The organism is Solwaraspora sp. WMMB762, assembly GCF_049179115.1.
Lineage (GTDB): Bacteria > Actinomycetota > Actinomycetes > Mycobacteriales > Micromonosporaceae > Micromonospora_E.
Genome location: NZ_JBMHMD010000001.1, coordinates 2299866 through 2356696, shown reverse-complemented (window position 1 = coordinate 2356696; position 56831 = coordinate 2299866). Strand labels below are relative to the sequence as shown.

Here is a 56831-nt window from a genome sequence, read left to right as displayed (position 1 = left end):
CCAGAGCCAGACGTCGGTGATCCGCTGCGGCGGGCCGAGTAGTTCGGTGGTCGCGGTCAGCAGGGCCTCGGCGTCGACCGGGAACTTCGCGCCGTGCACCTGATCGGCGAGCACCACTGCCTCGGCGTCCCAGTAACGCAGGTCGGCGCGGGCGGCGGCCCGGTCGGCGTCGGTGATCGGCGGCACCACGCCGGTGCGGGCGACCTCGTGCAGCAGCCCGTCGGTGGCCCGGGGGACCGGTCCGATCCGGCCCCGGCCGTCCGGTCCGCCGGGGCCGAGGAAGAAGCCGGACGGGATGGCGAACTCGCCCTGCCGGTTCGCGAACGCGTACGCCTGCCAGCGTTGACCGTCGGGGAGCACGTCGAGGGTGAACGGTACCGGGGCGAGCACCCCGCCTTGGCTGACGTGGTCGCGCCAGGCACCCGAGGTGATGAAGTCCGGGATCGGCTCCCGTTCGATGGTGAGCAGACTGGCCGGGGTCAGCGGCAGCAGCGCCGCGACGAACGCCGCGGCCCACCACCGGCCGTACCGCGCCTGCCCGGCGGCCCGACGGGTGAGTAGCAGGCTCAGCGTCAGCGCCAGCAGGACGCCGATGACCGGGGTGACCACCATGGCCAGCCGGGCCGGCAGCGCGGCGTTGAACACCGGTGCGCCGGCCAACGGGGCGTACGGCAGCGGGATGTCGGTGATCGTCCCGCCGATCTTCAGTCGGGGGCCGAGGGAGAGCAGCGCGAACACGGCGGCGGTGACGGCGAGGGCCCGCAGCGTCGCTCGCCGGCCGGGATCGGCGGCCCGCCAGAGCAGCACCAGGCAGCCGACGGTCAACATCAGCAGCGGTACGCCGAAGAAGCTGTTCTCCTCGGTCTCGTTCGGCGCCAGCCCGGTGCCCAGCCCGGCGACACCGGCCAGCGAGCGTTCCGGGAACGCCCCGTAGGCGAGGAGGTCCTCGCTGTGCACCCGGGCGTCGAACCCGGTGCCGTGGAACACCTGCGGGCCGAAGAAGTGCAACCACAACGGGTACGCCAACAGCGTGATGGCGACTACCGCGGTCACCGCCAGGGCGCGCAGCAGGCGGGGGAGCGCGTCGCGGACCTCGGCGGCGCGGCTGCGGTCCAGTGCCCAGACGCCGAGGAACACGCCGCAGGCCAGGGCGGTGAAGAACAGGCCCTCGGCGGCGATCGAGAAGGCCGCCGCGACAGCTACGCCGAGGATCAGGCCGTTGCGTGCCCAGCCGCCCCGGTCCAACGGCCGGGCCCCGGGCCGCCCACGCAGCGCGAGGACCCGCCAGACGATGATCGGCACCAGCCAGCCGGCGGTCCAGTTGAGGTGGGCATTGGCGTGCGACACCATGGCCGGCGCGAAGCCGCAGAACAGTCCGCCGACGGCGGCCGCCAGCCGGGACGGCACGAACGGAGCGCCGTTGTCGCCGGTGGGTAGCCGGGACAGCAGCCAGTACCAGGCGAAACCGGTGCCGGCCAGGTTGAGGGTGAGGATCACCAGGAAGGTGGCCGGCGGCCCGATCAGGAAAGTCAGCGGTGCGAACAGCACCGCGTACACGGTGATCGAGGTGTTGACCGCGAGGTTCACCCCGTCGGGGGCGTTGAGCAGGTAGGTGAACAGCGGGTTCTCGCCGTGGGTCAGCGCGTACGCGCCGTAGCTCAGCAGCCACTCGAACAGTGCCTGGTCGCTGGAGTTGACGGTGATCGCCCGGCTGTCCGGCCCGGCCCACAGGCCGCTGGTGACCCAGCCGGCGAGCGTCACCGCGACCACCGCGACGACCAGGTCGGCGCGCCACCCGGCCGGTCCGCCGGCCCGGCCGCCCGGGCGGCCGCTGGTCACCGGCCGGTCGGTCGCGGCGCTGTCGGGCAGTGGGGACGGAGCGGTCGGCACCGGCGGAGAGTACCAATTTCGCCCGACACGCCCGTGCCGTACCTAGGCTTGACGAGGTTATTGGAAATGACTTCCAATGTACGCGTACCTGTTGAGCTGTTTGGGAGAGATCCACGGTGAAGATCTGTTTTGTCGGTAAGGGTGGCAGTGGCAAGACCACCCTGGCGGCCCTGTTCGCCCGCCACCTGGCGGCCACCCCGACCGGTGCCGACGGCGGGCCGCCGCCGCTGCTGGCGGTCGACGCCGACATCAACCAGCATCTCGCCGCCGCCCTCGGTGCCAGCGACGACGAGGCGGTGCTGCTGCCGGCGCTGGGTGACCACCTGGCCGACATCAAGGAATACCTGCGCGGCGACAATCCCCTGATCAGCTCGGCCGCGGCGATGGTCAAGACCACCCCGCCTGGTCGCGGCTCGCGGCTGCTCACCGTCGCCGGGGCCAACCCGATCTACGACGCGCTGGTCCGCGAGGTGGCCGGCATCCGGCTCGCCGTGACCGGGCCGTTCGCCACCGACGATCTCGGCGTCGCCTGCTACCACTCCAAGGTCGGCGCGGTGGAACTGCTGCTCAACCACCTGGTCGACGGCCCGGGCGAGTACGTGGTCGTCGACATGACCGCCGGGGCGGACTCGTTCGCCTCCGGGCTGTTCACCCGGTTCGACACGACGTTTCTGGTCTGCGAGCCGACGGTGCGCAGCGTCGGGGTCTACCGGCAGTACGTCGGGTACGCCCGCGATTACGGCGTACGGGTGCACGTGATCGGCAACAAGATCGACGACGAGTCGGACGTGGACTTCCTGCGCGAGCACGTCGGCGCCGACCTGCTTACCTGGGTCGGCCGGTCGGCCTTCGTCAAGGCCGCCGAACGAGGCCGGCACCAACCGATCACCGCGATGGAGCCGGCGAACCGTGACGCGCTGGACACGATGCGTACAGCCGTCGATGGTTGTGTCAAGGACTGGGCCAGCTACACCCGGCAGGCGGTGGAGTTTCACCTGCGCAACGCCGCCGCCTGGGCCAACGACCGGGTCGGCGAGAACCTCGCCGACCAGGTCGACCCGGAGTTCGTACCCGGACCAGACCTGCTGGTCCGCTGACCGTCAGCGTGAGGAGAAAGCATGTCCCTCGACGTACCCGCCGCTCTGCTGGAGCGGGCCGAGACCGGCCGGGTCGACGACGCCGAGTTCGTCGACTGCGTACGCCAGTCCCTGCCGTACGCCTGGTCGGTGGTGTCCCAGGTGGCCGCCGAGGCCCAGGGCGGCCCGGCCGAGTTCGCCGACCACGCGGTGCCACCGCCCAGCGAGGCCGAGCGTGGCCAGCTGCTGCGGGCGCTGGCCAGCGACGCGATCCGGGGCGGCCTGGAGCGGCACTTCGGCGTCAAGTTCGCCTTCCAGAACTGCCACCGGGTGGCCGCCTTCAAACTCTCCGCCGTCGGCGGAGCGACCTACCAGGAGTTCATCTCCCCGGTGGCCCAGCTGCGCAACCAGTCACCCGAGCTGCGTGACTGCTGAGCCGATCACCGCGCCGGTGGCCGGCGACCTGAACCAGCCAGCAGTGGACCTGTTCCTGCTGGCGGCACATGGTCTACCGGCCACCGTCGACTACGCGCGCGCCGCCGAGGCAGCCGGCCTCGGCGGCGTGTGGCTGGCCGAACACCACTTCGTCTCGTACGGGCAGTGCCCGTCCGCCACCACCCTGGCCGGCTACCTGCTCGGCGCCACCCGTCGGATCGCCGTCGGCACCGCGGCGGCCGTGCTGTCCAACCGGCATCCGGTCGCGCTCGCCGAGGAGACAGTCCTGCTCGACACGGTCTCCGCCGGCGGGTTCCGGCTCGGTGTCGCCCGTGGCGGTCCCTGGGTGGACCTGGAGGTCTACGGCACCGGCCTGGACCGGTACCGGGACGGCTTCGCCGAGTCGCTGGACCTGCTGGGCCGCTGGCTCTCCGGCGCGGCGACGGTCGGCGCCGACGGCGGGTTCTTCACGTTCCGCGACGTGCCGGTGGTGCCCCGACCGGCCCGCCCGATCCCGGTCTGGGTGGCGGCGACCTCGCCGGCCACGGTCGACCTCGCCGCCAGCCGTGGGCTTCCCCTGCTGCTCGGGGTGCACGACGACGACGCGGCGAAGGCCGCCACGCTGGCCCGGTACGCCGACGTCGCCGCCGCCAACGGGCACGACCCGGCCATCGTGCCGCACGCCTCGGTGCATCTGATCGGGCTCGCCGACTCCCGGGCCGCCGCCGAGCGTCAGCTCCGCCGGACCCTGCCACCGTGGCTGGCTACCACCCGGGAGTACGTCCGGATCGACGGCTCGTCGCCAGCCCACCGGGACCTCGACGCCTACGCCGAGCACCTGCTGCGAATCCACCCACTGGGCAGCGCGGCCGAGTGCGCCGCGCGGCTCGCCGCCAGCGCGGCGACCGTCGGCGCCCACCGGCTGGTGCTGATGGTCGAGGGCGTCGGTCCGGCCGCCACTGGCGAGCTGATCAGCGCCATCGGCACCGATCTGCTCCCGGCCCTGCCCTGACCGGTCTGGACGCCACCCGGTGCCGGGTCACCCCTGCGTCAGGGCGGCGTGCAGCGCGTCCGGCAGGTCCGGATACCGGTACGTGAAGCCGGCCTCGGTCAGCGCCCCGGGCAGCACCCGGGAGGAGCGCAGCGCCTCGGTGGCGAACTCACCCAGCGCCACGTGCAATGCGAACGCCGGGATCGGCAGCACCGCCGGCCGGTGCACCGCCGCGCCGAGCGCCTTGCCGAACGCCGCGTTCGTCACCGGTGCCGGCCCGACCACGTTGACCGGGCCGGAGATGTCGTCGTGATCGAGCAGGAAGGCCACCGCCCGCAGCCAGTCCTGCATGGCGATCCACGGCACCCACTGCCGTCCGCTGCCGAGCTTGCCGCCCAGGCCGAGCCGGAACGGCAGCAGTTGCGGCTTGAGCAGGCCGCCGTCGCGGTGCAACGGCAGGCCGGTGCGCAGCCGGACCACCCGTACGCCGGCGTTCTCCGCCGGCCCGGTGGCCGCCTCCCAGACCCGGGCCACGTCGGCCAGGAAACCCTCACCTGCCGGGGCGTTCTCCTCGACCGGCTGGTCGCCGGTGTCGCCGTACCAGCCGACCGCTGACGAGTTCAGCAGCACCGCCGGCCGGTCCGCTGCCACGAGCCCGGCCATCGCGGTGGCCAGCGTGGTGGTGCTGTCCACCCGGCTGGACCGGATCAACGCCTTGTAGCCGTCGGTCCAGCGCTTGTCGCCGACCCCGGCACCGGCCAGGTTGACCACCGCGTCGACGCCGGTGAACACCGCCGGGTCGAGCTGCCCGGCCGACGGCGACCAGCTGAACTCAGCCGGCCCGCGCGCCGGTCGGCGGACCAGCTGTACGGTCTCGTGTCCGCAGCTGTGCAGGTGGTCGGTCAGTCTGGTGCCGAGGAAGCCGGACGCGCCGGCCAGCAGGATGCGCATGCCGACATCTTCGCTGATCGTGGTGGTGCCGGATGCGGACCACCACCATCCGGTGCAGAACGGCGGTGGGTGCCGGCCGGGATCGGCCGGCACCCACCGCTACGGCAACCGGGTCGCTCTGTCGTCGAACGCCGTCAGGACAGGCCGAGCTCGCCTTCGAACGCGCCGGCCTCCAGCCGCTCCTTGACCGCGCTGAGGAACCGGGCGGCGTCCGCGCCGTCGACCAGCCGGTGGTCGTAGGACAGCGCCAGGAAGACCATCGACCGTGGTGCGATGATCTCGCCGAGCTCCGGATCGTCGACCACGGCGGCGCGTTTCACCACCGCTCCGGTGCCGAGGATGGCGGCCTGCGGCAACGGCACGATCGGGGTGTCGAACAGCGCCCCACGGCTGCCGGTGTTGGTCAGCGTGAAGGTGGCACCGGACAGCTCGTCGGGGCCGATCTTGTTGGTCCGGGTCCGCTCGGCCACGTCGGCGATCCGCCGTGCCAGCCCACCGAGGTTGAGATCGCCGGCGTCGCGGATCACCGGCACCAGCAGACCCCGCTCGGTGTCCACCGCCACGCCGAGGTGCTCCCCGTCCGGGTAGGTGATCGTGCCGGCCTGCATGTCGATGGAGGCGTTGACCACCGGGTAGGTGCGCAGTGCCTCCACCGCCGCCAGCGCGAAGAACGGCAGGAACGACAGCTTGACGCCGTGCTTGGCCTGGAAGTCGCCCTTCACCCGGGCCCGCAACCGGGCGATCTTGGTCACGTCGACCTCGACGACCGTGGTCAGCTGGGCAGAGCTCTGCAGCGACTCGTGCATCCGCTTGGCGATGACGGTCCGGGTCCGGCTCATCTTCTCGGTCCGGCCGCGCAGCGGGCTGGGTTGTGCCTTGGCCGCCGTCGGCGCCGTGGCCGGTGCCGCAGGCTTGGCCTGTTCGGCCTTGGCCCGCTCGGCGGCGGCCCGCGCCTGCTCGGCTGCGGTCAGCACGTCCTGCTTGCGGATCCGCCCGCCGACCCCGGTGCCGCGCACCGAGGCCAGGTCGACCCCCTGCTCGGCGGCGAGCTTGCGGACCAGCGGGGTGACGTAACCGCCGTCACCGTTGGCGCTGGCCGGCGGGGCCGCCGGAGCGGTCTGCTGTGCCGGCGGTGCGGCCTGCGCTGGTGCGGCGGACTCGGTGGCCGGGGCCGGGCTGGCGTACGAGGCGCCCGGCTGGGCCGGCGCGGGAGCGGCCGGCTCCGGTGGTGCCGCCGGCTGCGGCTGGGTGGGCTCGGCCTGCGGCGCGGCGGCCGGCTCCGGTGCGGCGGCCGGCTCCGGTGCCGCCGGAGCCGAGGCACCACCGGGGCTGCCGACCAGGGCCAGTTCGGCACCGACGTCGGCGGTGTCGTCCTCCGGCACCTTGATCTCCAGCAGCGTCCCCGCGACCGGTGACGGGATCTCGGTGTCGACCTTGTCGGTGGAGACCTCCAGCAGCGGTTCGTCGACCTCGACGGAATCACCGACCTGCTTGAGCCAGCGGGTGACGGTGCCCTCGGTGACGCTCTCGCCGAGGGCCGGCATCCGGACCGCGGTGGCGTCGCCACCGGTCGCCGGTGGGGCGCTGTCGGCCGCTGGCTGGGCCGGCGCTGCGGCCGGCTCCGGCTCGGCGGGCTGTTCCTGCGGCGTGGTCGCGGCGGGTTCGGCGGGGGCGGTCTGCCCACCGTCGTCCTGTCCGCCGTCGTCCTGCTGTCCGCCGTCGTCCTGCCCGCCGGAGATGACCGCGAGTTCGCTGCCCACCTCGGCGGTCTCGTCCTCGCTCACCACGATCCGGGTGAGCACCCCGGCCGCAGGCGACGGGATCTCGGTGTCGACCTTGTCGGTGGAGACCTCCAGCAGCGGTTCGTCGACCTCGACCCGGTCGCCTTCCTGCTTCAACCAGCGGGTGACGGTGCCCTCGGTGACGCTCTCGCCGAGCCGGGGCATGGTGACCGATACCGGCATATCTACAAGACTCCTCTAGTCAGGCGTGTGCGTGCAGCGGCTTGCCGGCCAGGGCCAGGTGGGCCTCGCCCAGCGCCTCGCCCTGGGTCGGGTGGGCGTGCACGAGTGGTGCGACGTCGGCCGGGTCGGCCTCCCAGTTGTAGATCAACTGCGCCTCGCCGATCAGCTCGCCGACCCGGGCACCGACCAGGTGCAGTCCCACGACCGGGCCGTCGACGACCCGGACGAGCTTGACGAAGCCGGTGGTCTTGAGGATCTGGCTCTTGCCGTTGCCGCCGAGGTTGTAGTTGTAGGTCTTGACCTTGTCGGCCCCGTACTGCTCCTTGGCCTTCGCCTCGGTCAGCCCGACCGACGCGAGCTCCGGGTCCGAGTAGGTGACCCGGGGAATGCCGCTCTCGTCGATCACCGCGGGGTTGCGGCCGGCGATCTCCTCGGCGACGAAGATGCCCTGCTGGAAACCGCGGTGGGCCAGCTGCAGGCCAGGCACGATGTCGCCCACGGCGTAGACGTTCGGCAGGTTGGTCCGCAGCCGCTCGTCGGTCAGCACGAAGCCACGGTCCATCTTCAGACCCTGCTCTTCGTACCCGAGGTTGGCGGTCACCGGCCCGCGCCCGACGGCGACCAGCAGCAGCTCGGCCTCCAGGGTCTCGCCGCCGGCGATCGTCATCCGGACGCCGGACTCGGTACGTTCGACCTTCTCGAACGGCTTGCCGGTCTTGAACCCGATGCCGCGCTTGCGGAACGCCCGCTCCAGCGCCTTGGACGACTCCTCGTCCTCGGCGGCGACCAGCCGGGGCAGCGCCTCGACGATGGTCACGTCGACGCCGAAGGAGCGCCAGACGCTGGCGAACTCGACACCGATCACCCCGCCGCCGAGCACGATCGCCGATGACGGCACCCGGTCCAGCTCCAGCGCGTGCTCGCTGGTCAGAATCCGCTCGCCGTCGACCTCGATGCCGGGCAGGCTGCGCGAGTAGGACCCGGTGGCCAGGATCACGTTGCGGCCGGTGTACCGGGCCCCGTCGACCTCGACGGTGTCCGGGCCGACCAGCCGGCCGGTGCCCGCCACGTAGGTGATCTTCGAAGACTTGATCATGCCCTGCAGGCCCTTGTACAGCCGGCCGACCACGCCGTCCTTGTAACTGTTCACTCCGGCCATGTCGATGCCGACCAGGTCCGCCTTGACACCGAACTGCTCGGACTCGCGCGCGTTGTCGGCCACTTCGGCGGCGTGCAGCAGCGCCTTGGTGGGGATGCAGCCACGGTGCAGGCAGGTGCCACCGACCTTGTCCTTCTCGATCAGGGCTACCGACAGATCGAGTTGTACGGCGCGCAGGGCAGCCGCGTAGCCTCCACTACCGCCGCCGAGGATGACCAGGTCGAAGGTCCCGCCGTTCGGCTCACTCACAGTTCACTCCCAGGTCACGTCGCTGCACAGGAGGGCCGTCCCCTGCGTCGTCCCATGGAACGGGCAGACTTTCCCCGGTCATCTTGTCACTTGTAGTGTCTGAACGCTCAACGAGGTGCCCAAGGACACGTGGTCGCAACGTAGGCTTGCCCTGTCCGTCTATGCGCGCGGGCGTCGGACAGCCGGGCCCGGCCCGACCGCACCAGGCCGCCCGGCCGGCACCTGCGCGGTCTTGTCAGCTGGGGGAGGGGAACGCCGGTGGCGTGGTTTCGTCGGCGCAAGCAGTCGAGCGGGGCACCGGGAGGACGGCCGGCGAACCGGGCTGATCTCGACCATCTCGAGGAGTTCGTCCGCAGCCGCCGCGGGGTCGAGGCGTTCATCGAGCCCCGGACCACGGTTACCGAGACGACGGTGATGCTCATCGCGTACGACGGTGAGTGGACCCGTCGTCGGGTCGACGGCCCGGACACCGCCCGTCGCTTCGCGCACAAGATGGCCATCCCGATCTACGACGTGGCGCTGGTCGGCTACCCGCAGCGGATGCGGGACTTCAACGAACGGCGCAAGCGGGCCGACCGGGCCGACCGGGGCTGACGTCCCCGACGTGGGCTGACGTCCCCGACGTGGGCTGACGTCCCCGACCGGGGCTGACCTCACCGACGTGGGCCCGGGTGCCGACCGGCACCCGGACCCCCTCGGGCCGCGCCGGGTCAGCCGTTGGCCGCGATGTCCTGCACCAGGTGCACCAGCGTGCGCACCGGTACGCCAGTGCCGCCCTTGCTCCAGTAGCCGAACGGCTCGCCGGAGTGGTAGGCCGGGCCGGCGACGTCGAGGTGCGCCCAGGCGACCCCCTCGCTGACGAACTCGCGGAGGAACACCCCGCCCTGCAACATGTGGCCGGCCCGGTCCATCGCCGAGTTCACCTGGCAGATGTCCGCCACCTCCGACTCCATGCCCTTGCGGACGTCGTCGGGCAGCGGCATCGGCCAGGCCGGCTCGCCCACCGCGTCCCCGCCGGCCCGTACCCGGGCGCACAGCTCGTCGCTGCCCATCACCCCGGCCATCCGCTTGCCCAGCGCGACCACCTGACCGCCGGTCAGCGTCGAGGTCTCCAGCAGGTAGTCGCAGCCGTCCGCGCAGGCCCGGGCCATCGCGTCGGCGAGCACCATCCGGCCCTCGGCGTCGGTGTTGAGCACCTCCACCCGCTTGCCGTCGAACATGGTCACCACATCGCCGGGCCGGTAGGCGGTACCCGACGGCATGTTCTCCGCCATCGGCAGGTACGCGGTGACCGGCACCGACGGCCGCAGCGCCGCGATCGCCAGCATGGCCGCCCCGACGGCGGCCGCGCCGGCCATGTCCGACTTCATCTCCCACATGCCCTGCGCCGGCTTGATCGACACGCCGCCGGTGTCGAAGGTGATGCCCTTGCCGACCAACGCGACCCGTGGGGCGTCCGGGGCCGCCTCCGGCGGCGTGTAGGAGACGATCACCAGCCGGGGCGGGGCGGCCGAGCCGCCGCCCACGGCGAGGATCCCGCCGTAGCCCCCGTCGACCAGCGCCTGCTCGTCCAGCACCTGCACGGTCAGCCCGGCGGCGACCGCCGCGTCCCGTACCGAATCGGCGAACGCCGGCGGCCGCAGCTCGTTCGGCGGGGTGTTCACCCAGTCCCGGCAGGCGATCACCGCCGCGGCGACCGCCTCCGCCCGGGCCACCTCGGCCTGCACCGCGGGGTCGGCGGCGTCGGTCACGTGCAGGGCGATCGAGGCGACCGGTGCCCGTCGGCCCGGCTGCGGCCGGGTCTTGTAGCCGGCGAACCGGTAGCTACCGAGCAACGCGCCCTCGGCGACCGCGCGCAGTGCCGCCGGTCCGTCCGCGTCATCCGGGACCGGCAACGCCACGGCGACCCGTGCCGTGCCGGCGAGTGCCCGTACCGCCGCGCCGGTCGCTCGGCGCAGCGTTTCCGGGGCGGGCGCCGCGCCGGTCGGCTCCGGACCCAGCCCGACTGCGACCAGCAGCGGCGGCCCGACCGTACCGAGCGTGGCCAGCTTGATCACTTCGCCAGCGGCGCCGGTGGCGCCGAGCAGACTGAGGGCCTCGGTCAGTCGACCCTCGAACGCGACCGCGATGCTCTCCGCCCCGGTCGCCAGCAACAGGGCGGGCGTCGTGCCCGGCGCGCCGTTCGCCGCCTGGTCTGCGTCCGGCTGGTCCTGACTATGTACGCCGATCACCAGCGCGTCCACGGCCAGCTCAGCGGGGTCGGTGTCGACCAGGTCCAGGGTTGTGGTGGTTGATGTCACTCGGCGTCTCCGGCAGCTGGGCCGGTTGCCTTGTGGGCGACCGGCGGGTTGGTCTCCGGCGCAACTTGCTCCGCCGGACGGGGTGGTGCCCCGCCGATGCTAGCCACCTGCGGGTCCGCCGGTAAGTTGCCTCCCATGACCGAGGTGACCATGACCGGGGACGGCGCGCCGCGCAGATCCCCGCTGCACGACCGGCACGTCGCGCTCGGCGCGAAGTTCGCGGCCTTCGGTGGCTGGCAGATGCCGCTGGAGTACGCCGGCGGCGGCGTGCTGCGTGAACACGAGTCGGTGCGTAACGCCGTCGGCGTGTTCGACGTGTCGCACCTCGGCAAGGCCCGGGTCACCGGACCCCGCGCGGCGGCGTTCGTCAACTCCTGCCTCAGCAACGACCTGGACCGGATCACCGCCGGCTCGGCCCAGTACACGCTCTGCTGCGACGACGCCACCGGCGGCGTCGTTGACGACATCATCGCCTACCGGTACGCCGACGACCACGTGTTCCTGGTGCCCAACGCGGCCAACACCGGCGAGGTGGTCGGCCGGCTGCGGGCGGCGGCGCCGGGCGGGGTCACAGTGACCGACGAGCACACCGGGTACGCCGTACTGGCGGTGCAGGGACCGGCCTCGGCCGGACTGCTCGCCGGGCTGGGACTGCCCACCGGGCATCCGTACATGAGCTTCGCCGCCGGTCGGCTGGCCGGCACCGACCTGGTCGTCTGCCGGACCGGGTACACCGGCGAGCACGGCTACGAACTGGTGGTGCCGGCCGAGGCGGCGGGCCGGGTGTGGGACCTGCTGCTGGCCGCCGAGACGCCGGTCGCCGCACGGGCCTGTGGGCTGGGCGCGCGGGACACGCTGCGTACCGAGATGGGGTACGCGCTGCACGGTCAGGACCTGACGGTGGCGGTCACCCCGGTGCAGGCCCGGCTCGGTTGGGCGGTCGGCTGGCGCAAACCGGACTTCTGGGGTCGGACCGTACTGCTGGCGGAGAAGGCGGCCGGGCCGGCCCGGCTGCTGCGCGGTCTGCAGGCCGTACAGCGGGCCATCCCGCGACCGGGTATGGCGGTGCTGCTCGACGGAGCGCAGGTCGGTGCGGTGACCAGCGGTACGTTCTCGCCGACCCGCAAGACAGGCGTCGGCCTGGCGCTGCTGGACACCGCCGCGGTACCCGCCGACGGCGTCGAGGTGCAGGTCGACGTACGCGGCCGGCACGCGCCGATGCGGGTGGTGACCCCGCCGTTCGTGCCGTCGTCGGTGCGCTGACGGCCAGCTGCGCTGACGGCGCCCCGGCTCAGCGCCCGGTCGCACCTCGGTCGCCCTGATCGAGCACCGACTCGGTCCATCCGCCCTCCACCATCCGGTCCCCGCTGATCAGCGCCCAGTCGACGACGTCCGCGGCGTCCACCTCGACCGGGCTGCCGACCCGTACGGTCGGGTCGCAGACCGCGTCGACCGTGCTGGCCGCGTGGATCCGGCCGGGATACGGCCAGCCGGTGACGCTGGCCCACACGTACTCGTGGCCGTCCGGCGCGGTGAGACCGTACTTGACCAGCAGCTGACCGCCGAGCGTGTGGGCGAGGAACCGGGCCCGGACCTCGCCCAGCGACCGGCGGGCGGTGGTGATCGCCTGCGCCATCGCGTCGCTCTGTCGAGCGTAGTGAATCTCCGGCTGCCCGGCGCCGAAGAGTTCGCCGCAGACCTGGGTGAAATAGTCCCCGGCGTCGCTGTCGGCCACCTGCGGTGGCGGACGGAGGGTGAGGAAGGAGTCGGCCTCCGGATCGGTCGACGGGTCCAGCACTATCCGCAGCAGCGCAGAACCCGCCGAATCGTGCCGGTCCTGGTTGCCGTACGCGACGGCGATGTCGTGGCCGGACACCGGCAGGTTCACCGGCAGCTGGACGAAGGCCGGCGGCTCCGGTTCAGCCAACGCCTCGGTCCAGATCCGCAGCAGCCGTCGGGCGGTCCCGGTCATGATCGCCCCCCAGGCCCGGACGAATCTCGGCGGCACCTGCTGCGCCTGCAGCTCCAGCAGCCCGAACCGACGTAGCCCTTTCGTGGTGAACCAGAGCCCGTCGTCGTCGGGGGAGTAGGGCACCAGGACCCAGTCGACCAGGCGGATCCGTCCGTCGGCGTCGGGCAGCGACCGCAACGCGCCGGCCGGGTCGAGGAACTGCAGCCCGAACAGGTCGATCAGGTCGACGCCGAGCGCGTCGGCCAGCGCCGCGCCGACCGCCCGCGCGGCCCACTCGTGCGCCGGCGGCCAACCCGGCCGGTAGCTGGCCTGCACCACCACGCAACGCTGCGCGGTGCGCAGCCGGGCGAGCTGGCCACCGGTAGCACCGAACGCGGCCAGCAGATCCGGCGGCAGCTCCGGCAGCCGGTCGACCGGGCGGGTCTGCACGGTCATCAGCGGGCTGCCGAGCATCTGCCGGGTCAGGTCACGTACCGGCCGGGACAGCCGGTCACCGAGCCGGTCCACCGCGTCCAGCGCATCCGGTACGGCCACGTCCGGCGGTACCACCGGGACCAGGTAGGTGGCGACCAGCGACTCCGGCACCGGAACCGGCAGCAGCAGGTCGTCCGAACTGGCGGCCATAGGTGCTCACTGCTCCCCGGGTCGTGCGTCACTGGCGAGGTGAACGCTACCGCGCAGCGGACCCGTGGCGGCCGAGGTTGCCGATCGCCGTGGCCCGCTGCCGACGCGCGGTCGGGGTGTGGCCGGCACCGTCGGTCACCGGGCACCGGGTCACCGCACGGTTACCAGGCCCAGGTAGACGGCGGTGGTGGTGAACTCGACGCCGGCACCCAGCACGTCGCCGGTGATCCCGCCGAACCGGCGGACCAGATGGCGCAGCCAGATCAGCCACAGCAGCACCGCGCCCAGCACGACCAGCGGCCCCTGCCAGGGGCGGCCGGGTACGGCGGCGACCGCCACGGCGGCGACCAGGACCGTGCCGGCCGCCACCGCCGGCCACCGCTGGGTGCCGGCCACCAGCGCGCCCAGCCCGTCCGGTCGGGCGGCCGGCACGGCCTGCCGGCAGGCCCAGGTGACCGCCAGCCGGCCTGCCGCGACTGCGGCGGCGACCGTCGCCAGGACCGCCGGCCACGACCGGCCGGCCGGTAGCGACCCGAGCGACGCCGTCTGCGCCAGCAGTACGACGACCAGGGCAACCACGCCGAACGGACCGATGTCCGGCCGGCGCATCACCGCCAGCGCGCCGTCAGCGGGCCGGTGTGAGCCGAGCGCGTCAACGGTGTCGGCCAGTCCATCCAGGTGCAGACCCCGGGTCGACGCTGCGGCCAGGCCCGTCACGAGCGCTGCGGCGACCAGCGCCGGGGTCCCGGCGGCCGAGAGCGCGAGCAGGGCCATTGCGAGGAGCATGCCCAGCCCGAGGCCGACCACCGGGGCGACCGACATCGCCACGGCCGCCGCCGCCCGGTGCACCGCGCCGGGCCGCAGCGGAAACACGGTGAAGGTGGTGACGGCGAGCCGGACGCCGGCGGAGACGGTGTGCACCGCACCGGTGGGCCGCGCGCCGGTCACCGCACCGGGTCGGCAGCGGCCGGACCGGGGCCGGCCGGCTCCGGTTCGGCGAACGTCGGGTGCTCGTCGAGCGTGTCGGCCAGGGCGAGCGCCGAACGCAGCAGCGGCAACGCGGCCAGCGCGGTGGCGCCCTCACCCAGGTCGAGCCGCAGGTCCAGCAGCGGGGTCAGGCCGAGTACGTCCGCCGCGTGCCGCACGGTCGGCTGCCGACCATGGTCGGGCAGCAGGCACCAGTGCCGGGCCTGGCCAGCGAGATCCCGGCTGACCAGCGCGGCGGCCACCCCGACCGGGCCGTCCAACAGCACCGGGATCCGGTTGGCGGTCGCACCGAGCAGCACCCCGGTGGCCACCGCGATCTCCCCGCCGGCGTACTCCGCCAGCACCTCCCGGGCACCACGGGTGCCGCGCCGGGTGCGGTGCAGCGCGTCGCGTACCGCAGCGCACCGTGACATCCACGCGGCGTCGTCGACCTTTCCGCCCGCCGCCGGCACCCGGCCGAGCAGCGCCGCCGGCTCCGCGCCGGTGGTCGCCGCGACGACGGCGGCCGCTGCGGCGGCACCGCCCGCGCCGCAGGCGGCGATGACGATCGCCGCCACGCCGGCCCGGCCGGCCCGCTGCGCCACCTCCCACCCGGTCGCCAACGCGCTGTCCACCTCGTCGGGGGTGAGCGCCGGTTGGTGTTCGATCGGGGCGGCGACGGGGGCGGCGACGACGTCGACGACCGCACCGGCGGTGGCGGCCAGCCGCGCCAGCGCCCCGTGGCCGGCGCGGGCCTGGTCGGCCCGGCGCGCCGAGTCCTGCGGGCTGTCGCCGGCGGCGACTCCACCTTCGTGGTCGCCGTGGATCAGCACCACCTGGACCTGCTCCCACGGTCGCGGGCTGGCCGCGTCCTGCGTACCGGCGGCGAACCCGATGACGTTTTCGAGCACACCGAACCCGGCGCCGGGCAGGTCCAGCCGGCCCAGCCGGGCGACGCCGGCGGTCCGGGTCCGCTCCGCCGGCATCGGCAGGGTCATCCCGGGGGTGATCTGCGCCGCCGTGCCGGAACCATCGGCCGCCGCCAGCTCCGGGCCGGCCTGCTCAGGCTGCTCCGGGCCGGCCTGCTCCGGGCCGCTCGCCAGCCTGGTCTGCTCGGTCTGCTCCGGCCTGGCCTGCTCGGTCGGCCCGGTCACGGTCGGCCCGGTCGCGGCCAGCCCGGTCGACTTCAGCTGCACCGGCTGTCCGGCCACGACCAGCACCACCGCGTCGGCCACCTCGGCCAGCAGTTGGTTGGTCAGGCCGAGCGCATCCGCGAACGCCCGGCCGACCGGTGTGGACGGCACCAGCGCCAGCCCCACCTCCGGGCTGACCAGCACCAACCGGGCCGGACAGGACCGCACCGCGGCGGCGAGCTCAGCGATGGCGGCCCGGTCGTCGGCCGGTTGCCGAGCCGGATCGAGCAGCGCGGCGATCCAGCCGCCCACGTCGTCGACGAGCAGCGTCTCCTCCGCGCGGGCCGACGAGATCGCCTCGATCAGCCGGCCCGGATCCCCGGTGGCCTCGTCGGTGTGCCAGTCGGTCGGCCGGCGTGCCCGGTGCTCCTCGATCCGGGCGAGCCACTCGGCGTCGGACGGATCCGCCGCTCCCGTCGCCACGTAACGCACCACCGGATCCCCGGTCACCAGGGACTCGGCGTAGTCGGACTTGCCGGACCGGATCCCACCGAGCACGAGAATGGACTGCCACCCGCCAACGGACATGCCCGTACCTTACGGCGGGCGCGGCCGGCCGTGACCTGCCGGGGCGGTGCCGGCGGTGCTCCGGTGCGGTGGGATGTCACCGGTCGCGGCTAGGCTTGCATGCATCCATCGCCGAGGGTTGACGCGCACTGGGTCGAAGCGCACTGAAAGCTAACGGGAGCAGCGATATGCCATGGAGTTGGCGGTACGTGGACGCGGAAGGTCAGCCCGCGCAGGGGCCGACCGAGACGTTCGGCACCCAGGCCGACGCCGAGTCCTGGATCGGCCAGGCCTGGCGGGAGTTGGCCGCAGCGGGCGTCGCCTCGGTCGAGCTGCTGGAGGACGACCGCACCGAGTACCGGATGAGTCTGCTGCCGGCAGGCAAGTGAGATGCGGCCGGTGCCGTCCGACGGGCCGTCGGGTGGCCTGCGGGCCGGTCGGCCAGCGACGAGCTGGCGGCCCAGTCCGGTCTTCCTCGTCCTGGTCGCCCTGGTGGTCGGCAGCGGCGCACTCGCCTGGTCAAGTGAGCGGTACGCCCGGTTGGCCGTCTTCGTGCTGGTGGTCAGCGGCTGGCTGGTCTCGCTCTGCCTGCACGAGTACGCGCACGCGCTGGTCGCCTACCGGTTCGGCGACCGCAGCGTGGCGTACCGGGGCTACCTGACCCTCAACCCGTTCAGATACACCCATCCGGTGCTGTCCGTAGGGTTGCCGGTGCTGGTGGTCCTGCTCGGCGGGATCGGCCTGCCCGGCGGTGCGGTCTGGGTGGACCGGCACCGCATCGCGGGCCGCGTCCGGCACACCCTGGTCAGCCTCGCCGGCCCGGCGGTCAACGTGTCCCTCGCCGTGGCGCTCGCGGTGCCGTTCCTCCTCGGCGTGGATCCGGGCACCCGCCAGGAGTTCTGGGCGGGGATCGCTCTGCTGGGCTTCCTGCAGTTGACCGCCAGTGTGCTCAACCTGCTGCCGGTACCGGGCCTGGACGGCGGCAACATGATCCAACCGTGGCTGCCACCGGCCTGGCAGCGCGGTTACCAGGTGCTCGCACCGTTCGGGTTCATCGGCCTGTTCGCGTTGCTGTGGGACGACCAGATCGGCGGCGCGTTCTTCCGGGCCGTGTACTGGCTGGGCGACCTGCTCGGGCTGCCCGCCCCGCTCTACAGCTACGGGTTGGCGCTGATCCGTTTCTGGTCCTGACGGCTGCCCGGTGGGGCGGCGGTCCACCGGTGCCGGGCCGGGTGCGTCGGCCGGTGTGTCACGCCGCTGCGGCGTCGGGGCCGCAGCGGCATGACCTCTCAACTGCCGGCTACGGCCGACTGGCCGGGCTGACGGTCCGGCCCGGGTCCCGCTCGACGATCGGCTCCAGGATCTCGTCGATGGCCTTCATCAGACCGCCGTCCAGCTGGATCCCGCTGGCCTTGACGTTGTCGCGCACCTGCTCGGGTCGGGTGGCACCGATGATGGCCGACGACACGTTGGGGTTCTGCAGCACCCAGGCGAGGGCCAGCTGGGCCATCGACAGGCCGGCCTGTTCGGCGAGTGGCTTGAGCTGCGCCACGGTGCTCAGCGTCTGGTCGGTCATGAACCGGGCGATGAACGTCGCGCCCCCGGACTGGTCGGTGGCCCGCGAGCCGGCCGGCGGTGGCTGACCAGGCTGGTACTTGCCGGTGAGCACACCCTGACCCAGCGGCGAGAAGACGATCTGCCCGACGCCGAGTTCCTCGCTGGCCGGGATCACCTCGGCCTCGATGACCCGCCACAGCATCGAGTACTGCGGCTGGTTGGACACCAGCGGGATCTTCAGCTCACGGGCCAGGGCGTGGCCCTGACGGATCTGCGAGGCGTTCCACTCCGAGACCCCGATGTAGTGGGCCTTGCCGGAATGCACGATGTCGGCGAAGGCCTCCATCGTCTCCTCCAGCGGAGTGGCGTAGTCGAACCGGTGCGCCTGGTAGAGGTCGACGTAGTCGGTCTGCAGCCGGCGCAGCGAGCCGTTGATCGACTCCATGATGTGCTTGCGGGACAGTCCCCGGTCGTTGCGGCCCTCGCCGGTCGGCCAGAAAACCTTGGTCAGGATCTCCAGCCCTTCCCGGCGTTCGCCACGCAGCGCCCGGCCGAGCACCTCCTCGGCCCGAGTGCCGGCGTACGTGTCGGCGGTGTCGAAGGTGGTGATGCCGACGTCCAGCGCGGCGCGTACGCAGGCGTTGGCTGCTTCTTCCTCCACCTGCGATCCGTGGGTGATCCAGTTTCCGTAGGAGATCTCGCTGACGAGCATGCCGGAGCGGCCTAGGTGTCGGAATTCCATGCCCCAACCCTAGTGGGCCGTCGGCCCGCCGGGGCGTCCGGCATGAGCTTGCATACAGCGGTAAATCGATCTCGCGATGGTGCCGACGGACCGGTTGTCCGGTACGGGCGCCGAGTACCGCGGCGTCACAGCAGCGGTTTGGTGTCGGCCAGCAGCCGGTCGATCTCGTCCATCACGTCCGCGCGGCTGGGCAGCACCGGGTCGATCAGCGGTTCCCCGCGCCGGTCCAACGCCCCCCAGTGTCCGTCGGGGGCCGCGACCAGGAACGCCACCGGATGGATCGCCATCGCCGGATGCACCGGTGGTACGACCATCCGTCCGGACCGGTCGACCACGCCCTTGCGCCCACCCGAGTCGATGATCGCCAAACCCTCGTCGGTGAAGCCGTCGATGTAGCGGCCGTCGGTGAGCGCGGTCGGGAAGCCGCCGAACCGGGGCGGGAGCAGCATCCGGCCGGTCTTGTCGACCGCACCCCAGCCGCCGCGCCGGACCACCGCGACGCCGCGCCGGAACGGGCGTACGTCCTCGAAGCCGGTCCCGATCACCACGGTGTTGTTCCGGTCGATGGCGATCCAGCTGCCGGTGCCGTCGGCGGTGACCCAGGCGAGTCCGTCGGAGAACGAGCCGACCCCGATGTAGCCGGCGGTTGGCGCGATCACCGTCGTCCCCGACTCGTCGATCAGCTCCCACCATTTGGCCTCCGGCCGGCGGACCCAGGCCACCCCCTCGTGGAACGGCTGGACGTCGGCGTAGCCGGGAGCGATCACCAGCTCACCGTCGACTCCCGCGTACCCCCATTGCTGGGCCTGGTCGCTGAAGGTCGGACGCGGCGGACGGTGCAGCCGCAGGATCTCCTCCCGGTCCCGGGGGTACGGCCCCCACCCGTTCTCGGCGACCTTGGCGAACACCGCGTCCAGCGCCAGCTCGGTACGCGCGATCAGGTCCGGATCCTCGACCTTGCGCAGCTCCAGCGCACGTTCGAAGTGGTTGCACGCCTCCATGTAGCGGCCCTGGTCGTAGCAGGACCGACCGGCGTGTTCATGCATCGTCGCCCGCAGCCGGTCCGGTAGTTCGGCCGAGTTGGCCTCCTCGAACAACCGGTCCGCCTCGGCGAAGTCACCCCGCCACTGCAGCACGTGCGCCAGCCGCGCCTGGGCGATCGCGACCCGGCGTAGTTCCCCGGTCGCCTCGGCGTGCGCCAGCGCCAGTTTGGCGTCGGCCAGTGCCTTGCCGAGGTCGCCGAGGATGCGGGAGACGACCGCCCGCAGGCTCAACAGCCGGGCCCGGGTGGCGTTGTCAGTCGCCGGTTCGATCTTCTCGGTGAGCCGGTCCCGGATGGCCCGGAACTCGTCGGGATTGTCCACCAGCTCACGTAGCGTCTCGTGGTGGAAACGCCAGTGGTACGACGACAGCATCTGTTCGGGATCGCTGAGCTGGGGCTCGGTCTCGTCCGGTGCCGTCTCGGGATCCTGCGCCGGGTCGGGTTCGTCGGTTGGCAGGTCCGGCTGCACGAGCGGGGCCAGCATGGTGGGTGCGCCGAGCGCCGTGGCCGAGCCGGCGGCGGTCCCGGTGACCGGTAGGACAGTGTCCGGACTGGCCGGCGGCCCGGCAGGGGCGGAGCCGGACCCGCCATCGTTGTCATCCGGGGCGGTACCGATCGGATCGTCGGTGAGTCCGGCAGCCGGCTCGGTGCCAGGCGGGTCGGTGTCGGCCGGTTCGGTGTCGGCCGGGCCGCTATTGAGCTGGTCGGGCAGCGGAGCCGGTCCGCCGTCGCTGTCCGCAGCAGCGGCCGCAGCGGAGGTTTCCGCAGCGGGCGATGTGTCCGGCCGTACCAGCGCGGCGGCCGGTGACGCCGGGAGGTCCGGCTGGAGTGGGGCCTCCGCCGGGACCTCGGCTGGGGCCTCCGCCGGGACTGGGACCGGGGCCTCGGACGGAACTCGACCGGACGGTGCGGCGGCGGGGGAGACCGGCGTCGGCGGAGCAGCCACGGGCACCGTCGGGGAGGCTTGCACCGGTCGCGGCGGTGCTGGCTGGTCCGGCTGCGGGCGCACGATGTACGGCGGCGGGGCGTGCCGCGGCTCGGCCTTGGCCCGTACCACGTACTCCGGTTCGGCGGCGTCCTCCCCTCGGGGAACCGGCCGGATCTGCGGGTGCTCGCCGGTCGGCGTCTGCACCCGGAACTCCGGGGGCGGCCCGGCCGGGGCGGAGACCGGAATCGGCAGTTGTTCGCCGGTCTGACCCGGATCCGGTCGGTGGATCCGGCCGTCGGTGACCGCCCCTCCCGTGGGCATCCGACCCGGCGGTGGCGGGACCGCGCCGGAGATCGGACGCGCCGGATGCTCCGGAGGCGTCGGATGCTCCGGAGGCGTCGGCGGGGGTGCCTGGGCGGCGGGCTGGACCCGGTACACCTCGTCCGGTCCCGGCTGCCGGCCGTGCGGGCGGGCGGCAGCCGGGCGATCCGGTGCTGGTGCAGTCGGTGCAGTCGGTGCAGTCGGTGGCGGCGGTGGTGCCGTCGGCGGTGCGGGTGCCGTCGGTGGTGGCGCATGCCAGCGCTGCGGTGTGCGGCGTGGGCCGGCGTCCGAGGGCTGCTGTCCGTCCCGGCGAGGGCCGTCCGGTGGGCCTGCCCGGTGGTGCGGGTCCCACCGGGACGCCGGGCCGTCCGGCCGCACCGGCCGTTGATCACGCGGCTGTGGCCGGTCCCGGTCGAACGGCTCAGCCGGCTGCCACGGGGGCCGGTCCCGATCGACGGGTGGACCACCACGGCGTCGCTCCGGTGGGTACGGGCGCTCGTGGAAGACATCGTCCGGATGCCGGCGGCGTTGGTGGAACACGTCGTCGGGATGCTGCCGACGGCCGGTCCCGTCGGTGTGGGACGGCTGTTGCTGGCCGCCCTCGGCGAACCAGCCGGCGGCCCCGGCGGCTTCCGGCGCAGGTTCGTTCGGGCGTGGCGCCTCGCGATGACCGTCCCGCCGGGCCCGGTCGCCGTCAATCCGCGGCCTGCGGGCCGGGGGCTGGTCCGTCCGGTCGCCGACAGGTGCCCGCCCGGTTCCGGAACCGGACTGGTAGACGTTGGCTCGCCCACGGCTGACACCGCGGCTGGTCGGTTCCCGCCGGGCCGACCGACCCGCGCCGTTGTCGCCGGGGTACCGCTGGCCCGGCAGCGGCACCCATTCGTTGGTCGGATCGGTGACCCAGCCCGGTTCCTGCGGCCGATGGTCCCGCGCCCGGCGCATCGCTTCCCACCGGTCGTCGTCGTCCCAGCCGACGTCGCGATGTCCGTCGGCCGAACGGTCCGGTGCGCCGTCGCCCTCCCACTGCCAAGATTGCCAACGGCGGTCGAAGTACCCCTCGGTCACGCCGGCACCTCGCCGCGGGTGTCGTTACGGGCGGCCCGCCGGGCAGGCGAGAACCGTGTCAGCGGTCCGTGTGGCTCGCTCACGGCGTGTCACCTCGTCGAATACTCGCTGAGCGACCGTGGCAACCCGATCGGGTCCCCCCGGCCCAGTGGCGGCGTGGTTGCGGATGGAGGGTAGCCGCGCGGGCTCGGTCGACGCCACCGAACCGCCCGCACTGAATCGAAACAGTGTCTTTTCCGCCCCGCCGAGGTGCTCCGGCTCTCGGGTGCCGTAGCCCGGCCAGCGCCTGCCGGGCAGGTCAGATCTTGTCGCCGAGCTCCACCCGCGGGATCGGGGTGCGCATCCGGCGGAACGTCATCGCGCGCATGATGGCGTAGAAGTACAGGCCGCCCATCCGCTGGTCCGACTTGGGGAACCGCTCCCGCACCAGTCTGCGGATCCGGCGGGAGATCAACAACGAGTCGACGACCACCAGCACCGCCAGGGTCACCCAGAGCAGGTTCGACGCCAACTGCACCGCTGGCGGCATCGTCGGGCCGGACCCGATCAGCACGAGCAGCGCGCCACCGAAGAACCAGGTGCCGACCGTACGCCGGGAATCCACCACGTCGCGGGCGAGCCCGCGCTCCGGGGCACGGTCGCGTGGCCCGCCCTCGCGCCGGAACTCCTCCGAGACCGCCGCCCGTCGGGCCCGCCGCTGCTCGCGGGCCTCCTGCTTGGTCAGCGGCTTGGCGTTCGCCGCCGGCTGGCGACCGGCACCCGGACGCTTGGGGGTGACCACACCGAGCTCCTTCTTGCTCGGCGTGTGCCGGCGGGCACGGGCGGACGTGGCCTCCTCCTGCGACGGGGGAACATCGTCCTCCGGCAGGTCGGCTTCCACGACATCGGCGGACTTGCGGCGAAACAGCGACGGCACGCGTGAAGGGTAGCCAACCAGGTGCGTCACCCGCACCTCGCACCCGGTCGTCGCTCGCCGGCCGGCGAACGAGGGCACCGGACGCCCCGGCCCGGTCCGGTCCACGAGGGCACGAACCGGGCGCGGGTACGTCGGATCCGGGCGCGGACGCGTCGGATCAGAGACGGGTCGCGTCGGATCAGGGGCGTTCCACGTGGGCGCCGAGGTCGGCCAGCTTGGCCTCGAAGTCCTCGTACCCGCGGTTGATCAGGTCGACGCCGTACACCCGGGAGGTGCCCTCGGCGGCGAGCGCCGCGATCAGGTGGCTGAACCCGGCCCGCAGGTCCGGGATGACCAGGTCGGCGGCGTGCAGCTTGCTGGGCCCGGCGATCACCGCCGAGTGCTTGAAGTTGCGCCGACCGAACCGGCACGGCGTACCGCCCAGGCACTCCCGGTAGACCTGGATCGTCGCGCCCATCGTGTTGAGCGCCTCGGTGTAGCCCAGCCGCTGCTCGTACACCGTCTCGTGGACGATCGACAGCCCACGGGCCTGGGTCAACGCGACGACCAGCGGCTGCTGCCAGTCGGTCATGAAGCCCGGGTGCACGTCGGTCTCCAGGGCCACCGCGCGCAGCTCGTTGCCCGGGTGCCAGAAGCGGATGCCGCCCTCCTGGCCGGCGCTGCCGACGCGCGGCGGGCGGGCGTCGGTGACCTGGTAGGCGCCGCCGACCGACCGGAACACGTTCAGGAAGGTCATCATGTCGGCCTGCTGCGCGCCGAGCACGTTGACGTCGCCGCCGGTGGCCAGCGCCGCCGCCGCCCAGCTGGCCGCCTCGATCCGGTCCGGGATCGGCCGGTGCGAGTAGCCGCCGAGCCGGGGAACGCCGTGGATCTCGATCACCCGGTCGGTGTGCACCTTGATGATCGCGCCCATCTTCTGCATGACGCAGATCAGGTCGACGATCTCCGGCTCGACCGCGGCGTTGCGCAGCTCGGTCACCCCGTCGGCGAGTACGGCGGTCAGCAGCACCTGCTCGGTGGCGCCGACGCTCGGGTACGGCAGCTCGAACTTGGTGCCGTGCAGACCGTTGGGCGCGGTCAGGTGCAGCCCCTGCGGGGTCTTCTCGACGACCGCGCCGAACTCGCGCAGCGCCTGCATGTGGAAGTCGATCGGCCGGGGACCGATGTGGCAACCGCCGAGGTCCGGGATGAAGGCGTGACCGAGCCGGTGCAGCAGCGGGCCGCAGAACAGGATCGGGATCCGGCTGGAGCCGGCATGCACGTTGATCTGGTCGAACGAGGCGCTCTCCACATTGGCCGGATCGAGCACCAGCTCGCCGTCCTCAACGCCGTCGCTGACCTTGACCCCGTGCAGTTCGAGCAGGCCTCGGACGATCTCGACGTCGCGGATCCGCGGTACGTCGTACAACCTGCTCGGCTCGTCGCCGAGGAGGGCGGCCACCATCGCCTTGGAGACGAGATTCTTGGCGCCTCGGACCCGGATCTGCCCGTGCAGGGGGGTGCCGCCGTGCACGATCAGGACGTCGTCGGTCAAGGGAACCTCCAGCGCGTCGATGCTGCCGTCTTGTGGGGTGGAGCTGGCCCGGCGAGATGGGATGAACATGTCCCCGGCCGGCGGTGGGTGAAACCGGACGACCCACGTACGGAGCCGGCGGTCGGTGGACCTCGGGTGACATCCGGTTACCGGCTGTCACCGGGGAGCATCGAAGATCCGCGCTGCCCGTTCGTCGCCTGAGGCAGCATAGCGCTCCGTGATGAAAGTGGGATCCCGCAGCGGCTGCGATTGGCACGAATTCGGGAACGACGGCACGTATACGTAGGACTTAGATTACGTTGGGTGATCTGGTGATGCGGTGTCTGCTATCCGATCCAGGGGGCCTGTCCGATCAGGGCAGTGCCAGCATCTGGTCCAACGCGACCCGCGCGAAATGCGCCGTACGCGCCTCGACCGTGATCTGGTTCGGCACCCGGCCGGCGACCAGCTCCTCCAACGCCCACACCAGGTGCGGCAGGTCGATCCGGTTCATCGTCGAGCAGTAGCAGACCGTCCGGTCCAGGAACATGACCTGCTTGTCCGGGTGGGCCAGCGCCAACCGGCGGACCAGGTTCAGCTCCGTGCCCACTGCCCACGCCGATCCGGCCGGGGCGGCCTCGATGGTCCGGATGATGTACTCCGTCGAGCCGATCTGGTCGGCGGCGGTGACCACCTCGTAGCGGCACTCCGGGTGGACCAGGACGTTCACCCCGGGCACCCGCATCCGCACCTCGTCGACGCTGCTGCGGGTGAACCGGCCGTGCACCGAACAGTGTCCCCGCCAGAGCACCATCTTCGCCTCGCGCAGCTGCTGCGCGGTCAGCCCACCGCCGGGCTTGTGCGGGTCGTAGAGCACGCAGTCGTCGGCGTCGAGGCCCATCTCCAGCACCGCCGTGTTGCGGCCCAGATGCTGGTCCGGCAGGAACAGCACCCGCTGACCGCGCTCGAACGCCCAGGTCAACGCGCGCTTGGCGTTCGACGAGGTGCAGACCACCCCGCCGTTGCGGCCGACGAAGCCCTTGATGTCCGCCGACGAGTTCATGTACGTCACCGGCACCGTCGAGTCGGCCGCGCCCGCGTCGGCCAGCGCCTCCCAGGCGGTCTCCACCTGGCCGAGGGCCGCCATGTCCGCCATCGAACAGCCGGCGGCCAGATCCGGTAGCACCACCCGCTGGGCGTCGCCGGTCAGGATGTCGGCGCTCTCCGCCATGAAGTGCACACCGCAGAAGACGATGAACTCGGCCGACGGCCGGGCGGCGGCCTCCCGGGCCAGCTTGAACGAGTCGCCGGTGACGTCGGCGAACTGGATGACCTCGTCGCGCTGGTAGTGGTGACCGAGCACGAAGACCCGGTCGCCGAGCGCCGCCTTGGCGGCGGTGGCCCGGGCGACCAGATCCGGGTCGCTGGGTGCCGGGAGCTCACCCGGACAGTCGACGCCGCGCTCGCTGGCCGGGTCACTGCCCCGACCGAGCAGCAACAGGGCGGTCGCGGTGCTGGAAGGCTCAACCCACGTCGAAGTCACGAGATCCATGCTCGCACAGGTCCGCCCGCCTGCGACCAGCCCAAGTGTGGCCTGCCACACTGCCAAACCATGCGGGTCCTGATCTGTCCGGACAAGTTCGCCGGCACCCTGCCCGCCGCCGAGGTGGCCGCCGCCGTCGCCACCGGGTGGCGGGACCGGGCGCCCACCGACGAACTGATGCTGCGCCCGTTGTCCGACGGCGGCCCGGGATTCGTCGAGGTACTGGCCGGGTCGACCGCCGGCCGGCGGGTCCCGGTACCGACGGTCGACCCACTCGGCCGACCGGTGCCGGGCGAGATCCTGCTGGTCGACGGCCCGGGGGCCGGGGCGACCGTGACCGCCGGCCCGACCGCGTACGTGGAGAGCGCCCAGGCGTGCGGCCTGCACCTGCTCGCCGAGGCCGAACGTGACCCGAAACACACCACCTCGTACGGCCTCGGGCTGCTGCTGGTCGCGGCGGTCGAACACGGTGCCCGTCGGGTGGTCGTCGGGCTCGGCGGGTCGGCCACCAACGACGCCGGCGCCGGCATGCTCACCGCGCTGGGGGTCACCCCGCTCGACGCCGCCGGCTACGCACTGCCGTACGGCGGCGCGGCCCTCGCTGGGGTCGACCGCCTCGACGGCGCACCCCGGCTGCGCGGGGTCGAACTGGTCGCCGCGACCGACGTCGACAACCCGCTGACCGGGCTGCACGGGGCCAGCAACGTGTACGGGCCGCAGAAGGGTGCCGACCGGGCCGACGTACTGCTGCTCGACGCCGCGCTGCAGCGGTTCGCCGGCACCCTGGTCGCGGACCTGCCGGGCTGCCCGCCGGAGCTGGCCGCGCTGCCCGGGGCCGGCGCCGCCGGTGGCATCGGTGCCGCGCTGCTCGCCCTCGGCGGGCGGTGCGAGTCCGGCATCGACCTCGTCACCGCGCTGATCGGGCTGCCCGCCGCGCTGGACGCCGCCGACCTGGTGATCACCGGCGAAGGGTCGTTCGACCACCAGTCGCTGCGCGGCAAGGTGGTCGCCGGGGTGGCTGGCGCGGCCCGGGACCGGGGACTGCCCTGCGTGGTGCTCGCCGGCCAGGTCTCCACCGGCCGGCGGGAGTCGGCCGCGGCCGGCGTCACCGAGGCGTACGCCCTCGTCGACCACTTCGGCGGCGAGACCGGCGGTGGGCTGGCGCAGGCGCTGGCCCGGCCGGCGGACGGGCTGCGCGGGATCGCCGCCCGGCTGGCCGGGCAGTGGAGCCGCTGACGGCGGGCCGGCGGCCGAGGGACGGTGAGTTTCTGATGATCTTCCGGATGGTGGGATGCGCGGCGGATCACGTACGGATTGTGGCCACCCGGATTGGGAATCGTGGCCCGGCCGGTTAGCGTTACCTGATACGGACGAATTCGCACCGTCGCAGGGGAGACCTTCACGTGAGCACATCAGCGCAGTCCGAAACGGCCGAGACCGCCGCCTCGACCACCGTCGTCCTCACCGACGTGGCGGCCGAGAAGGTCAAGGCACTGCTCGACCAGGAAGGCCGCGACGACCTGCGGCTGCGGGTCGCCGTACAGCCCGGCGGCTGCTCCGGCCTGCGGTACCAGCTGTTCTTCGACGAGCGGTCGCTGGACGGGGACATCGTCGACGACTTCGGTGGCGTCGAGGTCGTGGTGGACCGGATGAGCGCCCCGTACCTGACCGGCGCGAAGATCGACTTCGCGGACCGGATCGACGCGCAGGGTTTCACCATCGACAACCCGAACGCGCAGAACTCCTGCGCCTGCGGCGACTCCTTCCACTGATCCGATCGGTCCTTTCGGTGCCGTCCGGGGCAGACGTCAGTCCGGCCCTGGGCGGCAGTCGGTCGGTTGTGCGCTGAACGTGCATAGTTGAGACAGGTACGGGTTCCGGTGGCTCCCGTCCCGGTAAGCTGGCCCGCGCACGATTTCCGTACCCCCGACACCCGAGGGCCCTCATGAAGATCGCCGTCACCGGCTCGATCGCCACCGACCATCTGATGCACTTTCCCGGCCGGTTCGCCGGCCAGCTGATCGCCGATCAGCTGGACAAGGTGTCCCTGTCGTTCCTCGTCGACGACCTGGTCGTCCGCCGGGGCGGGGTGGCGGCGAACATCGCCTTCGGGATGGCCCAGCTCGGTCTGCGCCCGGTGCTGCTCGGCGCGGTCGGCGCCGACTTCGCCGACTACCGTTCCTGGCTGGAGCGCCACGGCGTCGACTGCGACTCGGTGCATGTCAGCGAGTTGGCGCACACGGCTCGCTTCGTCTGCACCACCGACGACGACCTGTGCCAGATCGCGTCCTTCTACGCCGGTGCGATGAGTGAGGCCCGCAACATCGAGCTGGCGCCGGTCGCCGCCCGGGTGGGTGGCCTCGAACTGGTGCTGGTCAGCGCCAACGACCCCGAGGCGATGCTGCGCCACTCGGCCGAGTGCCGGGCCCGGGGCTACCGGTTCGCCGCCGACCCGTCCCAGCAGCTGGCCCGGATGAGCGGCGAGGACGTCCGCCAACTCATCGACAGTGCCGAGTATCTGCTGACCAACGAGTACGAGCGGTCGCTGCTGGAGAGCAAGGTCGGCCTCACCGGCGACCAGGTGCTCGACCTGGTGTCGGTACGGGTCACCACGCTCGGTGCCGACGGGGTGGAGATCACCGGCCGGGGCATCGAGCGGATCCACGTACCGGTGGCCCGTGACGTGGTCGCCGACGACCCGACCGGTGTCGGCGACGGCTTCCGCGCCGGCTTCTTCGCCGCCCTCGGCTGGGGCCTCGGCCTGGAGCGCGCCGCGCAGGTCGGCTGCCTGCTCGCCGCGCTGGTGCTGGAGACCACCGGACCGCAGGAGTACGCCGTCAAGCCGGACATCTTCCTCAAGCGGCTCGCCGACTCGTACGGCGACGCCGCCGCTGACGACGTCCGCGCCCACCTGCCGGCCTGACCAACCGTCTCTACTGTCATGGATCTCACCTCGCGGTTGAGACGTCCACAGCGCTCACCTGATCTTGGTCTCTGCTCAGCTCACCCGCCGCGCGGTCAGCTGGGTGACGAAGGCGGTCCATTGGTCGGCGGAGAAGTGCAACGTTGGTCCGGTGCGGTCCTTGCTGTCGCGGACCGCGATGGCGTCCGGCAGTACGGCGCACTCGACGCAGTCGCCGTTGTTGGTGCTGCGGCTGCTGGTGAACCAGCGGGCGGTGGTCTGATCGGGGGTGGGCATGACAGCCTCCAGTGCTATGCCGCGTCGGCCAGCTCCCGGATCAGCGCGCGGGAATCGGCGGGCGAGAGGGCGGCCTGACGCAGGTTGTCTGCCACCATCGTATAAGTGCGTACCCCGTCCGGGTCCTGGATGTACATCGCACCGTCGACGAGCTCGGTGTAGGCGATCGGCCGGACCCGGTCGAAGTCCAGCACCACGAACTTGCCGATCGCGCCGGCCGCATGTGGCCCGTCCTCGGGCCGGATGATCTGGACGGTGACGTGTGGCAGGCTGGCGAGGTCAGCGAGGTGCCGCAGTTGCGCGCGCCGGGTCTCGTCGCCGTTGACCCGGAGCCGCAACGCTGCCTCGCCGATCACCGCATGCAGCGTCAGTGGCTCGTCGTCGGTGAGCCGGCGTGCTCTGGCCTGACGGAAGGACACGAACCGTTCGGCGTGGTCGGGCCGGACGAACCCGGTGCCGAGGGTGAGCGCCTGGGCGTACTCCTCGGTCTGCAGCAGGCCGGGGATCACCATCGACTCGAAGACGAACGCGCCGTCGGCGAGCCCTTCCAATCCGACGTAGGTCCGGAACCAGTCGGGCACGACGTTCGCCCAGGGTGCCCACCAGGTCTTGGCGTCCGATCGTCCGGCCAGCGAGGTGAGCCGTTCGATCGTCGGCTGGTCGGCACCGCAGGTCCGCAGCACCTTGGCGATGTCGTCCGGGAACTGCTGGTAGCGGCCGGTCTCCATGTGCCCGAGCTTGGGTTTGCCGATCCCCGTCTCGGCGGACAGCTCGCTCAGCGACATCGGCACGTCGCGCCGGTAGCGACTCAGCTCGGCACCGATCAGCCAGCGCAGCGCCGAGGGGTCCATCCGTGTGCTCATCACTCCCGCCTTCCGCTAGCGATGCAGTTATCATTGCCTATTGCCAATCTCGATGCAACTGCTTACGTTAGACGTCTAGTCATCGATGGAAGGGAGCGTGTAGTGGACGGGAACGAGGAGCGAGGGTCGTCGGGGATGGATGACGAGCAGCGCAGGCTGCTGGAAGTCCTACACGGGGAGCCGCCGGCGCGCTTCGCCATCTGTGCGGAGACTGAGGCCGGCGAGGACGGCGAGGACGGTGGAGTGCTCGGCTGGGGGCTGGCGTTCGACGACGAAGCCGTGGTCGTACCGACCAACGGCGGTCTGCCCAACCCGTTCAGCGGTGTCAAGGCAGCACTGCGGATGTACGGGATGGTCCGCCCCGTACAGCTGGTGTGGGTCGACCCGACCGACGGTCGCCAGCTGACCTGACCGGCGGGGTCAGGCCGGTCGCAGCACCGCGACCAGGAAATCGGAGTCGTCGCGGTACGGGCGCAGGTCCCAGGTCGCCAGCAGCAGATCCTCGACCAGATCGGCGGCGTGCATGTCGGCCAGGAAGTCGGTGACCGGATAGCCCCGGTCGGTGCCGAACCCGACCACGATCCGGCCACCGTCGCGCAGGTGCAGCCGCATCCGGCGCAGCACCTCCCGACGGGTGTCCGGAGCCAGGAACGTCATGACGTTGCCGGCGCTGACGATCGCGTCGAAGCCGTCGGTGATGCCCTGTGCGGGAAGATCGAGCTCAACCAAATCGCCGACCAGCCAGCGCGGCCCGGGGTGGTCCTGCCGGGCGGCGCCGATCAGCACCGGATCCAGGTCGACGCCGACGACGTCGTGACCGGCGGCGGCCAGCGCCGCGCCGACCCGGCCTGGACCGCAGCCGGCGTCCAGCACTCGCGCCGTACGGGGCAGCATCGCGTCGACCAGCCGCGCCTCACCGTCGAGGTCGGCACCGTCGCGGGCCAGCGACCGGAACCGGTCGACGTACCACTGTGAGTGCCCAGGGTTGGACTCCAGCAGCTTGCTCCACCCGTTCTGCGCGCTCACACCCGCCATCCTCGCACGCACCTCTTCGACTCGAGCATGACGTCCGTTACCTGTAGCGCGCGCGGGCGGCCGACCCTCTGGACACGCCGATGTGAGGCTGAGATACCTAATCTGCGCGTCGTAAGGTATCTCAGCCTCACATCGGTGGCGCCACCATCCGCTCAGTGGGTGCGGCGGACAGCTCAGCTGGTGCGGCGGACGTCGAAGGCGGGGGAGTCGGCGACGGTCGACGCGGCGACGAACTCCTGACCGCGGATCCGGCACCAGGCCGGGATGTCCAGGGCGGCCGCCGGATCGTCGGCCAGCACCCGGACCACCGACCCGACCGGCAGCTGCGGCAGCCGCCGGGCCAGCGCGATCACCGGCAGCGGGCAGCGCTGACCGAGGCAGTCGAGAGTCTCCGCCACCTCGCTACCAGGTGGCTGCGCCGTCTCGCCGCCGGAGGGCTGCGGTGCCGCGTCGTCGTCGGTCACAGCCCGAGCACCCCGGCCTCGGCCCGCAGGTCGGCCACCACCTGCGGCAGCTCGGCCAGGAACCGGTCCACCTCCGCGTCGGTGGTGTCCCGGTGCAGCGACACCCGGACGTTGCCGTGCGACAGCACCCCCATCGCCTCCAGCACGTGTGACGGGCGCAGCGTCGACGACGTACACGACGAGCCGGAGGAGACGGCGAAGCCTCGCCGGTCCAGCGCGTGCAGCAGCGCCTCACCGTCGACGTACAGGCAGGAGAAGGTGACCAGGTGCGGCAGCCGGTCGGTCGGATCGCCGACCACCTCCACGTCCGGCACCGTCGCGGCCACCGACGCGCGGATCCGGTCCACCAGCGCCGACAACCGGGCGGCCTGGGTGTCCGCCTCGGCGGCCACCGCGCGCAGCGCCGCCGCCGAAGCGACCACCGCCGGCAGGTTCACCGCTCCGGGCGTACGGCCGAACTCCCGCTCGTCGGCCGGGTAGGGCGACTCCCAGCGGGTGCCCTTGCGGACCACCAGCACCCCGACGCCCGGCAGCCCGCCCCACTTGTGGGCGCTGGCCGTCAGCACCGACCAGCCGTCCGGCACCGGCACCCGACCCACCGACTGGGCGGCGTCGACGTACAGCGGCACGTCGTGCGCGGCGCACACCCGGGCCGCCTCGGCGACCGGCTGGACCGTACCCACCTCGTGGCTTGCACTTATCAGTGCGGCGAACGCCACACCCGGCCGGCACACCGCCGCCGACCAGGCGGCCAGATCGAGCCGGCCGAGCCGGTCCACCGGCACGGACACCGCCTCGCCGCCGTCGGCGGTGTGCCGCTGCCCGGCGTGCAGCACCGCCGAATGCTCGATCGCCGAGTGCACCAGGGTGCGCCCGACCCGACGCCGCCCGGCGAGACCGCCGAGTACGGCGGCGTGCGCGGCGACCGTACCGCTGGGTGTGAAGGAGATCTCGTCGACGCGAACCCGCAGCACGTCGGCGGTGACCTCGCGGGCCGCGTCGAGGAGCTGACCGGCCCGGCGGGCCCGGGTGTACAGCTTGGCCGGGTCGGCCCAGCCGTCGGTCAGCGCCGCCGACAGCGCATCCCGGGCGACCGGGTGCAGCGGTGCGGCGGTCGCGGCGTCGAGATAGTCCACAGCCACCGACGGTACCGGCCGTGGGCTGGGCCGCCGGTGGTCGTGGCGGGTGACAAACCAGACCCCACGCCGATGGTGACCGGTCGGGTCGAGTAATCTGCGACCGTCGGTGACGCCTTTGATCGCCGATGTCGTCACGCGTGGCCAGGTCGATCCGGTTGCCACAGGTGGCATCGGTGGCACCGCGAGGGAGGCAGGACCAGGTGGTCGCAAGCGATTCAGCAGGGCAGCCGTCGGCCGACGGCCGGCAGCCGACGCACGCACGGCGTGCGCCCGGCCGGCGTCAGCTCCGGTTGCGGGCCGCTGGGCTCGGTATCGGCGGCGCGGCACTGCTCACCCTGCTCACTGGCTGCGACGTCGGGGCGGCGTTCGGCGGCTTCGGCTGGCCGCAGGGCATCACCCCGCAGGCCCACCGGATGTACGACCTCTGGATCGCCTCGGTGATCGCGGCGCTCGCGGTCGGCGTCTTCGTCTGGGGCCTGATCTTCTGGTGCATCATCCGGTACCGCAAGCGCGGCGACCAGCTGCCGGTGCAGACCCGGTTCAACATGCCGATGGAGTTCCTCTACACCATCGCGCCGATCCTGGTCGTCTCGGTGCTGTTCTACTACACGGCCGTGGTGCAGACCGACGTCGACCGGCTCAGCGAGGACCCGGACGTCACCGTCGAGGTCGTCGCGTTCAAGTGGAACTGGCAGTTCAACTACCGTGACGGGGTCGGCGAGGACGCCAACACGGTGGCGTCGACGGTCGGTTCGTCCGACATCATCCCGGTGCTGGTGGTGCCGTCGGAGCGGACCATCCGCTTCGAGGAGACCAGCACCGACGTGATCCACTCGTTCTGGGTGCCGGAGCTGCTGTTCAAGCGGGACGTCTTCCCGGGCAGCATCCGCAACCAGTTCGAGGTGACCATCGAACAGAACGGCGCCTACGTCGGCCGGTGCGCCGAGCTGTGCGGCACGTACCACTCGATGATGAACTTCGAGATGCGTGTGGTCGACCCGGAGCAGTACGACCAGTTCATCGCGGCGAAGCAGGCCGGCAGCTCGACGCCGGACGCGCTGGCCGCGATCGGGGAGGAGCCGTACGCGGTGACGACCTTCCCGTTCGATACCAAGCGTGACGCGCAGAACTTCGGGAACGCGAGCGCCCAGGGCGCGGGAAGCTGAGGGCCGGTCATGAAGACCGAGTGGCGACTGTTCGGCATCGTCGCGGCGTTCCTGCTCGTCGTGTCCGGTGTCTACCCGGCGTGGACCTACGGGCAGCTCGGGCACGTCGAGTGGATCGGCACCACGGCGCTGATCCTGTCCTTCCTGCTCTGCACGATGTGTGGCGGCTTCTTCTGGTTCGTGTCGCGCCGGATCGATCTGCGCCCCGAGGACCGGCCGGACGCTGAGATCTCCGACGGAGCGGGCGAGGTCGGCTTCTTCAGCCCGGGCAGCTACTGGCCGTTCGGGGTGGCACTGGCCGCCACCATCGCCGGTCTCGGCCTGGTCTTCTGGCAGTGGTGGCTGCTCATCTTCGGCCTGCTCTCGGTGATCGCCACCGCGGCCGGCCTGCTGTTCGAGTACTACACCGGCACCCGGCGTACCGCCGAGCACTGAGCTGACCGTCGCCCGCTCCGGCTGAGCCGACCGACCGTCACCGGTTGTTGCGGCGGCGCAGCTTGGCACCCCAGCCGGCGACGGCGACCAGCGCCGTACCGATGGCGAGGGAGATCGCGCCGACCAGCCCGACGGCTGCGGCCGGTGCTCCGGTGACCGGAAGGTCCTGACTCGCGGACATTTTGCCTCCTGAGGGCGTTCGAGGTGGTTCAGGGCGTGCTGAACTAGTTCAGGGTCTGCTGGACGGGTTCAGGGTCTGTCGACGGCTTTCACGGTGTGACGGCTGCCGGGGTGGCGGCTGTGGCGGCGGCTGCCGGGGTGCCGATCCGCTCCGGCGAGGACCAGACACAGCGGTCGACGGTGGGGCGGCGGATGGCCTTGACCGCCGCGTGGACGAAGATCACCCGGTAGATCAGGTCGGCGACCATGATCAGCGGCAGCAGGAGCAGCAGTTGCGGGTGCCGTAGCCGCCAGGCGGCCAGTGCCACCCAGACACCCTGGCCGGCGGCGAGGAGCAGCAGCCCGGTCAGCAGCCCTGGTCCGGCGGTGGCCAGCACCCAGATGGTGAGCGGGGCACCCGCCACGTACAGCACCCAGTGCAGGATCAGCAGCAGGTACGCGTAGTCGAAGGTGCTGACCTGCCGGCCCACCCGGTGACCGAGGATGCCCTGGAAGGTGCCCCAGAGCCAGCGCAGATTCTGCTTGTACCAGTCACGTAGTGAGGTCGGGTCCTGCAACAGCGCGGTGGCCCGGGGCGCGTAGACGACCCGGCCCAGGTCGCGGCGGTGCGTCTCCAGCACCCAGTAGGTGTCGTCGACGATGTACGGCGGCTGCTGCGGCAGCACCCGGTCGAGCAGCTCCACCCGGTACAGCGAGTTCGAGCCGGAGATGCAGTTCATCACGTTGAAGTGGCTCTGGATCCGGCGCAGGAACAGCTGGTAGTTCCAGTAGCTGTAGGCCCGCTTGGCCAGCCAGGGATTCCACCGGTGCTCACGTGGCCACCAGGTGACGTTGTGGCCGACCGCGATCGCGACCTGGTCGGTCATTGTGGCCAGCGCCTCGGTGACGAAGTTCTCGGCGATGATCACGTCGTCGTCGAGGATCGCCACCGCCCGGAACCGTGCGCCGAGCTGGAAGTGCCGGTACCCGGCGTGCAAGGCGGCCGGCTTGCCGACGTTGGTGGCCAGGTCCAGCACGTCGGCGCCGGCCTCGGCCGCCCGGCGGGCGGTGTCGTCGGTCGAGGCGTCGGAGACGACGAAGACCGGTGCCCCGGTACGGCGTGCGGCGCTCACCGCGGCGCCGATGGTACCGGCGCCGTTGCGGCAGGCGACGAGGACAGCCACCTGATCGTGGCGTACCGGGCCGTACCGGGGGTGGTTGACGCCGCGCGTCCGGGCGGCGCGGCGGACCCGTTCCGGGCGCAGCAGACCGTAGCCGAACGCGACCAGCAGGGAGACGAGGAAGAGACCGCCGAGGACGACCAGTGCGGTGAGGAAGATCCGCAGCATCGCTGACCTCAAGGGGGGGAGGGGGCGGGGGGCACCGCACCCTTGCGGTCAGTGATTACGCTACGTCATCGAATCTGCGGATAAAAGGGGCAAAGCTGGGAATATGATGGTAGCTGCCTGTGAGTGTGTCTCAGTGATCTCATCGGCCCCAGGAGTCCCAGTGGGCTCTCAGCCGGTGGTGGTACCCGCAGCCGACCGGGCCACCTGCACCCACCGGTCCAGCAGTGCGGCGGCCGCGCCGCTGTCCACCGCCTCGGCGGCCCGGCCCAGCTGCGTCCGCATCGTCTCCAGCAGCTCGTCAGCCGGCGCGGCGCCGGTCTGTACGGCCTGAGCGGTCAGCGCGGCTGCGGCGTTGACCAGCACCGCGTCCCGGACCGGACCGGTCTGGCCGGCGAGCAGCCGCCGGGTGACGTCGGCGTTGAAGGCGGCGTCCCCGCCCCGGAGATCGCCGGGAGCGCTGCGGGCGACCCCCAGGTCCTCGGCGGTGTCCACGACCATCGCCCGGACCGCCCCGTCGGCGGCGAACCAGACCCTGGTCGGGGCGGCGGTGCTGAGCTCGTCGAGCCCGTCGTCGCCGCGCACCACCAGTGCGGTGTCGCCCCGGCTGGCGAACACCTCGGCCATCACCGGCGCCATCCGGGTGTCGAAGCAGCCGATCGCCCCGGCCCGGGGCCGGGCCGGGTTGGTCAGCGGGCCGAGGAAGTTGAACACGGTCGGTACGCCGATCTCCCGCCGGGTCGTCCCGGTGTGCCGCATCCCCGGGTGGTACCGGGCGGCGAAGCAGAACCCGATGCCGACCTCGGCCACGCACCGGGCCACTCCTTCTGGCCCCAGGTCGAGCGGGACGCCGAAGTGCTCCAGCAGGTCGGCCGCGCCGCACGAGGACGAGGCCGCCCGGTTGCCGTGCTTGACCACCCGGGCGCCGGCGGCGGCCGTGACGATCGCCGCCATGGTGGAGATGTTCACCGTGTGGGCCCGGTCGCCGCCGGTGCCGACCACGTCTACCGTCTCCGCGCGCAGGCCGTCCGGCAGACCGACCGGCACCGCGTTGGCGATCATCGCCTCCACCAGCCCGACCAGTTCGGTTGGCGTCTCGCCCTTGGCCCGCAGCGCGACGGCGAAGCCGGCGATCTGCGCGGGTGTGGCGGAGCCCGTCATGATCTCGCCCATCGCCCAGGTGGTGTCGGCGGTGGAGAGCTGCTCGCCGGCGAGCAGCGCGTTGAGCAGATTCGGCCAGGACCGTTCACCCATGGGGTCTCCCAGGTGCGATGGGGCGTGCGCGATGCGGTACGGGGCGGTGCGGCGGAACGTGGACGGTACGGCCCGGTGCAGGGGTAGGTCAGGCGGCGGGCAGCTTGCCGGACCGGCCGCGCAGCATGCCGGCGACGGTCTGGCCGGTGGTCACCGGGTCGAGCGGGTGCATCAGGGTGGCGTCGACCTCGGCGAACGAGGCCAGCCAGCGATCGGCGGCGCGGGCGATCACCACGCAGGTCGGCGGCGCGTCGGCGCGGTCGTCCTTGATCTGCCGGGCGATGCCGAGCCCGCCGCCGGGGGTGGCCTCACCGTCGAGCAGCATCAGGTCGATCTCGTACTCGTCAACCAGCCGGACGCACCCGGCGTAGTCGGACGCCTCGACGAACTCGACGGTCAGGTCGGTGGCGGGGCGGGTGCCGACGGCCAGCCGCATCCGGTCCCGTACCTGCGGGTCGTCGCTGTAGAGCAGGACGGTGTGCACGCGCTCGGTCATCTTCTCGCTCGACTCCCACCTCGTAGCTGCGCGCTGATCGTACCGTCCGTCCGGGTCGCGTCCGGCGAGCGGGTCAGTCGGCGGCGGCCGCCGCGCGGGCCTGTCGTGCCTCCTGACGGTCGAGTTCCCGGTCGATGCGTCGGGCTTCCCGTTCGGACTGGCGCATCCACTGCACCACCAGCACGGCGAGCATGGTGACGCTGACGAACTCCCCGCCGGCCCACAGGACGCCGCCGGCCACCTCCTGGTCGGCCCACGGGTCGGCCCAGGTCAGCCCGAGCGACGGGTACCAGTCGCCGCCGAACAGGGTGCTGCTCTGCATGACGGTGAGCCCGAGCACGGTGTGGAACGGCACGGAGAGCACCATCAGCAGCGCCCGGGCCGGGTACGGCCAGCGGCCGGGCAGCGGGTCGAGCCCGACCAGCGGCCAGAAGAACAGGCAGCCGGTCATGATGAAGTGGGCGTGGACGAACTCGTGGGCGAGGCTGCTTTCCAGGGTCAACCGGTACAGATCAGTGAAATACAGCACAAACGGGTTGATGACGAACAGGCCGAAGGCGACCAGCGGGAAAGTGACCACCCGGGCGTACCTGCTGTGCAGGACGGCGAGCAGGCGGCGCCGAGGGTTGCCGGGCAGGGTGCGCAGCGCCAGGGTGACCGGTGCACCCAGCGCGAGAAAGATCGGCGCGATCATCGACAGCACCATGTGCTGGACCATGTGCACCGACAGCAGCGTGGTGTCGTAGGCGCCGAGTCCGCTCACCGTGACGGCGGCGATGCCACCCAGTCCGGGGCCGAGGAACAGTACGGTGCGTGACACCGGCCAGTGGTCGCCGCGCAGCCGCAGCCGGTGCACCCCGTACAGATAGAGGCCGGCGGCCACGACGAGTGTCAGCGCCAGCCAGTTGGTCAGCTGGATCTCGGTGAACAGGGCCGAGACCGTGAACGGCGGGACGGCGATCGCAGCGACATCTGCCACGTGACGAGGCTAGGCCAGCGGCCTCAGCCGACGTAATCCGGCCCACCGGCGGGTCGGGTTTGCCACCCCGCCGTCCGTGGGCACTGACCGGCAGCAATAATGACCGCGTGACTGCGGCCCCAGCGATTGACAAGAGCCGGATCCACTCGCTGACCCGACCGAACATGGTCAGCGTCGGGACGATCGTGTGGCTCTCCAGCGAACTGATGTTCTTCGCGGCGCTGTTCGCGATGTACTTCTCCATCCGCGCGGCGGACTACAGCATGTGGGAGGAGCACACCCCACAGCTGAACATCCCGTACGCGACGGTCTTCACCGCGATCCTGGTGGCCTCCTCGGTCACCTGCCAGATCGGGGTGTTCGCCGCGGAGCGGGGGGACGTGCACGCGCTGCGGCGGTGGTTCACGATCACCTTCGTGATGGGCCTGATCTTCCTGCTCGGCCAGATCAACGAGTACCGGGAGCTGGTCCACCACGGCATCAAGATCAACGGTGACGGGTACGGCTCGGTGTTCTACCTCACCACCGGCTTCCACGGGCTGCACGTGGCGGGTGGCCTGGTCGCCTTCCTGATCTACATGGTCCGTACCACGATGGGGCGGTTCACCCCGGCCCAGGCCACCTCGGCCATCGTCGTGTCGTACTACTGGCACTTCGTCGACGTGGTCTGGATCGGCCTCTACTTCATGATCTACTGGCTGCAATGATCATCAAGCGGTCACTCACCGTGATGGTGCGGCGTCGTGCCGACCAGGCAGGTCGCAAAACCGACAAGGATTCAGGTCAATGACATCTGACACCCCCGCCGACCGGCGAGCCGACCGCGGACGTGGTCTCCTCGCCCGGCTGCGCAGCGGGCGGGCCACGCCGCGAGGCCGGGGCCGCCGTCGGCTGGGCACCGCGGTCCGGTTGCTCGCCGCGCTGTTCCTGGCCGGCGGTGCGTACACCGTCTTCGCCCCGGGCCTGCAGGCGCAGGACACCCCGCAGCTGTCCCAGGCGGCCGAGGACGGCAAGGCGCTGTTCGACCAGAGCTGCATCTCCTGCCACGGGCGCAACGCCCAGGGCGTCGAGGGACGCGGCCCCAGCCTGATCGGTGTCGGATCGGCGTCGGTGGAGTTCCAGGTCGGCACGGGCCGGATGCCGATGGCCCGGCAGGAGGCCCAGGCCGAGCGCAAGCCGGTGGTCTTCACCGAGGAGGAGATCCGCCAGCTCGGCCAGTACATCCAGGAGCTGGGCGGTGGCCCGCAGCTGCCGGACGGCGAGATGCTGCGCACCGGCGGTGACATCGCCGTCGGTGGTCACCTCTACCGGATCAACTGCTCGTCCTGCCACGCGTTCAGCGGCGGCGGCGGCGCGCTGTCGTCCGGCAAGTACGCACCGAGCCTGGAGCCGGCCACCGACCGGCAGCTCTACGCCGCCATGCTGACCGGCCCGCAGAACATGCCGGTCTTCGGGGACAACCAGCTCACCCCCGAGCAGAAGCGCGACATCATCGCCTTCGTGCAGGAAGGGCTGAAGACCGACGGTGACCCGGGCGGGCTGGCCAACCTCGGCCGGTACGGTCCGGTGACCGAGGGCATCGCCATCTTCCTGGTCGGCATCACCGCGCTGGTCTTCGCCAGCCTGTGGATTGCGGGGAAGTCATGAGCACCGACATCGACACCACCCAGCAGCACCGCCAGCCAGCGCAGGTGAGCCTGGATGACCCTCGGCTGACGCCGTTCGACGTGCTGCGTGAGGGTGCCCGTCGCGACGACATCGAGATCGTGCACTACGAGCCGCCGTTCCCGGTGCCCGGCACCAGGGCGGAGCGGCGGATCAGCCGGTTCGTCGCCGGGTTGTTCCTGCTCGCCGGGCTCACCGCGACCGCGTTCCTGGTGGTCTACATCTGGTGGCCCTGGGAGTACGAACTCGGCACCGGGATCAGCAAGTTCTACACCCCGCTGCTCGGCGTCAGCCTCGGGCTGACCCTGCTGGCCATCGGTGTCGGCATCCTCACCTGGGGCAAGAAGCTGCTGCCCCACGAGGTGGCGATCCAGGACCGGCACGATGGTCCGTCCAGCCCGGACGACCGCAAGATCACCGGCGGCACGCTCACCTACATGGTGGACGAGCTCGGGGTCAAGCGCCGGCCGCTGCTCGGGGTGTCGCTGCTGGCCGGGTTGGCTCCGGTCGCCGCGGTCGCGGCCGCTCCGCTGGTCGGCGGCCTGATCCGGGATCCGCACACCGACAACCAGATGGCCACCACCGGCTGGGAGCCGGTCGAGACGATCGGTGGCGGCACCGAGCTGGTCCGGCTGACCAGGGAGGACGGCTCACCGATCCGGCCCGCGGACGTCAGCGTCGGTGGTCAGATGACGGTCTTCCCCGGAATTCCCGGCGGACACACCAACCGGTACGCCGACTCGCCGACCCTGCTGATCCACCTGCGGCTGGACGACGCCCGAACCGCCCGGGAGAACAACGAGGCGGCGGGCAAGCCCGACTACATGTGGGGCAACTACATCGCGTACTCGAAGATCTGCACCCACGCGGGCTGCCCGGCGAGCCTGTACGAGCAGCAGACCAACCGGCTGCTCTGCCCCTGCCACCAGTCGCAGTTCCTGATCACCGACAACGCCAAGCCGGTCTTCGGCCCGGCCAGCCGTCGGCTGCCGCAGCTGCCCATCTCCGTCGACGACGAGGGCTTCTTCGTCGCCACCTCCGACTACACCGAGATCGTCGGACCCGACTTCTGGGAGCGGCCATGAAACGCCGTAAGTTCGACGCCCGGGCGCTGCCCGGCCAGGCCGCCGGGCAGCTCGACGACCGGTTCCAGGCAGCCACGCCGCTACGCAAGCTGCTGAACAAGGTCTTCCCGGACCACTGGTCGTTCCTGCTCGGCGAGATCGCGCTCTTCTCGTTCGTCGTCGTCCTGCTCACCGGCGTCTACCTGACCTTCTTCTTCGACCCGTCGATGGAGGAGGTCGTCTACGACGGCAGCTACGCTCCGCTGCGCGGGATCCCCATGTCGGCGGCGTACGCGTCGACGCTGGACATCTCGTTCGACGTCCGGGGCGGCCTGATCATGCGGCAGATGCACCACTGGGGTGCGCTGCTGTTCATGGCGTCGATCGTGGTGCACATGCTGCGGGTGTTCTTCACCGGCGCGTTCCGCAAGCCGCGTGAGGCCAACTGGATCATCGGCTCGCTGCTGTTCTGGGTCGGCTTCCTCGCCGGCTTCACCGGCTACTCGCTGCCCGACGACGGCCTGTCCGGCACCGGGCTGCGGATCGCGTCGGCGATCATGCTGTCCATCCCGGTGATCGGTTCCTGGGTCACCTCGTCGATCTTCGGCGGCGAGTTCCCGGGCACGATCATCATCAGCCGGTTCTACATCGCCCACGTGCTGCTGATCCCCGGGCTGCTGGTGGCGCTGATCAGCGCGCACCTCGGCCTGGTCTTCAAGCAGAAGCACACCCAGTGGGCCGGCCCGGGACGGACCAACGACAACGTGGTCGGCGAGCGGATGTTCCCCCGCTACGCGATCAAACAGGGCGGCTTCTTCATGATCGTCTTCGGGGTGGTCGCCCTGATGGCGGGGGTCTTCCAGATCAACCCGGTGTGGCTGTTCGGCCCGTACGAGGCCGCCGTCGTCTCGGCGGCGAGCCAGCCCGACTGGTACGTCATGTTCCTCGACGGCTCCACCCGGTTGATGCCCGCCTGGGAGCTGACCATCCCGATCGGCGACGGGTACGTGATCCCGCCACTGTTCTGGCCGACCGTGGTGCTGCCCGGCATCCTGGTCATGCTCTCCCTGGCGTACCCGTTCCTCGAAGCGCGGTACACGAAGGACAAGGCCAGCCACAACCTGCTGCAGCGGCCCCGGGACGTGCCGGCCCGGACCGCCGTCGGCGCCATGGCCGTCACCTTCTTCATCGTGCTGACCATCTCCGGCGGCAACGACGTGTTCGCCGACAAGTTCTTCATCAGCTTGAACGCGATGACCTGGGCCGGCCGGATCGGGTTGATCCTGCTGCCGCCGTTGGCCTACTACGTCACCTACCGGATCTGCCTCGGTCTGCAGCAGCACGACCGCGAGGTGCTGGCGCACGGCGTCGAGACCGGCATCATCCGACGGCTGCCCGACGGCCGCTTCGTCGAGGTGCACCAGCCGCTCGGGCCGACCGACGAGCACGGCCACGGCAAGCTGGAGTACGTCGGCTGGGTGGTACCCAAGAAGATGAACCGGCTCGGCGCGCTCGGCCCGGCCGTCAAGGGCTTCTTCTTCCCGATCGAGAAGCCGGCGCAGGTCCCGCCGCCGGCGCATGTGGCAATCGACCCGGCCGAGGAACAGCCGGTCGATCCGCCGCCGGCCGACAAGGACAAGAAGCCGGCCGACCGGGAGGAGATCAGCAGCGGCAGCCGCTGATCCGCCCGTACCACGACAGTCCGTCCGCGCCCGTCGCATCCCGGCGGGCGCGGACGACCGTCAGCCCCGCGCCTGGATCAGCGCCACAGTGCGGGTAGCGCCACAGTGCCGGTAGCGCGGCCGCTGGTCAGTCAGCGTCGGCCAGCCCGATGGCGAAGGCCGCCTCCAGATCGTGCTGCGAGTAGGCGCGGAAGGCGATGTGCGACTCGGTGTTGAGTACACCCGGAACCTTTGAGATCCGTCCGGCGATCACGTCGGCGATCTGGTCGAACTCCCGCACCCGGACGATCGCGATCAGGTCCACGTGCCCGGCCACCGAGTAGACCTCGCTCACCCCGTCGAGACCGGCAAGCGCCTCGGCCACCTCCGGGATCGAGTCCGTGGCGCAGTCGATCAACACGATCGCAGTGATCACGCAGGTCCTCCGTCTCTCACCAGCGTCCGCCGCCGATGTTACTCAATAGTGAACGGTCAACCGGCGGACACCGTCAGATCGCTGCCCACCCGGATCGCGTCGGTCAGCTGTTCCCCGGCCGGCACCTGCGCGCCGGGCCACACCACCGAGCGGACCAACGTCCCCCGTACCACCGCCCCGGCGCCGACCACGGAATGGTCGACCGGGCCGGTCACCGTGGCCGACGGGTCGAGCAGGCTCCGACCACCTGCCGCGTGCAGATTGGCCGCGAGGTAGTCCGGTGGTGTCCCGGTGTCCAGGTAGGTACCCGAATAGTTGATCACCTGCAGTGCGCCGGCCGCCTCCGCCGGCCGCCAGACGGTACGGACCAGCTCGCCGGGGGCGGCCGGTAGTTCGCTGACGTAGCGCCACGGCAGCAGCGAGAAGCCGGCGAACCGGTGCCCGTCGAAGCCGCCCTGAGCGGCCGGGTCGGTGAACCGCTTGCCCAGCAGCCGGACCGTCTCACCGTCCCAGCCGTGGAGCAGCGCAGCGATGTCCGGCCCGGGAGCCAGATCCGGATGGGCGAGATAGCCGTCGACGTTGCCGACCAGTACGCTCCGGCCGTCGATCCAGTCCCGTAGCCGGCCGATGCCGCCGGCGGTGCCCAACGGGTCTCCTGGCTCCACGGACAGCTGTGCCCGGTCTCCGACATGCGTCACCACCTGCCGGCCGAGGTAGCAGGCGTTGACCGCGACCGCCGCCGGCCCGGTGAAGCCGAGGGCGCCGACCCGGGCGAGTGCCCGGTCCAGCAGCGGTACGTTCCCGACCGGGCAGAGCGCCTTCGGAACGAGATCGGTCAACGGCCGCAGCCGGCGGCCCTCACCGGCGGCGAGGATCACTGCGCAGATCCGGTCCGGTCCGGCCGCCGGTGCGCTCACCCCGACTCCTGGCCCGCCGGCGGCTGCCCGGCCGCTGGCGGGCCGGTCTCCACTGGTACGTCGGTCTCCGCTGGGACGACGAGCGGCCCGATGCCGTAGTGCGCGAGCAGCCGAGCAGTCGCCGGGGTCAGCCGGGGCAGGTCGTCGAGCCGATGCCAGGCGGCTTCGTACACCTCGGCCCCGTCGACCACCAGTTGGGTTCGCGACGCTGCCACGGCGGCTTCGAAGACGACGTCCACCCAGCCCTTGGCGTGCACCACGGCATTCGGTGCCGCCGGGCGTAGCTGGTCCGGGGCCAGCCGGATGCCGGTCTCCTCGGCGAGCTCCCGGGCCGCGCCGACCACCGGCGCCTCGCGGTGGCGCAGCAGACCGGCGGGCAGCGTCCAGCCCCGGCCGGGCGGCTGGCGCAGCAGCAGTAGTCGGGCGGGTGCCGACGGATCGACTTCGGCATCGGTCACCAGCGTCACGGCGCCGACGATGTACTTCTGCACAGCGAGCCGGACCAACCGCCGACGGACCGGGTGCGGCAACCGGTAGAACACGCCGTACAACAGGGCGCGTGCGGGGGATCGGCGGATGATCATACTGTTCAGGCTAGAGGTAGCCGGTCGCCGGCGCCGGGTCAGGTCAGCCCGGCTGGTCGACCAGGGCGATGAGCTGGTTGACGACGGACTCGGGCTCGATGGTCCGGTCCACCACCGCGACCAGCAGGGTCTCCATGTCCGGGTACTTGAGGTTCTCGGCGAGCTGGCGCAGCGGTTTGTCGTTGGACAACGCTCGGTCGTGTTTGCGCAGGATCAGGCTGACGGTGGCACGTCCGAGGCGTACCTTGTCGCTGATGCTGATGCCCGGTTCGGAGTGTTCGGCGAACCAGCGGTTGATCTGCATCTGGGCCTGCGGCGACTTGACGAAACCCAGCCACTCCTTTCGCGGCCCGGCTGACGTCGGTGCCGTCCCGGTCGGCTGGTCGTCGCTCTCGGTGAAGATCTCGACCACGTCGCCGTCGGTCAACTCGGAGGCCAGCGGTGCCAGTCGGCCGTTGATCCGTACGGCGAGACAGTGCGCGCCTTTGCGTGGATCCAGCTCGTATGCGAGGTCGACCGGCGTCGACCCGGCCGGCAGCACGATCGGCCGGCCGTCGGTGAAGACCTGGATCTGCGCGTCCACCAGGTCGCAGCGCAGCGAGTGGACGAACTGGTCGGCGTCGATGTTTTCCTGTGACCAGTCGATCGCCCTGCGCAGCCAGGCCAGCTCGTCGGCGCGGGCGGCGGCACGACTGCGGCCGGGCTTGGGGAAGTGGTACGGCGCGGCGATGCCGAACTCGGCGGAGCGGTGCATCGCGTCGGTCCGGATCAGCACCTCGAGTGGACGCTCGTCCGGACCGATGACCGTGGTGTGCAGCGAGCGGTAGAGGTTGTTCTTCGGTGCCGCGATGAAGTCCTTGAACCTGCCCGGTACCGGTCGCCAGCGGCAGTGGATCGCACCGAGCGCCGCGTAGCAGTCGGTGTCCGGCCCGGTGACCACGACCTCGATGCGGGGCAGGTCGAACGGTGCCCGGTGGCCGCCGGCGACGGTGTCCTTCCAGATCGAGTAGCGGTGCCGGGGCCGGGCCGCGACCCGGGCGGTGACCTTCTCCCGGCGTAGCGTCACCCGCGCCTGTCCGCAGACGGTGTCCAGGTACGTCGCCCAGCCCGGTCGGTTGGCCAGGTGTTCCTCGATCTGCTGGTAGGCCTCCGGCTCCAGGTGGAACAGGACGATGTCGTCGAGCTCCCGTTTGAGCTTCTGAATGCCGAGCCGATCGCAGAGCGGGACCAGCACGTCCAGGGTCGCCTTGGCGATCCGGGCCCGGGAGGCAGGGGAGCGCACACCGAGGGTCCGCATGTTGTGCAGCCGGTCGGCGAGCTTGATGACCAGCACCCGGACGTCCTTCGCCGCGGCGATGATCATCTTTCGGATGGTCTCGGCCTCGGCGGCCTTGCCGTAGAACGCCTTGTCGAACTTGGTCACCCCGTCGACCAGGTGGGCGACCTCGTCGCCGAAGTCCGCGGCCAGTGTCGGCAGGTCGTACGTGGTGTCCTCGACGGTGTCGTGCAGCAGTGCGGCCACCAGGGTGGTGGTGTCCATGCCGAGCCCGGCGCAGATCTCCGCGACGGCCAACGGGTGGGTGATGTACGGCTCGCCGCTCTTGCGGTACTGGCCGGCGTGCATGCTGTCGGCGATCTGGTAGCCGCGGCGCAGCACCGACGGGTCCGCCGACGGGTGGATCGACCGGTGGACCCGGATCAGCTCGGCGACCGGTTCCGGCGCGCCGGGAGACCAGGACAGCCAGGCCCGCAGGCGGGCGGACAGGGGTGTCGCGGTGGGCAGGAAACGTCCGATGGCGGCGCCGGGACCGGCGTCGACGTCCACGCGGAGACACCTCCTCACCCATCGCCCGGCCGGTTGACCGCCCGGACGCACGCCACGAATCGGGCGTTGGCTGACAGGACTGCACTTCTCTAACAGCCTAAGCGAGCGAGCGTAGTACGATCGGCTACTTGCGGGTGATCGATCGGTCGAGTCTTTGGTCCGCTTCGTCGACGCCGGCCGTCGTCCGGGCGGCTTCCTCGGCCTTGACCAGCAGATGGTGGAATCGGCCGGCGCCGCGGACCGGCGAGGACCAGTCCCCGCTCACCCTGACCAGTCGGGTCTGTTCCGGCTCCAACCAGGACAGAATCCGCTCGCTCTCGGCCGCGCTGGCCCGGGGCACCGGACCGTGTCCGGCCGGCACTGTCTCGGCGGTGGCGCAGAGCAGCTCGATGGTGGCCCGAGGGTGCTGCCGTGGGGGCGACACGCCGGCGGCGGCGAGCCGACCGTGCCGGACGATCGCCAGCTCCCAGCCACCGTGCCCGGCCCGTCGTGCCGCGACCAGCTCGGTGATGCGGGTCAGCGCGGTCAACCGCTGCATCCGGACGGTCGCCCGCAGGAACGCGGCCAACCGGCCCCGGACCACCGCCGCCTCCTCGAACCGCTGCCCGGCGGCGAGCCGGTCGATCCGGGCGAGCAACGTGTCGACCAGTGGCTGCGGGTCGGTTTCGAGGGCCGTACGCAGCGGGGTGACGGCCAGTTCGGCGTACTGCAGCGGGTCGATCCGGTGCTCGCACGGTGCCGGACAACGACCCAGCTCGGCCAGCGCGCAGGCCGGGGTCCGGGTCCGGGTGGACAACCGGTGGGTGCACTGACGCAGCGGCAGCGCGTCGTGGATGCCGGCGGCGGCCAGCTCGGCCGCTCGGCGGGAGGCGAACGGCCCGAGCACGGTGGTGTCGGCCGGTGAGATCGCCCGGACCGTGGACAGCCGCGGATAGACCTCGTCGGTGACCTTCAACCAGACCATCCGCTCCGGAAACTTCGACCGGCGGTTGTACGGCGGCGCGTGGGCGGCGATCAGCCGCAGCTCACGTACCTCGGCCTCCAGCCGGTGGGCGCACTCGACCGCGTCGACCCGCACCGCTGCGGCCAGCATCTCGGACATCCGCGCCCGCCGCTCGGCGGCGGTGAAGTAGCTGCGTACCCGGGTCGCGACGTCGCCCGAGGTGCCGACGTACAGCGGCCGGTCGTCGGCCGCCCGGAAGATGTACACCCCGGGGGAGCGGGGCAACCCGTCGGCGAGGTGCCGCTTGCGTCGCTGGACGTCGCTGACCGCCCGGCTGAATTCGACCGCGTCGCCGATGCTCGTCACCTGGTGCCCGCCGAGCCGGGCGATCAGCCCGTGCAGCACGTCCACGGTCGCCTGGGCGTCGGCCAGCGCCCGGTGGGTGGGACGCCGAGGGGTGCGGAAGTAGCCGGCGAGGGTGCCGAGCTTGCGGTTGGGCACCTCGTCGCGGGTCAGCACCCGGCGGGCGAGGGCCGCGGTGTCCAACACCGTCGGCGCCGGCCAGGAATAGCCGTGCCGGGCGCACGCGGCCTTGAGAAAACCCACGTCGTACGGCGCGTTGTGCGCCACCAGCACCGCGCCGCCGAGAAATTCCAGCAGGCTGGGCAGCACCTGCTCGATCGGCGGCGCGGGAACGAGCATCGCCTCGGTGATGCCGGTGAGCACGGTGATGAACGGCGGCACCGGTCGGCCCGGGTTGACCAGCGTGGCGAAGACGCCGAGCTCCTCCCCGCCGCGCACCTTGACCGCGCCGATCTCGGTGATGCCGCCGCCGTCCGGCGCGCCGCCGGTGGTCTCCAGATCCAGCACGACGAAGGTGGTCTCCCGCAGCGACCGGTCCGCGCCGGTCGACAGCGACTGGTCCGGCCCGGCTGACAGCAGCGAGTCGATCGAGCCCTGGGTGTAGGCCGGTCGAGGTGCGGGGTCAGGCGGTGCCACGGCGCAGACGATAGGACGTGGGTACGACACAGCCGTCCCACGGGTACCATCGGTAACGATCCGATCGACTCTGCGAGATCATTCTTCCTGTCGGGCACGCGGCGGCCACCCGGTGGGAGACTGGGGTGCATGGCCGCACCGGATCCGACCGACGCTCGTCCCGAGGGGGCGGCGCCGACGACCGGCGCCCTGCCCCTGTCCGCCGACCAGCCGGCCGGTGGTCCACCCGCCGAGCCGGTGCTGCCGGAGCCGGTGCGGTCGCGCATCGTCGTGCTCGCCGCCGCCGCGCTGCCCGAGATCCCGACCGACGAGATGCCACCCCAGCTGCGCAAGGTCGCCAAGTTCGCGCCGAACCGGCGGGCCCGCTACGGCGGCGCGGCGATCGCGGCAGCGCTCACCAACGATCCGTCGCTGCGGCAGCGGGTGGCTGCCCGCGCGCTGACCGAGGCCGGTGAGCTGGGCACGGCGGTCAGCGAAGGGGTCTCACCCGCGGCGGCGGACCCGGTCGAGGTCGCCGCCCTGGCGTACCTGATGCGGCCGGCGGGCTGGCGTGAGCTGGTCGACGCCGCCGGTGCTGCGGTCCGGGCCGAGGCCGACCGGGCCGCCGTCGCCGAGCTGATCCGCGATGCCGAGGCCCGCGCCAACCGGGCCGAACACGACCGCACCGTCGCCCGGGTCGAGGTGGAGAAGCTCCGCGACGAGCTGGCCCGGGTACGCGAGGAGCTGGGCCAGCTCCGCGAGGAGTCCCGGCAGCTGTCCCGCACGCTGCGTGAGGCGCAGGCACAGCAGCGGCGGGCCAACGAGCTGCTCGCCACCGAACGCGGCCGTGCCGCGCGGGCCGCCGCCGACCACGACGCGGAGCTGCGGCGGCTGCGCGCCAAGCTCGCCGACGCGGAGCTGACCGCCGGCACCGCCCGGCAGTCGGCGAAGGAGGCCCGGGCGGTCGACGACGCCCGGCTGTGGCTGCTGCTGGAGACGATCGGGCGGGCGGCCCAGGGGCTGCGGCGGGAGCTTGCCCTGGACCCGGCCGACCGGTTGCCGGCCGACTACGTCGCCGACGCGTTCACCGACCGACCGGCGGCGGCGACGTCAACCCGGGCCCGCGACACCGACGACCCGGCCCGGCTGGACGACCTGCTCGCCCTGCCCCGGGCCCACCTCGTCGTCGACGGCTACAACGTGACCAAGCGGGGCTTCGGTGAGATGCCGCTGGAGCAGCAACGCAAGCGGTTGATCACCGGGCTCGGTGGGATCGCCGCGCAGACCGGGGACGAGGTGACCGTGGTCTTCGACGGCGCCGAGCGAATGCACGGGTTGCCGCCGGCCCCACGCGGCGTACGGGTGCTGTTCTCCCGCAAAGGGGAAACGGCCGATGAACTCATCCGTCGGCTGGTCCGGGCCGAGCCGTCCGGCCGGGTGATCGTGGTGGTCTCCTCCGACCGGGAGGTGGCTGACGGGGTCCGGCGGCACGGCGCGTACCCGATGGGCGCCGATTCGCTGCTGCGTCGACTGGCCCGGTCCTGAGCCGACACCCGGTCGCGCGGAACTGTCGTACCTGATGCTTATCGTCGATGTCACTGGCGGTGGTCGGTCGGCGATGCTGCGTCGTACGGGGGCCGGTCACCGCCGGCCACTGTCCGATCGCACCGTCACGTGAGGAGACGACCATGCTGATCGACTGTGACACCTGCGCCGTCGAGCGCGGCCCGAGTTGCCGGGGTTGCCTGGTCAGTGCCCTGATCGACAGCCCGGACGCGGTGGCCAACCTGGACGCCGGCGAGCGGTACGCGATCGAGGTGTTCGCGCGTGCCGGGTTCGACGTCGAGGTGCTCGGCGGGTCGCCGGCCGCGCCGCGTGGCCGCCGGCAGCGCCGGCCCCGGTCCCGAAGACAGGTCGCCTGAGCGATCGACCGGTCCGCCTGACAGGATCCGGTCTGTCGCCCGAGCGCGGACCGGGACCGCGCCGGCACACCTAGGATGGTCGGGCGACCGGCCGGCGGAAGGAGCCCGATGACGCCTCGCGCATGGGCGTTGGTCACCTTCGCCGTCCTGGTGGTGGCGGTCGTCGTCGCGGCGGCAGTGCTGGTGCCGTGGCAGCGGCCGCCGGTGCCCCGCGCCGACCAGCTCGCCGCCCTGCGTGAGCTGCCCGTCGACCAGGTCGAGCGGGGGCGGGCCCTGCGGGCGGCGTTGCGCCCGGGTCGCTACGGCGCGATGCTGGCCGGCCTGCTCGTGGCGCTGCTGCTCGGGTTCACCCCGGTCGGTGCCCGGCTGGTGGAGGTCGCCGGCCGGCCGTTCGGCGGCCACTGGGCCGCCCAGGCGTTGCTCGGCGGGCTGCTCGTGGTGTTCCTGGCCGACCTGCTGACCCTGCCGTTCGCCGCCTGGCGGCACCGGATCCTGACCGAGCACGGGCTGGCCACCCAGGGCTGGGCCGGCTGGGGGCTGGACCTGCTCCGGTCGTACGCGGTCGGCGCGGTCATCGCGACGGTGGCCCTGCTCGGCTTCTACACCGTCGTTCGGCTGGCCCCTCGCTGGTGGTGGGCGCTGGCCGCGACCGGTGCGGCCGCCCTGGTGGTGCTGCTGTCGTTCGTCCTGCCGGTGCTGGTCGAGCCGGTGTTCAACAAGTTCACCCCGATGCCGGACGGTCCGGTGCGCACGCAGCTGCTGGAGCTGGCCGAGCGCGACGGCGTCCCGGTGCGGGACGTGCTGGTCGCCGACGCGTCCCGGCGTACCCGCGCGGTCAACGCCTACGTGTCCGGGTTCGGCCCCACCCGGCGGATCGTCGTCTACGACAACCTGCTGCGCGAGGCGCCTCCGGCGGAGCTGGCCGCCGTGGTCGCCCACGAGCTGGGCCACGCCCGCGCGCGGGACGTGCTGACCGGCACCGGGTTGGGCGCGCTCGGCGCCGCCGCGGCCGTCGTCGGGCTGTACCTGCTCGGCAGCTGGCGGCCGGTGCTGCGGGCGGCCGGCGTCGCCGACATCGCCGAGCCGCGGGCGATCGCCCTGCTGCTGGCCGTGGTCACGCTGGTCGGCCTGGTGGCGACACCGGCGCAGGCGCTGGTGTCGCGCCGGATCGAGGCCCGCGCCGACGCGCACGCGCTGGCGCTGCACGGTGACCCGGCGGCGTACGCGGCGGTGCACCGCCGGCTGTCCGCGATCAATCTCGCCGATCCGGACCCGCCCCGCTGGGAGTACCTCTACTCCGCCACGCACCCGTCGACCGTGGAACGAATCGCGGCGGCCCGCAGGTACGCCGACCGGGCGGGCCGATGAACCGCACCCTGCTGGTCACCAACGACTTTCCGCCGCGGCCCGGCGGCATCCAGTCGTTCGTGCACAATCTGGCGCTGCGGCAGCCCGCACAGAGCATCGTGGTCTACGCGTCGAGCTACGACGGTGCCGAGCGGTTCGACGCCGACCAGCCGTTCGAGGTGGTCCGTAACCCGACCGGCATGCTGCTGCCCACGCCGGCGGTGGCCCGGCAGACCGCCGCCCTGGCGCGGGCCCGGGGCTGCGACACCGTCTGGTTCGGGGCGGCCGCGCCGCTCGGCCTGCTCGCCGACGGCCTGCGCCGGCGGGCCGGGATCAGCCGGGCGGTGGCCCTGACCCACGGGCACGAGGTGGGGTGGGCCGCGCTGCCCGGCGCGCGGTCGATGCTGCGTCGGATCGCCCGCGCCACCGACGTGGTGACCTACCTGGGGGAGTACACCCGGGTGCGGCTGGACCGCGCGGTCGGCGGGCTGACCGAGCTGCGTCGGCTCGCGCCGGGGGTGGACACCGATGCCTACCATTCGGGCGTTGACGGCGGCGAGGTGCGCCGCCGGCACCGGTTGTCGGACCGGCCGGTGGTGGTCTGCGTGTCCCGGCTGGTGCCCCGCAAGGGTCAGGACACGTTGATCCGGGCCTGGCCGCTGGTGCGGCGTCGGGTGCCGGGCGCCGCGTTGCTGATCGTCGGCGGCGGCCCGGACCGCAGCCGGCTGGAAGGACTCGTCCGGCGCGCCGGGGTGGCCGACGACGTCACCTTCACCGGAGCGGTGCCCTGGGCGGAACTGCCGGCGCACTACGCCGCCGGGGACGTGTACGCGATGCCCTGCCGCACCCGTCGCGGCGGGCTCGACGTGGAAGGCCTGGGCATCGTCTACCTGGAAGGATCGGCGACCGGGCTGCCAGTGGTGGCCGGGGATTCCGGCGGCGCGCCGGATGCGGTCCGCGACGGCGAGACCGGGTACGTCGTGAACGGTCGAGACCCGAGCCAGCTGGCTGACCGGCTGGCGGGCCTGCTGGCCGACCGGGAGTTGGCCCGGCGGATGGGGGCCGCCGGCCGGGCCTGGGTGGAGCGTGAGTGGCGCTGGGACACCCAGGCGCAGCGGATGGCGTCGCTGCTGGCCGGCTGAGCGGCCTGACCCCCGGCGGCGTCACGTTAGTCGTTCGGTGATCCCGTCGGCTGGTCCGGGCCGGCCGAAATGCCAGCCCTGGGCGGCGTCGCAGCCGATTGCCCGGAGCCGCTCGGCCTGCCCGGCGGTCTCCACTCCCTCGGCGGTGACCGTCAGCCGTAGCGTGTGGGCCAGCGTCACCAGGGTGAGCAGGATGCTCTCGTCGGTCCGGTCGGTGCCCGCCGGGGCACGGAGCCCTTCGACGAACTTCCCGGCCAGCTTCAGCTCCTGCACCGGCAGCGAGCGGAGGTAGGACAGGTTGGAGTAGCCCGTCCCGAAGTCGTCGATGGCGATCCGTACGCCCAGGTCGGCCAGTTCTCGCAGGGTGCGGACCGGTCCGTCGGCGGTGCTCATCAGGGCGCTCTCGGTGATCTCCAGCTGCAGCCGGTCGGCTGGTAGCCGGGTGTCGGCGAGCACCTCGGTCACGTACCGCACCAGACCGGGGTCGTTGACCTGTCGGACAGCCAGGTTGACACTGACGAACGGGGCGTTCGCGCTGCGGTCCAGCCAGCGCCGGGCCTCCCGGCAGGCTTCCGCCAGCACCCATGATCCGAGCCGGACGATCAGCCCGGAGTCCTCGGCGAGGGAGATGAACCGGTCCGGCCCGAGTACCCCCATCGTCGGGTGCCGCCAGCGGACCAGCGCCTCGACGCCGAGCAGCGCGCCGCCGGCGAGCGCGACCAGCGGCTGGTAGTCCAGGTAGAACTCGCCCCGGTCGAGAGCGGCGGGCATCGCCGCGGACAGCGCGTACCGGGCCAGCTGGTGGTCGTTGCGCACCGGATCGAACAGCGCCCACCGGCCCTTTCCCGCCGATTTCGCCCAGTGCAGGGTGACGTCGGCGGCCCGCATCACCTCGCTCGGGGTGGTGCCGGCGACCAGGCGCTCCACGATGCCGATGCTGGCGGTCACGGTCAGCTCGTGGCCGTCGACGACGACCGGTTCGCCGATCGCGGCGAGCGCGGCCTCGGCGACCTTGAGCACGTCGTCGGTGCAGGTGGTGTCGGCGACCAGGATGACGAACTCGTCGCCACCGATGCGGGCCACCAGGTGTTCGCCGACGCCCCGGCGCAGCCGCTCGGCGACGGAGACCAGCAGCAGGTCCCCGATGTGGTGGCCGAGGGTGTCGTTGACGATCTTGAAACCGTCGAGGTCGACGAAGCAGACGCCGAGTCGGCGTCCGTCCCCGCCGGTACGCCCGGTCGTGCTGAACACGTCGTCCAGCCGCTGGGTGAACAGGCTCCGGTTGGGCAGATCGGTGAGCGGGTCGTGGGTGGCCCGGTGCCGGTAGCGGGCCTCGCTCTCCCGCAGCGCGATCTCGGCCTGCTCCCGGGCGACCAACGCCGCGCGGCGGATGGTCTCCTGCTCGTCCAGGGTGCGGTCGCGCAGCGCCCGGGTGTAGCCGGTGGCGATACCGCCGAGCAGCCGTGCCATCCGGTCCGGCATGTCCGGGTCGTCGATGTCCAGGTCGCGCAGTAGTCGCAGGTCGAGTACCTCGATGGTGCGGCCGAGCCCTTCCGCCGAGGCGATGTGCGCGGCGACCAGGTCCGAACCGACCTGGTAGCCGACCCGGATGGTGAACGGCTCGGCGCGCAGCGCCGTGACGAGCCGTACGGTCAGGTCGCCGAGAAACGCCTCCAACTGCTCCTGGGTCAGCGGCAGGTAGCTGGTCCCGGTTACCGCCTTGGCCCAGGCCCGGGCGACGGCGGCGACGCCCGGTGGCCGTCCACCGGGCGGATCGGCGGCCGGCTCGGACTGCTCAGCCACCGAGTCGGCCTACCCCGCCCATGAAGACGGCACGCTCGGCGTCCTCGGCCGCCTCGGGCGACTCGGGGCGCCACTGCGGCACCCAGACCACGCCCGGCGGTAGCAGGTCGAACCCGTCGAAGAAGCTGGTCAGCGCGGCCCGGGACCGGATGTTGAGCGGGTTGTCGGTGCGCCGGTAGATCTGGTCCGCCTCGAGGCGTTCCTCGTCGCTGCGACCGTCGTCGCTGGCCTGGGACAGGACCAGATGGCTGCCGGGCGCGAGGGCGGCGCGCAGCTCGGCCAGGATCCCGGCGGGGTCGTCGGAGTCCGGCACGAAATGCAGGACCGCGACGATCAGCACCGCGACCGGTTGGTCGAAGTCGAGTAGCTTGCGCACCTGAGGATCGTGCAGGATCCGTTCCGGGTTGCGCAGGTCCTCATGCAGGATCGTGGTCCGGTCGTTGCCGGCGAGGATCTCCCGGCTGTGGGCGACGGCGACCGGATCGACGTCCACGTAGGCGACCTTCGATTCCGGTGCCAGCCGTTGGGCGATCTCGTGCACGTTGCCCACAGTGGGGATCCCGGAGCCGATGTCAAGGAACTGCCGGATTCCCGACTCGACGAGGAATTGCACGACGCGGCGCATGAAGGCCCGGTTCGCCTGGGCCATCAACGGGGCATCGGGAACGGCCGTGATCATCGCCTGGGCGGCGGTCCGATCGACGGCGAAGTTGTGTGAGCCGCCGAGGTAGTAGTCGTACATCCGGGCGACGCTCGGCCGCTCGACGTCGATGCTCTCCGGTGCCCAGTGCGGCCGATCCATCTTCGCCCCTTATGTCCCTGTCTGGCCGTTTGCTGGCTGGCTGGTGGCGCTAGCCATTGTGCCCGCTGCGTGCCCGGGCATCCAGAGCGTCCGAACCGCGAGGTTCCCGCCGCGCCGGTCAGAGTCGCCACGGTCGACGTGGGCCGGCCCACCCGTCGCCGGCACCACGTGACCAGGTCAGAACTTCGGAGCGTCCGGCGCCTCGAGCAGACCGAGCCGCAGCGCCGTCATCAGCGCCTGGGCCCGGTTCGCCGCGCCGAGCTTCTCGTACAACTTGGAGATGTGCGTCTTGGCCGTCGACTCGCTGACGAACAACTGCTTGGCGATCCCGGCCACGCTCATCCCGTCGGCGAGCAGGCGCAGCACCTGGCCTTCCCGGGGGGACAGTTGCGGTCCGGACGGCGCGAGCCGGCGTTTCATCGCCTCGGCCAGGTCAGCCGCGGTGAACGCGCTCGGCGAGGAGGCCGCGTGCCGGGCCGCCGCGACCACCTCGTCCGCCGGTGCGGTCTTCGGCACGAACGCGCTGGCCCCGGCCTCGAGCGCGCCGAACAGTTGGTCGTCGCCGGCGTACATGGTCAACACCACGATGCCCATCGTGGAGCTGGACTTGCGCAGCGCCCGGGTCGCTTCGAGGCCGCTGCCGTCCGGCAGCCGCAGGTCCATGATCACAACATCTGGTTGCAGGGCGCCCGCCTGGCGTACACCCTCGGCCGCCGTTGCGGCCTCACCGACGACCTCGAACTGGCGGTCGCGCTCGAAAGCGTGCCGCAGGCCCTTCCGGATGAGGTCGTGATCATCGACAAGCAGGACCTTGGTCCGGGTGGTCGGTGTGGGGCTGGTGGTCATGCTGTGGCTACTCCCCTTCTGGTGCTGTCACGCTATCGCGCACGCTATCGCGCCGGGGCGAGGTTCCGAGCACCACTGCCACGGTCGTTCCGCTCGGGTGTCGTGGCCTGATCTCCAACCGGCCCCGGATACGTTCCGCTCTCTCTGCCATGATCGCAAGACCGTACCGCCCGTCCGGACGCTGGTCGGCGATCCCCTGACCGTCATCCGACACTTCTATTTGCGCGTACGGCGGGTCAATGTCGCACGTGACCCACAGATTCGCGGCACCGGCATGCTTGCGCGCATTGGTAATCGCCTCCTGAGCGATGCGCAGCAGTTCCGCCTCGGTGGCCGCCGGCAGCCGGGCCCCGGACTCGTCCAGCGACAGGTGCACCCGCAACCGGCCGGACGATCCGACGGTACGGGCGTACTCGGCGATCGCGGCCGCCAGCCCGCCGTGCCGGTCCACCTCACT

The 56831-nt window shown here is 72.0% G+C and carries 53 protein-coding genes (2 of these 53 cut by a window edge); 21 read left to right on the top strand and 32 right to left on the bottom strand.

Annotated features, from left to right (window positions below; all coding sequences use genetic code 11):
• A protein-coding gene (locus tag ACN27J_RS10350; RefSeq protein WP_421372182.1) for a DUF2079 domain-containing protein crosses the window boundary here: on the bottom strand, positions 1–1839 show its 5' portion. Its footprint begins 24 nt before the window's first position; 1839 of the gene's 1863 nt are visible here — the first part of the coding sequence; the start codon lies at positions 1837–1839; the stop codon falls past the left edge of the window.
• A 167-nt stretch (positions 1840–2006) separates the two neighbouring features.
• Between ACN27J_RS10350 and ACN27J_RS10345 the strand changes: the two genes are divergently transcribed.
• The 3 genes from ACN27J_RS10345 to ACN27J_RS10335 are packed head-to-tail and all read left to right on the top strand — an operon-like array spanning position 2007 to position 4413.
• Entirely contained in the window at positions 2007–2987 is a 981-nt protein-coding gene (locus tag ACN27J_RS10345) for an ATP-binding protein (RefSeq protein WP_421365478.1), read from the top strand.
• A gap of 21 nt (positions 2988–3008) precedes the next feature.
• Positions 3009–3401, top strand: coding sequence for an SCO5389 family protein (locus tag ACN27J_RS10340; protein ID WP_421365476.1), 393 nt, complete (start codon positions 3009–3011; stop codon positions 3399–3401).
• Positions 3391–4413, top strand: coding sequence for an LLM class flavin-dependent oxidoreductase (locus ACN27J_RS10335; protein ID WP_421365474.1), 1023 nt, complete (start codon positions 3391–3393; stop codon positions 4411–4413). The genes ACN27J_RS10340 and ACN27J_RS10335 overlap by 11 nt, the downstream gene beginning before the upstream one ends.
• Before the next feature lie 27 nt (positions 4414–4440).
• Here ACN27J_RS10335 and ACN27J_RS10330 read toward each other — a convergent pair whose 3' ends face one another.
• The 3 genes from ACN27J_RS10330 to lpdA form a co-directional block, all read right to left on the bottom strand.
• Positions 4441–5343 carry a TIGR01777 family oxidoreductase gene (locus ACN27J_RS10330; RefSeq protein ID WP_421365472.1) on the bottom strand — a complete coding sequence of 301 codons (903 nt, stop codon included), beginning with the start codon at positions 5341–5343 and terminating at the stop codon, positions 4441–4443.
• Between the two features lie 134 nt (positions 5344–5477).
• Complete coding sequence (gene sucB, locus ACN27J_RS10325; RefSeq protein WP_421365470.1) at positions 5478–7307, bottom strand: 2-oxoglutarate dehydrogenase, E2 component, dihydrolipoamide succinyltransferase; 1830 nt, start codon at positions 7305–7307, stop codon at positions 5478–5480.
• A 19-nt stretch (positions 7308–7326) separates the two neighbouring features.
• Positions 7327–8715, bottom strand: a complete 1389-nt coding sequence (gene lpdA / locus ACN27J_RS10320) for a dihydrolipoyl dehydrogenase (RefSeq protein WP_421365468.1) — start codon at positions 8713–8715, stop codon at positions 7327–7329.
• Positions 8716–8973: 258 nt separating this feature from the next.
• Between lpdA and ACN27J_RS10315 the strand changes: the two genes are divergently transcribed.
• Positions 8974–9309, top strand: coding sequence for a hypothetical protein (locus ACN27J_RS10315; protein WP_278170383.1), 336 nt, complete (start codon positions 8974–8976; stop codon positions 9307–9309).
• 116 nt (positions 9310–9425) lie between these two features.
• On the opposite strand, the gene ACN27J_RS10310 is transcribed toward ACN27J_RS10315, so the two are convergent.
• A complete protein-coding gene (locus ACN27J_RS10310) occupies positions 9426–11015 on the bottom strand; it encodes a leucyl aminopeptidase (RefSeq protein WP_421365466.1) in 1590 nt (529 codons plus the stop codon).
• Positions 11016–11150: 135 nt separating this feature from the next.
• On the opposite strand from ACN27J_RS10310, the gene gcvT reads away from it, so the two are divergent.
• The gene (gene gcvT / locus ACN27J_RS10305; RefSeq protein WP_421365464.1) at positions 11151–12278 is read left to right on the top strand and encodes a glycine cleavage system aminomethyltransferase GcvT; all 1128 of its coding nucleotides are present in this window, start codon (positions 11151–11153) and stop codon (positions 12276–12278) included.
• 28 nt (positions 12279–12306) lie between these two features.
• Here gcvT and ACN27J_RS10300 read toward each other — a convergent pair whose 3' ends face one another.
• From ACN27J_RS10300 to ACN27J_RS10290, 3 genes are all read right to left on the bottom strand, one after another.
• Entirely contained in the window at positions 12307–13611 is a 1305-nt protein-coding gene (locus ACN27J_RS10300) for a DUF2314 domain-containing protein (protein ID WP_421365462.1), read from the bottom strand.
• A gap of 150 nt (positions 13612–13761) precedes the next feature.
• Positions 13762–14559 carry an adenosylcobinamide-GDP ribazoletransferase gene (locus ACN27J_RS10295; protein WP_421365460.1) on the bottom strand — a complete coding sequence of 266 codons (798 nt, stop codon included), beginning with the start codon at positions 14557–14559 and terminating at the stop codon, positions 13762–13764.
• Positions 14556–16298 (bottom strand): bifunctional adenosylcobinamide kinase/adenosylcobinamide-phosphate guanylyltransferase, encoded by a 1743-nt coding sequence (locus ACN27J_RS10290; protein WP_421365458.1) that lies wholly within the window; start codon positions 16296–16298, stop codon positions 14556–14558. Before ACN27J_RS10290 ends, ACN27J_RS10295 begins: the two co-directional genes overlap by 4 nt.
• Before the next feature lie 167 nt (positions 16299–16465).
• Between ACN27J_RS10290 and ACN27J_RS10285 the strand changes: the two genes are divergently transcribed.
• Positions 16466–16666, top strand: coding sequence for a hypothetical protein (locus tag ACN27J_RS10285; protein ID WP_123602758.1), 201 nt, complete (start codon positions 16466–16468; stop codon positions 16664–16666).
• A gap of 10 nt (positions 16667–16676) precedes the next feature.
• The gene (locus ACN27J_RS10280; protein ID WP_421372180.1) at positions 16677–17468 is read left to right on the top strand and encodes a site-2 protease family protein; all 792 of its coding nucleotides are present in this window, start codon (positions 16677–16679) and stop codon (positions 17466–17468) included.
• Positions 17469–17577: 109 nt separating this feature from the next.
• On the opposite strand, the gene ACN27J_RS10275 is transcribed toward ACN27J_RS10280, so the two are convergent.
• The 5 genes from ACN27J_RS10275 to nadA form a co-directional block, all read right to left on the bottom strand.
• Complete coding sequence (locus ACN27J_RS10275) at positions 17578–18576, bottom strand: aldo/keto reductase family protein (protein ID WP_421365456.1); 999 nt, start codon at positions 18574–18576, stop codon at positions 17578–17580.
• 125 nt (positions 18577–18701) lie between these two features.
• The gene (locus tag ACN27J_RS10270; protein ID WP_421365454.1) at positions 18702–21809 is read right to left on the bottom strand and encodes a WG repeat-containing protein; all 3108 of its coding nucleotides are present in this window, start codon (positions 21807–21809) and stop codon (positions 18702–18704) included.
• Between the two features lie 421 nt (positions 21810–22230).
• Positions 22231–22848, bottom strand: a complete 618-nt coding sequence (locus ACN27J_RS10265; RefSeq protein ID WP_421365452.1) for a DUF3043 domain-containing protein — start codon at positions 22846–22848, stop codon at positions 22231–22233.
• A gap of 178 nt (positions 22849–23026) precedes the next feature.
• Entirely contained in the window at positions 23027–24451 is a 1425-nt protein-coding gene (gene murA / locus ACN27J_RS10260) for a UDP-N-acetylglucosamine 1-carboxyvinyltransferase (protein WP_421365450.1), read from the bottom strand.
• Between the two features lie 283 nt (positions 24452–24734).
• Positions 24735–25904, bottom strand: a complete 1170-nt coding sequence (gene nadA / locus ACN27J_RS10255; RefSeq protein WP_278170372.1) for a quinolinate synthase NadA — start codon at positions 25902–25904, stop codon at positions 24735–24737.
• A gap of 69 nt (positions 25905–25973) precedes the next feature.
• On the opposite strand from nadA, the gene ACN27J_RS10250 reads away from it, so the two are divergent.
• The 3 genes from ACN27J_RS10250 (at position 25974) to ACN27J_RS10240 (ending at position 28827) form a co-directional block, all read left to right on the top strand.
• Entirely contained in the window at positions 25974–27140 is a 1167-nt protein-coding gene (locus ACN27J_RS10250; RefSeq protein WP_421365448.1) for a glycerate kinase, read from the top strand.
• Between the two features lie 167 nt (positions 27141–27307).
• Complete coding sequence (erpA, locus tag ACN27J_RS10245; RefSeq protein ID WP_278170370.1) at positions 27308–27676, top strand: iron-sulfur cluster insertion protein ErpA; 369 nt, start codon at positions 27308–27310, stop codon at positions 27674–27676.
• A 173-nt stretch (positions 27677–27849) separates the two neighbouring features.
• The gene (locus ACN27J_RS10240; protein ID WP_421365447.1) at positions 27850–28827 is read left to right on the top strand and encodes a carbohydrate kinase family protein; all 978 of its coding nucleotides are present in this window, start codon (positions 27850–27852) and stop codon (positions 28825–28827) included.
• 75 nt (positions 28828–28902) lie between these two features.
• Here ACN27J_RS10240 and ACN27J_RS10235 read toward each other — a convergent pair whose 3' ends face one another.
• Together ACN27J_RS10235 and ACN27J_RS10230 are read right to left on the bottom strand one after the other, a co-directional pair.
• Positions 28903–29103, bottom strand: coding sequence for a DUF397 domain-containing protein (locus ACN27J_RS10235; RefSeq protein ID WP_421365445.1), 201 nt, complete (start codon positions 29101–29103; stop codon positions 28903–28905).
• A gap of 14 nt (positions 29104–29117) precedes the next feature.
• The gene (locus tag ACN27J_RS10230; protein ID WP_421365443.1) at positions 29118–29966 is read right to left on the bottom strand and encodes a helix-turn-helix domain-containing protein; all 849 of its coding nucleotides are present in this window, start codon (positions 29964–29966) and stop codon (positions 29118–29120) included.
• Positions 29967–30101: 135 nt separating this feature from the next.
• Between ACN27J_RS10230 and ACN27J_RS10225 the strand changes: the two genes are divergently transcribed.
• A complete protein-coding gene (locus ACN27J_RS10225; RefSeq protein WP_421365442.1) occupies positions 30102–30377 on the top strand; it encodes a hypothetical protein in 276 nt (91 codons plus the stop codon).
• A gap of 9 nt (positions 30378–30386) precedes the next feature.
• On the opposite strand, the gene ACN27J_RS10220 is transcribed toward ACN27J_RS10225, so the two are convergent.
• The 3 genes from ACN27J_RS10220 to ACN27J_RS10210 all read right to left on the bottom strand — a co-directional run bounded on the left by ACN27J_RS10220 (position 30387) and on the right by ACN27J_RS10210 (position 32607).
• On the bottom strand, positions 30387–31001 hold the full coding sequence (locus ACN27J_RS10220; protein ID WP_421365439.1) for a class I SAM-dependent methyltransferase: 615 nt from the start codon (positions 30999–31001) through the stop codon (positions 30387–30389).
• A gap of 173 nt (positions 31002–31174) precedes the next feature.
• Positions 31175–31399, bottom strand: coding sequence for a sulfurtransferase TusA family protein (locus ACN27J_RS10215; RefSeq protein ID WP_282234728.1), 225 nt, complete (start codon positions 31397–31399; stop codon positions 31175–31177).
• A gap of 62 nt (positions 31400–31461) precedes the next feature.
• The gene (locus tag ACN27J_RS10210; RefSeq protein WP_421365437.1) at positions 31462–32607 is read right to left on the bottom strand and encodes a cysteine desulfurase family protein; all 1146 of its coding nucleotides are present in this window, start codon (positions 32605–32607) and stop codon (positions 31462–31464) included.
• Between the two features lie 287 nt (positions 32608–32894).
• Between ACN27J_RS10210 and coxB the strand changes: the two genes are divergently transcribed.
• Both coxB and ACN27J_RS10200 read left to right on the top strand, forming a co-directional pair.
• Positions 32895–33770, top strand: a complete 876-nt coding sequence (coxB, locus tag ACN27J_RS10205) for a cytochrome c oxidase subunit II (protein WP_421372179.1) — start codon at positions 32895–32897, stop codon at positions 33768–33770.
• 9 nt (positions 33771–33779) lie between these two features.
• Complete coding sequence (locus tag ACN27J_RS10200; protein ID WP_278170363.1) at positions 33780–34205, top strand: cytochrome c oxidase subunit 4; 426 nt, start codon at positions 33780–33782, stop codon at positions 34203–34205.
• Between the two features lie 37 nt (positions 34206–34242).
• Here the strand turns inward: ACN27J_RS10200 and ACN27J_RS10195 are convergent, their stop codons facing one another.
• The 5 genes from ACN27J_RS10195 to ACN27J_RS10175 all read right to left on the bottom strand — a co-directional run bounded on the left by ACN27J_RS10195 (position 34243) and on the right by ACN27J_RS10175 (position 38439).
• Complete coding sequence (locus ACN27J_RS10195; protein WP_278170362.1) at positions 34243–34386, bottom strand: hypothetical protein; 144 nt, start codon at positions 34384–34386, stop codon at positions 34243–34245.
• A gap of 88 nt (positions 34387–34474) precedes the next feature.
• Entirely contained in the window at positions 34475–35713 is a 1239-nt protein-coding gene (locus ACN27J_RS10190) for a glycosyltransferase family 2 protein (protein WP_421365434.1), read from the bottom strand.
• Between the two features lie 168 nt (positions 35714–35881).
• The gene (gene trpD / locus ACN27J_RS10185) at positions 35882–36964 is read right to left on the bottom strand and encodes an anthranilate phosphoribosyltransferase (protein ID WP_421365432.1); all 1083 of its coding nucleotides are present in this window, start codon (positions 36962–36964) and stop codon (positions 35882–35884) included.
• Positions 36965–37052: 88 nt separating this feature from the next.
• Complete coding sequence (locus ACN27J_RS10180; RefSeq protein WP_278170359.1) at positions 37053–37460, bottom strand: hypothetical protein; 408 nt, start codon at positions 37458–37460, stop codon at positions 37053–37055.
• Between the two features lie 73 nt (positions 37461–37533).
• The gene (locus tag ACN27J_RS10175; RefSeq protein ID WP_421365430.1) at positions 37534–38439 is read right to left on the bottom strand and encodes a cytochrome c oxidase assembly protein; all 906 of its coding nucleotides are present in this window, start codon (positions 38437–38439) and stop codon (positions 37534–37536) included.
• A gap of 107 nt (positions 38440–38546) precedes the next feature.
• Here ACN27J_RS10175 and ACN27J_RS10170 point away from each other — a divergent pair, with 107 nt between their 5' ends.
• The 4 genes from ACN27J_RS10170 to ACN27J_RS10155 all read left to right on the top strand — a co-directional run bounded on the left by ACN27J_RS10170 (position 38547) and on the right by ACN27J_RS10155 (position 42850).
• Positions 38547–39146, top strand: coding sequence for a cytochrome c oxidase subunit 3 (locus tag ACN27J_RS10170; RefSeq protein ID WP_123602742.1), 600 nt, complete (start codon positions 38547–38549; stop codon positions 39144–39146).
• 79 nt (positions 39147–39225) lie between these two features.
• Positions 39226–40086, top strand: coding sequence for a cytochrome c (locus ACN27J_RS10165; protein ID WP_281550749.1), 861 nt, complete (start codon positions 39226–39228; stop codon positions 40084–40086).
• Positions 40083–41189 (top strand): ubiquinol-cytochrome c reductase iron-sulfur subunit, encoded by a 1107-nt coding sequence (locus tag ACN27J_RS10160; protein ID WP_421365428.1) that lies wholly within the window; start codon positions 40083–40085, stop codon positions 41187–41189. The genes ACN27J_RS10165 and ACN27J_RS10160 overlap by 4 nt, the downstream gene beginning before the upstream one ends.
• Positions 41186–42850, top strand: a complete 1665-nt coding sequence (locus ACN27J_RS10155) for a cytochrome b (protein ID WP_421365426.1) — start codon at positions 41186–41188, stop codon at positions 42848–42850. Before ACN27J_RS10160 ends, ACN27J_RS10155 begins: the two co-directional genes overlap by 4 nt.
• A gap of 127 nt (positions 42851–42977) precedes the next feature.
• On the opposite strand, the gene ACN27J_RS10150 is transcribed toward ACN27J_RS10155, so the two are convergent.
• The 5 genes from ACN27J_RS10150 to ACN27J_RS10130 form a co-directional block, all read right to left on the bottom strand.
• Positions 42978–43265 (bottom strand): Lrp/AsnC family transcriptional regulator, encoded by a 288-nt coding sequence (locus ACN27J_RS10150; protein WP_281550745.1) that lies wholly within the window; start codon positions 43263–43265, stop codon positions 42978–42980.
• Between the two features lie 56 nt (positions 43266–43321).
• Positions 43322–44182, bottom strand: a complete 861-nt coding sequence (locus ACN27J_RS10145; protein WP_421365424.1) for a sugar phosphate nucleotidyltransferase — start codon at positions 44180–44182, stop codon at positions 43322–43324.
• Complete coding sequence (locus ACN27J_RS10140; RefSeq protein ID WP_421365422.1) at positions 44179–44766, bottom strand: NUDIX hydrolase; 588 nt, start codon at positions 44764–44766, stop codon at positions 44179–44181. The genes ACN27J_RS10145 and ACN27J_RS10140 overlap by 4 nt, the downstream gene beginning before the upstream one ends.
• A 43-nt stretch (positions 44767–44809) precedes the next feature.
• A complete protein-coding gene (locus ACN27J_RS10135; RefSeq protein ID WP_421365420.1) occupies positions 44810–46591 on the bottom strand; it encodes a RelA/SpoT family protein in 1782 nt (593 codons plus the stop codon).
• 124 nt (positions 46592–46715) lie between these two features.
• Positions 46716–48485: a DEDD exonuclease domain-containing protein gene (locus tag ACN27J_RS10130; protein WP_421372178.1), complete on the bottom strand. Its 1770-nt coding sequence runs from the start codon at positions 48483–48485 to the stop codon at positions 46716–46718.
• A 177-nt stretch (positions 48486–48662) separates the two neighbouring features.
• Between ACN27J_RS10130 and ACN27J_RS10125 the strand changes: the two genes are divergently transcribed.
• The 4 genes from ACN27J_RS10125 (at position 48663) to ACN27J_RS10110 (ending at position 52923) form a co-directional block, all read left to right on the top strand.
• Positions 48663–50057 (top strand): NYN domain-containing protein, encoded by a 1395-nt coding sequence (locus tag ACN27J_RS10125; protein WP_421365418.1) that lies wholly within the window; start codon positions 48663–48665, stop codon positions 50055–50057.
• A 143-nt stretch (positions 50058–50200) separates the two neighbouring features.
• Positions 50201–50434 carry a hypothetical protein gene (locus ACN27J_RS10120; RefSeq protein WP_421365417.1) on the top strand — a complete coding sequence of 78 codons (234 nt, stop codon included), beginning with the start codon at positions 50201–50203 and terminating at the stop codon, positions 50432–50434.
• A gap of 108 nt (positions 50435–50542) precedes the next feature.
• A complete protein-coding gene (locus ACN27J_RS10115; RefSeq protein ID WP_421365416.1) occupies positions 50543–51802 on the top strand; it encodes a M48 family metalloprotease in 1260 nt (419 codons plus the stop codon).
• Positions 51799–52923: a glycosyltransferase family 4 protein gene (locus tag ACN27J_RS10110; protein WP_421365415.1), complete on the top strand. Its 1125-nt coding sequence runs from the start codon at positions 51799–51801 to the stop codon at positions 52921–52923. Before ACN27J_RS10115 ends, ACN27J_RS10110 begins: the two co-directional genes overlap by 4 nt.
• A gap of 21 nt (positions 52924–52944) precedes the next feature.
• Here ACN27J_RS10110 and ACN27J_RS10105 read toward each other — a convergent pair whose 3' ends face one another.
• The 4 genes from ACN27J_RS10105 to ACN27J_RS10090 all read right to left on the bottom strand — a co-directional run.
• Positions 52945–54726 carry a putative bifunctional diguanylate cyclase/phosphodiesterase gene (locus ACN27J_RS10105; RefSeq protein ID WP_421365414.1) on the bottom strand — a complete coding sequence of 594 codons (1782 nt, stop codon included), beginning with the start codon at positions 54724–54726 and terminating at the stop codon, positions 52945–52947.
• Positions 54719–55528: an SAM-dependent methyltransferase gene (locus ACN27J_RS10100; RefSeq protein ID WP_421365412.1), complete on the bottom strand. Its 810-nt coding sequence runs from the start codon at positions 55526–55528 to the stop codon at positions 54719–54721. Before ACN27J_RS10100 ends, ACN27J_RS10105 begins: the two co-directional genes overlap by 8 nt.
• Positions 55529–55705: 177 nt before the next feature.
• A complete protein-coding gene (locus tag ACN27J_RS10095; RefSeq protein WP_123602728.1) occupies positions 55706–56374 on the bottom strand; it encodes a response regulator transcription factor in 669 nt (222 codons plus the stop codon).
• 7 nt (positions 56375–56381) lie between these two features.
• Positions 56382–56831 carry the 3' portion of a GAF domain-containing sensor histidine kinase gene (locus ACN27J_RS10090; RefSeq protein WP_278174564.1) on the bottom strand. The gene runs 1191 nt beyond the window's last position, so only the last 450 of its 1641 coding nucleotides appear in the window; its start codon lies off the right edge, out of view; the stop codon is at positions 56382–56384.

Excerpts from the sequence above, each read along its gene's own strand:
- ACN27J_RS10340 (WP_421365476.1), top strand. The coding sequence starts at position 3,009 with ATGTCCCTCGACGTACCCGCCGCTCTGCTGGAGCGGGCCGAGACCGGC.
- ACN27J_RS10330 (WP_421365472.1), bottom strand. The coding sequence starts at position 5,343 with ATGCGCATCCTGCTGGCCGGCGCGTCCGGCTTCCTCGGCACCAGACTG.
- sucB (WP_421365470.1), bottom strand. The coding sequence starts at position 7,307 with ATGCCGGTATCGGTCACCATGCCCCGGCTCGGCGAGAGCGTCACCGAG.
- gcvT (WP_421365464.1), top strand. The coding sequence starts at position 11,151 with ATGACCGAGGTGACCATGACCGGGGACGGCGCGCCGCGCAGATCCCCG.
- ACN27J_RS10300 (WP_421365462.1), bottom strand. The coding sequence starts at position 13,611 with ATGGCCGCCAGTTCGGACGACCTGCTGCTGCCGGTTCCGGTGCCGGAG.
- ACN27J_RS10290 (WP_421365458.1), bottom strand. The coding sequence starts at position 16,298 with ATGTCCGTTGGCGGGTGGCAGTCCATTCTCGTGCTCGGTGGGATCCGG.
- ACN27J_RS10285 (WP_123602758.1), top strand. The coding sequence starts at position 16,466 with ATGCCATGGAGTTGGCGGTACGTGGACGCGGAAGGTCAGCCCGCGCAG.
- ACN27J_RS10275 (WP_421365456.1), bottom strand. The coding sequence starts at position 18,576 with ATGGAATTCCGACACCTAGGCCGCTCCGGCATGCTCGTCAGCGAGATC.
- ACN27J_RS10270 (WP_421365454.1), bottom strand. The coding sequence starts at position 21,809 with ATGCGCCGGGCGCGGGACCATCGGCCGCAGGAACCGGGCTGGGTCACC.
- murA (WP_421365450.1), bottom strand. The coding sequence starts at position 24,451 with ATGTTCATCCCATCTCGCCGGGCCAGCTCCACCCCACAAGACGGCAGC.
- ACN27J_RS10250 (WP_421365448.1), top strand. The coding sequence starts at position 25,974 with ATGCGGGTCCTGATCTGTCCGGACAAGTTCGCCGGCACCCTGCCCGCC.
- ACN27J_RS10240 (WP_421365447.1), top strand. The coding sequence starts at position 27,850 with ATGAAGATCGCCGTCACCGGCTCGATCGCCACCGACCATCTGATGCAC.
- ACN27J_RS10235 (WP_421365445.1), bottom strand. The coding sequence starts at position 29,103 with ATGCCCACCCCCGATCAGACCACCGCCCGCTGGTTCACCAGCAGCCGC.
- ACN27J_RS10230 (WP_421365443.1), bottom strand. The coding sequence starts at position 29,966 with ATGAGCACACGGATGGACCCCTCGGCGCTGCGCTGGCTGATCGGTGCC.
- ACN27J_RS10225 (WP_421365442.1), top strand. The coding sequence starts at position 30,102 with ATGGATGACGAGCAGCGCAGGCTGCTGGAAGTCCTACACGGGGAGCCG.
- ACN27J_RS10220 (WP_421365439.1), bottom strand. The coding sequence starts at position 31,001 with ATGGCGGGTGTGAGCGCGCAGAACGGGTGGAGCAAGCTGCTGGAGTCC.
- ACN27J_RS10200 (WP_278170363.1), top strand. The coding sequence starts at position 33,780 with ATGAAGACCGAGTGGCGACTGTTCGGCATCGTCGCGGCGTTCCTGCTC.
- ACN27J_RS10195 (WP_278170362.1), bottom strand. The coding sequence starts at position 34,386 with ATGTCCGCGAGTCAGGACCTTCCGGTCACCGGAGCACCGGCCGCAGCC.
- ACN27J_RS10190 (WP_421365434.1), bottom strand. The coding sequence starts at position 35,713 with ATGCTGCGGATCTTCCTCACCGCACTGGTCGTCCTCGGCGGTCTCTTC.
- trpD (WP_421365432.1), bottom strand. The coding sequence starts at position 36,964 with ATGGGTGAACGGTCCTGGCCGAATCTGCTCAACGCGCTGCTCGCCGGC.
- ACN27J_RS10180 (WP_278170359.1), bottom strand. The coding sequence starts at position 37,460 with ATGACCGAGCGCGTGCACACCGTCCTGCTCTACAGCGACGACCCGCAG.
- ACN27J_RS10165 (WP_281550749.1), top strand. The coding sequence starts at position 39,226 with ATGACATCTGACACCCCCGCCGACCGGCGAGCCGACCGCGGACGTGGT.
- ACN27J_RS10160 (WP_421365428.1), top strand. The coding sequence starts at position 40,083 with ATGAGCACCGACATCGACACCACCCAGCAGCACCGCCAGCCAGCGCAG.
- ACN27J_RS10155 (WP_421365426.1), top strand. The coding sequence starts at position 41,186 with ATGAAACGCCGTAAGTTCGACGCCCGGGCGCTGCCCGGCCAGGCCGCC.
- ACN27J_RS10140 (WP_421365422.1), bottom strand. The coding sequence starts at position 44,766 with ATGATCATCCGCCGATCCCCCGCACGCGCCCTGTTGTACGGCGTGTTC.
- ACN27J_RS10125 (WP_421365418.1), top strand. The coding sequence starts at position 48,663 with ATGGCCGCACCGGATCCGACCGACGCTCGTCCCGAGGGGGCGGCGCCG.
- ACN27J_RS10120 (WP_421365417.1), top strand. The coding sequence starts at position 50,201 with ATGCTGATCGACTGTGACACCTGCGCCGTCGAGCGCGGCCCGAGTTGC.
- ACN27J_RS10115 (WP_421365416.1), top strand. The coding sequence starts at position 50,543 with ATGACGCCTCGCGCATGGGCGTTGGTCACCTTCGCCGTCCTGGTGGTG.
- ACN27J_RS10110 (WP_421365415.1), top strand. The coding sequence starts at position 51,799 with ATGAACCGCACCCTGCTGGTCACCAACGACTTTCCGCCGCGGCCCGGC.
- ACN27J_RS10100 (WP_421365412.1), bottom strand. The coding sequence starts at position 55,528 with ATGGATCGGCCGCACTGGGCACCGGAGAGCATCGACGTCGAGCGGCCG.
- ACN27J_RS10095 (WP_123602728.1), bottom strand. The coding sequence starts at position 56,374 with ATGACCACCAGCCCCACACCGACCACCCGGACCAAGGTCCTGCTTGTC.